At 62.7% G+C, this 57671-nt stretch carries 46 protein-coding genes (1 of these 46 running past the window's edge); 28 read left to right on the forward strand and 18 right to left on the reverse strand.

Features of this window, described 5'->3' with window-relative positions:
• Positions 1-70 precede the first annotated feature (70 nt).
• Both AC3WRI_RS13740 and AC3WRI_RS13745 read right to left on the reverse strand, forming a co-directional pair.
• Positions 71-1747 carry an amidohydrolase gene (locus tag AC3WRI_RS13740; protein ID WP_037024735.1) on the reverse strand — a complete coding sequence of 559 codons (1677 nt, stop codon included), beginning with the start codon at positions 1745-1747 and terminating at the stop codon, positions 71-73.
• An 80-nt stretch (positions 1748-1827) separates the two neighbouring features.
• The gene (locus AC3WRI_RS13745; protein ID WP_010810746.1) at positions 1828-3363 is read right to left on the reverse strand and encodes an amino acid permease; all 1536 of its coding nucleotides are present in this window, start codon (positions 3361-3363) and stop codon (positions 1828-1830) included.
• Between the two features lie 410 nt (positions 3364-3773).
• On the opposite strand from AC3WRI_RS13745, the gene AC3WRI_RS13750 reads away from it, so the two are divergent.
• From AC3WRI_RS13750 to AC3WRI_RS13760, 3 genes are all read left to right on the forward strand, one after another.
• Positions 3774-5444, forward strand: coding sequence for a phospholipase D family protein (locus AC3WRI_RS13750; protein ID WP_010810745.1), 1671 nt, complete (start codon positions 3774-3776; stop codon positions 5442-5444).
• Positions 5445-5532: 88 nt separating this feature from the next.
• Positions 5533-6618: a Zn-dependent alcohol dehydrogenase gene (locus AC3WRI_RS13755; RefSeq protein ID WP_492293423.1), complete on the forward strand. Its 1086-nt coding sequence runs from the start codon at positions 5533-5535 to the stop codon at positions 6616-6618.
• Between the two features lie 71 nt (positions 6619-6689).
• A complete protein-coding gene (locus tag AC3WRI_RS13760; protein WP_492293424.1) occupies positions 6690-7622 on the forward strand; it encodes a LysR family transcriptional regulator in 933 nt (310 codons plus the stop codon).
• 29 nt (positions 7623-7651) lie between these two features.
• Here the strand turns inward: AC3WRI_RS13760 and AC3WRI_RS13765 are convergent, their stop codons facing one another.
• Entirely contained in the window at positions 7652-8158 is a 507-nt protein-coding gene (locus AC3WRI_RS13765; protein ID WP_010810742.1) for a DUF6630 family protein, read from the reverse strand.
• Positions 8159-8189: 31 nt separating this feature from the next.
• Positions 8190-8879 (reverse strand): ArsR/SmtB family transcription factor, encoded by a 690-nt coding sequence (locus tag AC3WRI_RS13770; RefSeq protein WP_011617900.1) that lies wholly within the window; start codon positions 8877-8879, stop codon positions 8190-8192.
• A 193-nt stretch (positions 8880-9072) separates the two neighbouring features.
• Here AC3WRI_RS13770 and AC3WRI_RS13775 point away from each other — a divergent pair, with 193 nt between their 5' ends.
• From AC3WRI_RS13775 to alc, 7 genes are all read left to right on the forward strand, one after another.
• Positions 9073-10632, forward strand: a complete 1560-nt coding sequence (locus tag AC3WRI_RS13775) for an ABC transporter substrate-binding protein (RefSeq protein ID WP_058697399.1) — start codon at positions 9073-9075, stop codon at positions 10630-10632.
• A 21-nt stretch (positions 10633-10653) separates the two neighbouring features.
• Entirely contained in the window at positions 10654-11571 is a 918-nt protein-coding gene (locus AC3WRI_RS13780; RefSeq protein ID WP_492293425.1) for an ABC transporter permease, read from the forward strand.
• Position 11572: 1 nt separating this feature from the next.
• Positions 11573-12475 (forward strand): ABC transporter permease, encoded by a 903-nt coding sequence (locus tag AC3WRI_RS13785; RefSeq protein ID WP_011617897.1) that lies wholly within the window; start codon positions 11573-11575, stop codon positions 12473-12475.
• A 5-nt stretch (positions 12476-12480) separates the two neighbouring features.
• Positions 12481-14535: a dipeptide ABC transporter ATP-binding protein gene (locus AC3WRI_RS13790; RefSeq protein WP_492293426.1), complete on the forward strand. Its 2055-nt coding sequence runs from the start codon at positions 12481-12483 to the stop codon at positions 14533-14535.
• Positions 14532-15734, forward strand: coding sequence for an MFS transporter (locus AC3WRI_RS13795; protein WP_492293427.1), 1203 nt, complete (start codon positions 14532-14534; stop codon positions 15732-15734). The genes AC3WRI_RS13790 and AC3WRI_RS13795 overlap by 4 nt, the downstream gene beginning before the upstream one ends.
• Before the next feature lie 63 nt (positions 15735-15797).
• Positions 15798-16223, forward strand: coding sequence for a DUF3830 family protein (locus tag AC3WRI_RS13800; RefSeq protein ID WP_011617894.1), 426 nt, complete (start codon positions 15798-15800; stop codon positions 16221-16223).
• Between the two features lie 115 nt (positions 16224-16338).
• Entirely contained in the window at positions 16339-17364 is a 1026-nt protein-coding gene (gene alc, locus AC3WRI_RS13805) for an allantoicase (protein ID WP_492293428.1), read from the forward strand.
• Positions 17365-17417: 53 nt separating this feature from the next.
• Here the strand turns inward: alc and AC3WRI_RS13810 are convergent, their stop codons facing one another.
• Positions 17418-18401: a formamidase gene (locus AC3WRI_RS13810; protein ID WP_011617892.1), complete on the reverse strand. Its 984-nt coding sequence runs from the start codon at positions 18399-18401 to the stop codon at positions 17418-17420.
• Between the two features lie 97 nt (positions 18402-18498).
• Between AC3WRI_RS13810 and AC3WRI_RS13815 the strand changes: the two genes are divergently transcribed.
• Together AC3WRI_RS13815 and allE are read left to right on the forward strand one after the other, a co-directional pair.
• Positions 18499-19626: a porin gene (locus AC3WRI_RS13815; RefSeq protein ID WP_492293429.1), complete on the forward strand. Its 1128-nt coding sequence runs from the start codon at positions 18499-18501 to the stop codon at positions 19624-19626.
• Positions 19627-19679: 53 nt separating this feature from the next.
• Positions 19680-20453 carry a (S)-ureidoglycine aminohydrolase gene (allE, locus tag AC3WRI_RS13820; RefSeq protein ID WP_011617890.1) on the forward strand — a complete coding sequence of 258 codons (774 nt, stop codon included), beginning with the start codon at positions 19680-19682 and terminating at the stop codon, positions 20451-20453.
• Positions 20454-20511: 58 nt separating this feature from the next.
• On the opposite strand, the gene AC3WRI_RS13825 is transcribed toward allE, so the two are convergent.
• Positions 20512-21291 carry a FadR/GntR family transcriptional regulator gene (locus AC3WRI_RS13825; RefSeq protein ID WP_081050205.1) on the reverse strand — a complete coding sequence of 260 codons (780 nt, stop codon included), beginning with the start codon at positions 21289-21291 and terminating at the stop codon, positions 20512-20514.
• Between the two features lie 142 nt (positions 21292-21433).
• Here AC3WRI_RS13825 and AC3WRI_RS13830 point away from each other — a divergent pair, with 142 nt between their 5' ends.
• Together AC3WRI_RS13830 and dctA are read left to right on the forward strand one after the other, a co-directional pair.
• Positions 21434-21982, forward strand: a complete 549-nt coding sequence (locus AC3WRI_RS13830; RefSeq protein WP_492293430.1) for an ureidoglycolate lyase — start codon at positions 21434-21436, stop codon at positions 21980-21982.
• 63 nt (positions 21983-22045) lie between these two features.
• Positions 22046-23353 carry a C4-dicarboxylate transporter DctA gene (dctA, locus tag AC3WRI_RS13835; RefSeq protein ID WP_011617887.1) on the forward strand — a complete coding sequence of 436 codons (1308 nt, stop codon included), beginning with the start codon at positions 22046-22048 and terminating at the stop codon, positions 23351-23353.
• A gap of 209 nt (positions 23354-23562) precedes the next feature.
• On the opposite strand, the gene AC3WRI_RS13840 is transcribed toward dctA, so the two are convergent.
• The 3 genes from AC3WRI_RS13840 to AC3WRI_RS13850 form a co-directional block, all read right to left on the reverse strand.
• A complete protein-coding gene (locus tag AC3WRI_RS13840) occupies positions 23563-24888 on the reverse strand; it encodes a protoporphyrinogen/coproporphyrinogen oxidase (protein ID WP_492293431.1) in 1326 nt (441 codons plus the stop codon).
• Positions 24885-26549 (reverse strand): thiamine pyrophosphate-dependent enzyme, encoded by a 1665-nt coding sequence (locus AC3WRI_RS13845; RefSeq protein ID WP_492293432.1) that lies wholly within the window; start codon positions 26547-26549, stop codon positions 24885-24887. Before AC3WRI_RS13845 ends, AC3WRI_RS13840 begins: the two co-directional genes overlap by 4 nt.
• Before the next feature lie 81 nt (positions 26550-26630).
• Entirely contained in the window at positions 26631-27749 is a 1119-nt protein-coding gene (locus AC3WRI_RS13850) for a porin (RefSeq protein ID WP_492293433.1), read from the reverse strand.
• A gap of 473 nt (positions 27750-28222) precedes the next feature.
• Here AC3WRI_RS13850 and AC3WRI_RS13855 point away from each other — a divergent pair, with 473 nt between their 5' ends.
• Genes AC3WRI_RS13855 through AC3WRI_RS13865 form a run of 3 tightly spaced genes read left to right on the forward strand, consistent with a single transcriptional unit; the run spans position 28223 to position 30962 of the window.
• Positions 28223-29212 (forward strand): ABC transporter substrate-binding protein, encoded by a 990-nt coding sequence (locus AC3WRI_RS13855; RefSeq protein WP_041688242.1) that lies wholly within the window; start codon positions 28223-28225, stop codon positions 29210-29212.
• 53 nt (positions 29213-29265) lie between these two features.
• Complete coding sequence (locus AC3WRI_RS13860) at positions 29266-30048, forward strand: ABC transporter ATP-binding protein (protein ID WP_492293434.1); 783 nt, start codon at positions 29266-29268, stop codon at positions 30046-30048.
• Positions 30045-30962 (forward strand): ABC transporter permease, encoded by a 918-nt coding sequence (locus tag AC3WRI_RS13865; RefSeq protein ID WP_058697390.1) that lies wholly within the window; start codon positions 30045-30047, stop codon positions 30960-30962. Before AC3WRI_RS13860 ends, AC3WRI_RS13865 begins: the two co-directional genes overlap by 4 nt.
• A 270-nt stretch (positions 30963-31232) precedes the next feature.
• Here the strand turns inward: AC3WRI_RS13865 and AC3WRI_RS13870 are convergent, their stop codons facing one another.
• Both AC3WRI_RS13870 and AC3WRI_RS13875 read right to left on the reverse strand, forming a co-directional pair.
• A complete protein-coding gene (locus tag AC3WRI_RS13870) occupies positions 31233-31865 on the reverse strand; it encodes a UbiX family flavin prenyltransferase (RefSeq protein ID WP_439669453.1) in 633 nt (210 codons plus the stop codon).
• A 1-nt stretch (position 31866) separates the two neighbouring features.
• Positions 31867-33192, reverse strand: a complete 1326-nt coding sequence (locus tag AC3WRI_RS13875) for a UbiD family decarboxylase (protein WP_231881470.1) — start codon at positions 33190-33192, stop codon at positions 31867-31869.
• Between the two features lie 291 nt (positions 33193-33483).
• Here AC3WRI_RS13875 and AC3WRI_RS13880 point away from each other — a divergent pair, with 291 nt between their 5' ends.
• The 4 genes from AC3WRI_RS13880 (at position 33484) to AC3WRI_RS13895 (ending at position 37972) form a co-directional block, all read left to right on the forward strand.
• On the forward strand, positions 33484-34611 hold the full coding sequence (locus AC3WRI_RS13880; RefSeq protein WP_492293435.1) for a helix-turn-helix domain-containing protein: 1128 nt from the start codon (positions 33484-33486) through the stop codon (positions 34609-34611).
• Between the two features lie 145 nt (positions 34612-34756).
• Entirely contained in the window at positions 34757-36181 is a 1425-nt protein-coding gene (locus AC3WRI_RS13885) for an aldehyde dehydrogenase family protein (protein ID WP_492293436.1), read from the forward strand.
• A 43-nt stretch (positions 36182-36224) separates the two neighbouring features.
• A complete protein-coding gene (locus AC3WRI_RS13890) occupies positions 36225-37244 on the forward strand; it encodes an ABC transporter substrate-binding protein (protein WP_492293437.1) in 1020 nt (339 codons plus the stop codon).
• Positions 37245-37246: 2 nt separating this feature from the next.
• A complete protein-coding gene (locus AC3WRI_RS13895) occupies positions 37247-37972 on the forward strand; it encodes an aspartate/glutamate racemase family protein (protein WP_492293438.1) in 726 nt (241 codons plus the stop codon).
• Between the two features lie 62 nt (positions 37973-38034).
• On the opposite strand, the gene AC3WRI_RS13900 is transcribed toward AC3WRI_RS13895, so the two are convergent.
• The 7 genes from AC3WRI_RS13900 to AC3WRI_RS13930 all read right to left on the reverse strand — a co-directional run bounded on the left by AC3WRI_RS13900 (position 38035) and on the right by AC3WRI_RS13930 (position 48371).
• Entirely contained in the window at positions 38035-39012 is a 978-nt protein-coding gene (locus AC3WRI_RS13900; protein WP_439669447.1) for a Bug family tripartite tricarboxylate transporter substrate binding protein, read from the reverse strand.
• Between the two features lie 197 nt (positions 39013-39209).
• The gene (locus AC3WRI_RS13905) at positions 39210-42938 is read right to left on the reverse strand and encodes a hydantoinase B/oxoprolinase family protein (protein WP_492293439.1); all 3729 of its coding nucleotides are present in this window, start codon (positions 42936-42938) and stop codon (positions 39210-39212) included.
• A gap of 451 nt (positions 42939-43389) precedes the next feature.
• On the reverse strand, positions 43390-44367 hold the full coding sequence (locus AC3WRI_RS13910) for a Bug family tripartite tricarboxylate transporter substrate binding protein (protein ID WP_439669443.1): 978 nt from the start codon (positions 44365-44367) through the stop codon (positions 43390-43392).
• A 105-nt stretch (positions 44368-44472) separates the two neighbouring features.
• The gene (locus AC3WRI_RS13915) at positions 44473-45705 is read right to left on the reverse strand and encodes a CaiB/BaiF CoA transferase family protein (protein WP_492293440.1); all 1233 of its coding nucleotides are present in this window, start codon (positions 45703-45705) and stop codon (positions 44473-44475) included.
• A gap of 203 nt (positions 45706-45908) precedes the next feature.
• The gene (locus AC3WRI_RS13920; protein ID WP_011617870.1) at positions 45909-46802 is read right to left on the reverse strand and encodes a LysR family transcriptional regulator; all 894 of its coding nucleotides are present in this window, start codon (positions 46800-46802) and stop codon (positions 45909-45911) included.
• 261 nt (positions 46803-47063) lie between these two features.
• Positions 47064-47420: a hypothetical protein gene (locus tag AC3WRI_RS13925; protein ID WP_439669438.1), complete on the reverse strand. Its 357-nt coding sequence runs from the start codon at positions 47418-47420 to the stop codon at positions 47064-47066.
• 285 nt (positions 47421-47705) lie between these two features.
• Complete coding sequence (locus AC3WRI_RS13930; protein WP_231881469.1) at positions 47706-48371, reverse strand: LuxR C-terminal-related transcriptional regulator; 666 nt, start codon at positions 48369-48371, stop codon at positions 47706-47708.
• A gap of 844 nt (positions 48372-49215) precedes the next feature.
• Here AC3WRI_RS13930 and tssB point away from each other — a divergent pair.
• The 7 genes from tssB to tssH form a co-directional block, all read left to right on the forward strand.
• On the forward strand, positions 49216-49752 hold the full coding sequence (tssB, locus tag AC3WRI_RS13935) for a type VI secretion system contractile sheath small subunit (RefSeq protein WP_011617867.1): 537 nt from the start codon (positions 49216-49218) through the stop codon (positions 49750-49752).
• A 63-nt stretch (positions 49753-49815) separates the two neighbouring features.
• A complete protein-coding gene (gene tssC, locus AC3WRI_RS13940; RefSeq protein ID WP_492293441.1) occupies positions 49816-51327 on the forward strand; it encodes a type VI secretion system contractile sheath large subunit in 1512 nt (503 codons plus the stop codon).
• Positions 51328-51387: 60 nt separating this feature from the next.
• Positions 51388-51912: an Hcp family type VI secretion system effector gene (locus AC3WRI_RS13945; protein ID WP_010810734.1), complete on the forward strand. Its 525-nt coding sequence runs from the start codon at positions 51388-51390 to the stop codon at positions 51910-51912.
• Between the two features lie 12 nt (positions 51913-51924).
• Positions 51925-52380 carry a type VI secretion system baseplate subunit TssE gene (tssE, locus tag AC3WRI_RS13950; protein WP_492293442.1) on the forward strand — a complete coding sequence of 152 codons (456 nt, stop codon included), beginning with the start codon at positions 51925-51927 and terminating at the stop codon, positions 52378-52380.
• Entirely contained in the window at positions 52373-54148 is a 1776-nt protein-coding gene (gene tssF, locus AC3WRI_RS13955; protein WP_492293443.1) for a type VI secretion system baseplate subunit TssF, read from the forward strand. The genes tssE and tssF overlap by 8 nt, the downstream gene beginning before the upstream one ends.
• Positions 54103-55149 carry a type VI secretion system baseplate subunit TssG gene (gene tssG, locus AC3WRI_RS13960; RefSeq protein ID WP_010810731.1) on the forward strand — a complete coding sequence of 349 codons (1047 nt, stop codon included), beginning with the start codon at positions 54103-54105 and terminating at the stop codon, positions 55147-55149. The genes tssF and tssG overlap by 46 nt, the downstream gene beginning before the upstream one ends.
• 11 nt (positions 55150-55160) lie before the next feature.
• On the forward strand, positions 55161-57671 hold the 5' portion of the coding sequence (gene tssH, locus AC3WRI_RS13965) for a type VI secretion system ATPase TssH (protein ID WP_492293444.1). The gene runs 210 nt beyond the window's last position; 2511 of the gene's 2721 nt are visible here — the first part of the coding sequence; it begins with the start codon at positions 55161-55163; the stop codon falls past the right edge of the window.

Genomic DNA, 57671 nt, shown 5'->3' on the forward strand with positions numbered 1-57671 from the left:
GATCAGTGCCGCGCGCTTTTTTTCAAGGACAGCAAGCCGCCGCGAATGGCGGCATGCCGTGGATGGCGGCTTAACGCTTGCCGTCCTTCGCGTACACCCGCTCACCCGCCACCCAGGTCTCCAGCACCTGGGTCTTCCAGATGTCTGCCGGCTTGGCCTTGAACAGGTCCTGGTCGACCAGGATGAAGTCGGCCCACTTGCCGGCTTCGAGCGAGCCCAGCGTCTTCTCCTGGTGCTCGGCATAGGCCGCGTCCAGGGTGAAGGCGCGGAATGCCTGCGGCAGGGTCATGGCCTCTTCCGGATGCCAGCCGCGGATCGGGCGGCCTTCATGGTCAGTGCGGGTGACCGCGGCGTGCAGGCCGTAGAACGGGTTGGCCGATTCCACCGGGAAGTCCGAGCCGCCCGCGATCACGGTGCCTTGCTTGAGCAGCGTCTGCCAGGCATAGGCGCCCTTGATGCGATCCTTGCCGACACGGTCTTCGGCCATGTTCATGTCGCTGGTGGCGTGCGTGGGCTGCATCGAGGCGATCAGGTCCAGCGTCTTGAAGCGCGGGATGTCCGACAGCGCGATCACCTGCGCGTGCTCGACGCGGTTACGCAACTGGCGCCCGCCCACGTCCTTGTAGGCCGTTTCCATGGCATCCAGCACCTGGTGGTTGGTGGCATCGCCGATGGCGTGGATGTTGACCTGGTAGCCGGCCTTGATCGCGGTCTTGATCGCGGTCTGCATGGCGGCATCGCTCATGAAGAGCAGGCCGCTGTGCACGTGGTCGTCCGAGTACGGTGCCATCAGCGCGGCGCCGCGGCTGCCCAGTGCGCCGTCGCCATACAGCTTGACCGCGCGCAGGTAGTAGCGGTCGTTGCCATAGCCCACCAGCGGCCCCTTGGCCGACAGCGCCTTGAAGTCGTCGCCGGTGTCGCGGATCATGCCGTAGATGCGCGTGGTCAGCTTGCCCTGGTCGGCGAACTCGCGGTAAATCTTGTCCTCGGCAACGGTCACGCCGGCGTCGCCCGCTGCGGTCAGGCCGAGCGCGTTCATGTGCGCCAGCGAGGCGGCCAGCGCGGCGCGGCGGTCATCGTCGCTGTACGGCGGGATCACGCTGTTGACCAGCGCCATGGCCTTGTCGACCAGCACGCCGGTGGGGTTGCCGTTGGCATCGCGCTCGATGCGTCCGCCGGCCGGGTCCTTGGTGTCGCGCGTGATGCCGGCGGCCTGCAGCGCCTTGGTGTTGAGCCACGCGGCGTGGCCGTCCACGCGCACCAGCCGCACCGGGCGGTCCGACACCGCCGCGTCCAGCTCGGCCGCGGTCGGGAAGCGGCCCAGCTTCCAGTTCACCTGGTTCCAGCCATAGCCCAGCAGCCACTTGCGCTGCGGGTTCTTGTCGCCATAGGCGCGGATCATGCCTTGCGCCTCGGCCAGCGTCCTGGTGCCGGACAGCGAGATCTCGGTGGTCTTGAAGCCCAGGCGGAACACGTGGCCGTGGGCGTCGATCAGGCCCGGCAGCAGGGTCTTGCCCTGGCCGTCGATGCGTTTGGCATCGGGGTACTGCGCGCGCAGTGCGGCGGCGTCGCCGGTGGCCAGCACCTTGCCCTGGTCGAACACCAGGCCGGTGAAGCTGGTGATCTTGTCCTGCTTCAGGGTGTAGCCCTGCACCGATTCCACCAGCGTCGGCGCGGCGTGCGCGGACAGGCTCAGTGCCATGCCGGCGCCAAGCGCCAGCATGCTCATGCGGATTGCTCTCTTCAAAGCGATGCTCCTTGTTGTTGTTGTGCTTGTGCTTTCTTGCTCTTGTGTACTGCTGGTTGTGAAGCGCGCGGGAATGGCGCTTATTCACCGATTGCCGGCACGGCGGCGCGCGCCGGGGCGGCATCGCGTCTGGCCGGCAGGGCGGGGAATTGCATCTCGGCATAGGACACGAAGCGCGTCTTGCGCGCAATGCGATAGCCCAGCCAGATCAGGAGGAAGATCGGGATGCCGATATAGGTGGCGGCCACGCTGACCCAGTCGATCTTGCCGCTGGTGAAAGCCTGGTAGTTCTGCCCAAGCGTCACGATCAGGCACAGCGCAAAGGCGAAGATCGGCCCGTAGGGGAAGAACGGCGAGCGGTAAGGCAGCCGGTCCAGGTCCAGCCCTTGCGCGACAAAGCCCTTGCGGAAGCGGTAATGGCTGACCGCAATGCCCAGCCACGCGATAAATCCGGTCATGCCGGACAGGTTCAGCAGCCACAGGTAGACCGACCTGCTTTCGAACAACGAGGTGAGAAAGCACAGCGCGCCCACCGCGGTAGTGGCCAGCAGCGCCATCAGCGGCACGCCGTTGCGCGTGAGCTGCGCAAAGATGCGCGGCGCGCGGCCTTCGGTGGCCAGGTTGTACAGCATGCGGGTGGAGGCATACATGCCAGAATTGCCGGCCGACAGCACCGCGGTCAGGATCACCGCGTTCATCACGCCTGCCGCAAAGGCCAGGCCCGCATGGCGGAACACCAGCGTGAACGGGCTGACGCCCACGGTCTGCACGTCGTTCTTGAGCAGGTTCGGGTCGGTGTAGGGGATCAGGATGCCGATGATCAGGATCGCCAGCACATAGAACAGCAGGATGCGCCAGAACACCTGGCGCACCGCGCGCGGGATGTTCTTGGCCGGATCGGCCGATTCGCCGGCGGCGACGCCGATCAGCTCGGTGCCCTGGAACGAGAAGCCGGCGATCATGGCCACGCCGATCAGCGCCGGCAGGCCGCCGACGAAGGGCGCGTCGCCGGTGGTCAGGTTGGCCAGTCCGTGGGAGGCCGACACGTCGCCGCGCAGGATGCCGAAGATCATCAGCGTGCCGATGCCGATAAAGGCGATCACCGTCACCACCTTGACCAGCGCGCACCAGTACTCGGCCTCGCCGAAGCCGCGCACCGAGATCGCGTTGAGCAGGAACATCAGGCCCAGGAACAGCGCGCTCCACAGCACGCCCGGCGTGTCGGGGAACCAGTACTGCATCACCAGCTGGGCCGCGGCCAGTTCCACCGCGATGGTCACCGCCCAGTTGTACCAGTAGTTCCAGCCGAGCGCGAAGCCGAAGCCTTCATCGACATAGCGCGCGCCATAGGTGGCGAACGAGCCCGACACCGGCATATAGGCCGCCAGCTCGCCCAGGCTGGTCATCAGGAAATAGACCATCGCCCCGATCAGGATATAGGCGGCCAGCGCGCCGCCGGGGCCGGCCTGTGCGATGGTGGCACCCGAGGCCACGAACAGCCCCGTGCCGATCGAGCCGCCGATGGCGATCATGGTGAGATGGCGTGCCCGCAGGGTGCGGCGCAGCGTCGGCGCGGGGGCGCCGGAAGAGGTGGGCTGGGAAGGTTGGCTTGACATCAGGATCCGGTCTGGGCGCGCGCCAGGACAAAAGGTCGCGAAGGCGCGCAACTATGCCGGCATCGCCGAGAGGCGGCAAGCTGCGCCGAAGCGCCAGCCGCACGGGTCGCGGCGGCCCGCCGCCAGTGCCTCCTCCCGGTTCTACCGGCCGGTATATTGGGCGGCATCATAAGAGAAATCGTTGTGCAGGGAAAGCCGCTGCGCGAGCCGCGCGCCGCCCGGTGTGCCGCATTGGCCGCGTGACCGCATTGCCTGTGCATGCGATGTAGGACAAACACCCGACGCGGAACAGGAATGGCACCGCTGCCACGGCAGCGGCGCGCGGTATATCGTGCGAGGTAGCAGGCGCTGCATGCCGGCCGGCGCGCGGGGCCAGCCCCATCCCATCCCGCCGCAGGGAGACCTCACGGATGTTCCAGACGCTCTGTCATGTTCCGTTCGATACCCGGCCAAGCCGTGCCGCGAGGCACGCGGGCGCCAGCCGGGGCCTGCGCCGGCTGACGGCGGCGATGCTCGGGTCGGCGCTGGCGGCCGGGTTGCTGGCAGGGTGCGCCAGCCTGCCAGCCTCGGCGCAGCGCACCCCCTCGAGCGCCCCGGTCAGTACCGCCGACACCCCGCTGGGCAAGGTGCTGGCGCCGCGCCTGGCGCAGCACCCAGGCGAGTCGCTGTTCTATCCGCTGCAGTCCGGGCCCGACGCGCTCGCTGCGCGGCTGGCGATGGCGCGTGCGGCGCAACGCAGCCTGGACCTGCAGACCTATATCTTCGAGACCACCGGCACCGGCGCCGCCGTGCTGGGCGACATCATCGACGCGGCCGACCGCGGCGTGCGCGTGCGCATGCTGCTCGACGACCTGCATACCGGTGGCATGGACAAGATCCTGTCGGCCATCGATTCGCATCCCAATATCGAGGTGCGACTGTTCAATCCGTTTGCCAACCGCAGCGTGCGCTGGCTGGAAATGCTGGCCGGCTTCAAGCGGCTGGACCGGCGCATGCACAACAAGTCGATGACGGTGGACAACCAGATGACCCTGCTGGGCGGGCGCAATGTCGGCGATGCCTACTTCTCCGCGCGCGCCGACATGGACTTCAGCGACCTCGATGTGCTGATTGCCGGACCGGCGGTGCCGCAGGTATCGGCGGTGTTCGACGAATACTGGAACGACCAGTCCTCATACCCGGTGGTGGCGCTGATCCCCGCAGGCAAGGAAGCGCCGGTTGAGATGCGCAGCCTGCGCAAGGGCCTGGAAGCACGCGGCGACCAGGCCGTCGCCAGCCCCTACGTGAAGGAATTGCTGGAGTCCGGCCTGGCCAAGGGCATCGAGAGCGGCCGCATGCCTGCCTACAGCGGCAAGGCTGTCGTGGTCTCCGACAAGGCCGCCAAGATTACGCACCAGACCGACGACGACCCCGGGCACGCCACCGCCCGGCTCGAGAAAATGATCAACGGCGCGCAGAAGGAAGTGCTGCTGATCTCGCCGTACTTCGTGCCGGACGACGATGGCGAGGCCTGGCTGATCGCCCTGGCAAAGCGCGGCATCCGCGTGCGCATCCTGACCAACTCGTTTGCCGCCACCGATGTCAGCCCGGTGCATGCCGGCTACGCCCCGCACCGGCTGGCGCTGGTGGCCGCGGGCGTCGAGCTGTACGAGCTCAAGCCCAGCGCCTACGCCGAACTGGCAAGCAGCGGCAAGGCCGCGCGCGGTTCGCGCTCGCGCTCATGGCTGTCGTCCAGCCGCGCCAGCCTGCATGCCAAGAACTACATCGTCGACCGGCACCTGGTATTCATCGGCTCGCTCAACATGGACCCGCGCTCGGCCAAGCTCAATACCGAGATGGGCGTCGTGCTGGACAGCCCGGCGCTGGCCGAGCGCATGATCAAGTCCACCGAGCACGGGCTGCTCGACATGGCCTATCGCGTCGGCATGCAGACCGATGGCGACGGCGGCAACCGGCGCCTGACCTGGACCACGCGCGAGAAGGGGCAGCTCATGGTCTATGACAGCGAACCCGGCATGGGTCCGCTGCAGCATCTGGGCATCGGCGTGCTGCGCGTGCTCCCGATCAAGGAAGAGCTATAAGCCTGGCTGCGGTGCTGCACCGCGCCTTTCCTGAACCCGGGTTTGGGCGTATGGTTTTCCGCTTCGTTGCCTGCCGCAAAGGAGCTTCATGAAGGCCGCTGTCCTGTATCAACCCAAGACCCCGCTGATTATCGAAGACGTTGCCATCGGCAAGCCCGGCCCGCGCGAGGTGCTGGTGCGCACCGCCGCCGTGGGCGTGTGCCACTCGGACCTGCATTTCCTGGACGGTGCCTACCCGTACCCGATGCCGGCAATCCTGGGCCACGAGGCCGCGGGTGTGGTCGAGCAGGTCGGCGCCGAAGTGCGCACGGTCAAGCCCGGTGACCACGTGATCACCTGCCTGTCGGCCTACTGCGGCCATTGCGAACACTGCCTGACCGGCCGCCTGTCGCTGTGCATTGAGCCCGATACCCGCCGCCGCGAAGGCGAAGAGCCGCGCCTGATGGCCCGCCAGGGCGGGCCCATGAACCAGTTCCTGAACCTGTCGGCGTTCGCCGAGCAGATGCTGATCCATGAGCACGCGCTGGTGGCAATACGGCGCGACATGCCGCTGGACCGCGCCGCGCTGATCGGCTGCGCGGTCACCACCGGCATGGGCGCGGTGATCCATACCGCGAAGGTGCAGCCGGGCGAGACCATTGCCGTGATCGGCTGCGGCGGCATCGGGCTGGCCACGGTCAACAGCGCCGCCATCGCCGGTGCCGGGCGCATCATCGCCATCGACCGCGTGCCGGCCAAGCTGGAGCTGGCGCGCAGGTTCGGCGCGACCGACGTGATCGACGCCGGCAATGCCGATGTGCTGGATGCCGTGCGCACCCTCACCGGCGGCGGCGTGCACCATGCCTTCGAGGCCATCGGCCTGAAGCAGACCACCGAGCAGGCCTTTGCCATGCTGCGCCGGGGCGGCACCGCCACGGTCATCGGCATGATCGCGCCGGGCGTCAAGATTGAACTGAAGGGCAGCGATTTCCTGGGCGAGAAGCGCATCCAGGGCTCGCTGATGGGCTCCAACCGCTTCCCGGTGGACATGCCGCGCATGGTGGACTTCTATATGGCCGGCCGCCTGCACCTGGACGAACTGATCGCGCAGCGCCTGCCGCTGGAGCGCATCAACGATGCCTTCGACCAACTGCGCCGCGGCGAGCTGGCGCGCTCGGTGATCCTGTTCGATTAAGGGCCGCCGCCCACAGCGCCATGGTTCGCGCTGTGGGACAATCGCGGCGCACCGCAATGACGAGGCGCCGCATGAAGACAATCGAATGGAAGGACTGGGAGATTTTTTGCCGCGTGGTGGAAGGCGGCGGCTTCACCCAGGGGGCCGAGCTGGCAGAGGTACCCAAATCTTCCGCCAGCGCCGCGGTGGCACGGCTGGAAGGCCAGCTAGGCATCCGCCTGTTCGAGCGCACCACGCGCCGCGTGCGCGTGACCGAACGCGGCCAGCGCCTGTATGAGCGCGTGGCGCCGCTGTTCGCCGAACTCCATGAAATCAGTGCCGAGACCACCTCGGACAGCGCCGAAGTCAGCGGCCTGCTGCGCATCTCCACCCCCTATGAAGTCGGCTCCCAGCATCTGTCCGAAAGCCTGACGCGCGTGCTGCGCGCCCACCCCGGCCTGCGCGTGCAGGTCGATGTCAGCTGGGACCAGCCCGACCTGATCCGCCACGGCTACGACCTCGCGTTCGTGATGACCGACACCGCGCTGCACGACACCTCGTTCGCCAGCAAGCGCGTGGTGCTGGTTGAGCGCGCCTTCTATGCCGCGCCGGCACTGATCAAGACGCGCGGGCTGCCGCGCACGCCGCAGGACCTGCAGGGGTGGCCCACGCTGGGCAATGCCGACGACCGCCACTGGGAGTTCCTGCGCGACGGCGTGGAGATTGCACGCCAGGATGTCGAGCCGCGCATCTGCACCCATAACGCCGAGCTGCGGCTCAAGGCGGCGCTCGACGGGCTGGGCGTGACGCGGCTGTCGCCGCGCTTCGTGCAGGATGCGGTCGGTCAGGGGCAACTGGTGCGGGTGCTGCCGGGCTATGCCTCATCGCCGCTGAAGGTCTACGTGCTGATGCCGGCGCGCAAGCTGATGCCGGCCAGCGTGCGGGTGCTGCTGGACATGCTGGAGCAGACGCTGGGGGTGCCGGAGGCGCGGCGCCCGTACGGCAAGCGGAGGGAGAACGCTTAGCTGCCGCGGCCTCCGCTTGCGGGCATCGGTCAATAAGGCTGCTCGGCCGGCCGCACGTCAAAGTGCAGCACTTCGGCAAGATCCAGCATCTCCTCGTCGTCCTCGCTGCGCGTGATCCAGCCGCCGTAGGCGTCGCCGCCGGTATCCCAGTTCCACAGCGTATAGCCGGCCACGCGCAATTGGTTGTGCGCCAGCTCCATCAGTTCCGGCACGCTGGTGGTCTCCAGGAAGGCTTCTTCCTCGGGGTCGTCGCTGCCCCAGTCGATCTCCAGGTCGATCCGTTCGCACAACTGGTTCAGGCAGCCGATAAAGGACTGGGCATCCTTCCAGTCGACAAAGAACCCGGACTGCCAGTCGATGACCTCACGGATCACCCACAGCAGTTCCTGGCCATCGGTGTCATCGTCCTCGGCATCGAGCAGGGCATCTTCAAACATCGACAGCTGCGCCGAGGTCTGCGCGCTGTCGCCAAGGTTGATCAGGGCGAAGAAACGCGCAATCGCGTCCTGCGTGTCGTCGTCCAGGGGTGTGGCCATCTTGTTTTCTCCTGTTGCTTGCTGCGGTCTCCTAGGCCGCGATGCGAATGATCTCGCGTTGGCCCGCCGGTGTCACGCGCAACGCGCGCGAGGTGCGCGTAGGCTCGACCCAGCCGCGCGACAGCAGGCTGCCCAACAGCGCCGCGCCAAGCGCGCCGCCCAGGTGCGGCTTGCGCTCGCTCCAGTCCGGGCAGGTGCAGGCAAACTGGCGCCGCTTGCGCCGCGCCGCCTCCACGTCGACACCCAGCCCCGCCAGCGCCTGCGCGCCGTCGCCGCTCAGGTCTACGCGCTGTCCGTCCAGCATCAGCCAGCCCGAATGCGTCATCCGCTCGAACAGGCCCACGGCCAGCTCGCCCGCCAGGTGGTCATAGCAGGTGCGCGCCTGGCGCAGCGCCGGTGGCGCGGTGCGCGATGCCGGCACGTCGCGCAGCCGCGGCGGCTGGCTGGCCAGCGACGCCGATGCCAGCGCCTCGATCGCCACGCCGATCTCCGGCGCGGCCAGGCGGTAGTAGCGGTTGCGCCCGCGCGTCTCGGCCACCAGCAGCCCGCCTTCGGTCAAGCGGGCCAGGTGGCCGCTGGTGGAGGAGGCCGACAGCCCGGCGATCAGCGCCAGCTCGCCGGCGGGCCGGGCGCTGCCGTCCATCAGCGCCCACAGCATGGCCGCGCGGCCGGGATCGGCGAGCAGGGCGGCGAGGTGGCTGATGCCCGGGGTGTAATCCATGGTTTGGCTCCGGATGAAAGGTGGCATGCGGAGTATAGGCGGCACACGCCAGCGAGTTGGCAATCGGGCGCTGCCACTGCGGGAAAACCCTCTTTTGACAGTAGCTCAACCCCCCGACTATAGTGTCTCGACACTGGTCATACCAGTATGACCAGAACGGCAAAAAATCGTATGTTCAGGGGGATTACAGAGCATGAAACGAGTTCGCAGCAGCTTGGCAGGCCTCTCCATCCTATGGGGATGTTTCTCACCGATTGCCGCGGACGCCAAGCCCGCAGACGGCACGCTTGTCGCAGCGGTCGCGAGAGAAATATTGGTATTGGACAATTTCAACTCCACCTCTCGCGAGAACGAAATCCTCAGTCTCCTGATTGACGATTCTCTCTTCTACATCGACCCGGCGACGCAGCAGCCGACGCCCTTGCTGGCAAAGAGCTACCGATATCTCGAACCGACCGTTCTTGAAGTCACCCTGCGTGAGGACATCCAGTTCCATGACGGCAGCAAAGTGACAGCCGACGACGTCATCTATACATTCCAGTCCATCATCAATCCCAAAAGCACTGCCAAGAAGGGGGATCAGTTCAAGCGATGGCTGGCGAAAGTAGAGAAGGGGGAAGCGCCTGGTACCGTGGTGTTCAGAATGAAGGGCGCGAATCCTCTGGCGCTGCATTTTCTGGCAACGACAGGTCGGGTTGTCAAGAGCGGAACGTACGACAAAGCGGGGACGCCCAGCGGCCTGGATGTCGAGGCGCAGTCGCGAAAAATGGTGGGGACTGGCCCCTATAAAGTCACCTCGTTCCTGCCCGGACGAGAAGTCGTGCTGGAAAAGTTTGCCGGCTATCGCAAGGAATCCCCGAAAGGCACGCCAGAAATCCCGCGCATTCGCATCAAGGTGATTCCAGACTACGCAACTCAGGTAGCGGAGGTTCTTTCCGGCGGCGTTCATTGGACATACAACATTCCAACGGACATTGCCGATGAGGTTGGAAGTACCAAGCAAGCAGTCTTTGTGGCGTCGCCGTCCATGCGCATCGGCTTCATCGTGCTGGACGCGGCCGGGCGCACCGGCAAGGACAATCCTTTTACCAAGCTGAAGGTACGTCAGGCCCTCAACTACGCGGTGGACCGGGAGGCTCTGACAAGGCAGCTCATTCGCGGACGTTCGGCTCCTGCCTATACCCCCTGCTTGCCGATACAGTTCGGCTGCGCCCAGGACGTCACCAAGTACAACTACAACATCGCAAAGGCGAAGCAACTTCTTACTGAGGCGGGTTATCCGAACGGACTTCAGTTTGATCTGTGGGCATCGCGTGAAAAGGAAACGCTGGAAGCTGTCGTCGCGATGTGGCGAAAGGCCGGAATCAACGCCAATCTGCGCGTCGCCAAATCGCCCGCTGTGCTCAAGGCGCGCGATGAAAACCAGATCTCAGCATATTTCGAGAACAACGGCTCCCTGGGCGTCGCGGATGCTGGCGCGCTCTTGCCCAATCTGTTCGGCAAGGGCTCGCCCAGTGACTTCCATCACGACCAGCGACTGTATTCGAGTCTCGAACAGTTCCTGTCCACAACCGACATCCCAGCACGTAAGGAGCTCGGGCGGGAGGCGGTGAGTCGCATTCTTGACCAAGCCTACTGGGTACCTCTGTTTGAATTCACCCAGAACTTCGTCCTGGCGCCGGATCTGAATTTTCCGCAGGCTGCTGACGGCATGCCACGGCTGTATCTAGCCACGTGGAAGGCAAAGAAGTGAATGAACTAGGGAAACGACATCGTGCTTAGATTCGTTACGCAGAAGATCCTGTTGGCAATCGCCGTCGCCTTGACGGCGTCGATTGTCACCTTTGCGCTGCTCAACTTTGCCGTCGACCCGGCCGCGGCTATCGTTGGCGATACCGATGACCCGGCCGTAATCGCGCAAGTCCGCGCAGACCTCGGGTTGGACAGGCCCGCGTCAGAGCGGTACGTGACATGGGTGGGCGGGCTGTTAAAAGGTGACCTGGGCGTCAGCTATGTCATGAAGCAGCCAGTCATGGAAATTATCCTCGAGCATGCACCGGTCACCATCCGACTGGCGCTGAGCGGGATGCTGGTCACCATCCTGATCGGCCTGCCACTTGGTGTCGCTGCCGCACTGCGGCCAGGCAGCTGGATAGACCGCACCGCGCTCTCAGTCGCAGCCGCCATACAGGCCGCCCCGAATTTCTGGGTAGGACTGTTGTTCATCCTGTTTTTCGCCGTTCACCTCGGCTTGCTTCCGGTGTCCGGAGACGACTCGTGGCAGAGCTACATCATGCCGGCGGTGATTCTCGGCAAAGGTGCGGTCCCGAATGTCATGCGGCTGACCAGGTCGGGGCTGATGGAAGTACTTTCGGCGGACTTTATCCGGACCGCCCGGGCAAAAGGGTTCTTCGGCTGGAGCCTTCTGCGTCGCCACGCCATGCGTAACGCGATTCTTCCGGTGGTGAGCGTGCTCGCCATCGAACTGGGGAACAAGCTGGGAGGATCGGTCGTTACCGAGGTCGTCTTTGCCATGAATGGATTGGGCCGGTTGGCACTGAATTCAGTGCTTACCGGTGACATCCCTACCTTACAGATGCTGGTGCTTGTCTTCGCGGTGATGTTTGTGCTGATGACTTTTGTGTCAGACGTCCTCAACGCCTGGCTTGACCCACGAATTAGGCTTGCATGAGATGACCGATATTGCTCTGACTACGGAAGTAAGCGCCTCATCGAATGCTGAAAGGCGCGACAGTCTGCCAAAACGAATCCTTCGCAACCGAAGCGTGCGCATTGGTGGTGGGGTGGTACTTGCCTACATCATGGTTGCGCTTTTCGGGCCGCTGATTTGGACGACAGACCCATACGCGCAGGATCTGATGATGCGACTGCGCCCGCCGGCTTGGGATGCCAGGGGCGCACTCCAGCATCCGCTCGGCACGGACCAGCTGGGTAGAGACGTTCTTGCGCGCCTGCTCGAGGGCGCGCGAGTATCGCTCACCATTGGCTTCTGCGCCGCGTCTATCGGCGCCGTCATCGGAATAACGTTGGGTTCGATCGCCGGATACTTCGGGCGCCTGGTTGACCACGCTGTCATGTTCGGCCTTACGTGCAAGCTTGCGCTTCCGAGCTTGCTCCTGGCGATGACCCTGATCTATTTCATTCAGCCGTCGCTCACGACCGTCGTCTGCGTTATCGGGCTGATGCACTGGACGCTCTATCTGGTCGTGACGCGCAGCGCAACGCAGCGGATTCGAGAACTGGACTATGTCAAGGCATCGAAATTGGCTGGCGCCAGTGCTCGCCAAATCATCGTCTGGGACATCCTGCCTAACCTGGCTGGGTCGCTATTGGTCGTATTCACTGCGGAAGTGGCGGTTTCTATCCTGGCAGAAGCGTCGCTGTCGTTCCTTGGCGTCGGAGTGCCTTCGCCCATCCCGTCCTGGGGGTTGATGATCTCGGAAGGCAAGGCGGTGATGTTCCTCAATCCATGGATTGTCTTGCTGCCCGGCGCATCTCTCTTTCTTCTCGTGATAGGCGTGAACCTGCTCGGCGATGGGTTGCGCGATGTCATCCAGCCACAGACTCGGGATTGAACGCCATGCTTCTTGAAGTAGAGAATCTCAGCATCAAGCTGCCGCTGGAGAACAGGCGCACATTGCATGCTGTCCGTAACGTCAGCCTCAAAATCGACAAGGGAGAGTGCCTCGGAGTAGTCGGTGAGTCAGGTTCCGGCAAGTCGCTAACTGCGCTTTCGATTCCACGATTGCTGCCACGGCGCGCACAGTGCTCGGCTGACACGCTGCGCGTAAATGGCCTGGACCTGACCAGCATGTCTGAGCGCGACCTGGCGAGCACCGTGCGAGGGACTCAGGTTGGATACATCTTCCAGGAGCCAATGACGGCCTTGAACCCCGTCTACAGCATCGGCAGGCAGTTGACGGAGACAATGCGGCGCCACCAGGCGGTGGCCAGCGACCATGCCCGCAGACGCGCGATTGAGCTGCTGGAGCGGGTGGGTATTGCCTCGCCGGCCAAGCGTATGACATCGTTCCCGCATGAGTTCTCCGGTGGGCAACGCCAGCGCATCATGATTGCCATGGCGCTCATGAATCGCCCGCAGCTGCTCATCGCCGACGAGCCCACTACGGCCCTGGATGTCACGGTCCAAAAGCAGATCCTGGACTTGTTGGATGACCTGCGTCGAGAGCTCGGCATGGGATTGCTGCTGATCTCCCACAATTTGGGGGCCGTAGCATCAGTCGCCGACAACGTTGCCGTCATGTACGCCGGAGAAATCGTAGAAGCCGCACCGACGAGCACACTCTTCGCCGCATCGCGGCATCCCTATACGCAGGGCCTGCTACGGTCGATCCCGGACCTTGGGAAGCATGAGGCCGGCACTCTGCTTCCTACACTACCGGGCACCGTCCAGTCCTTCTATTCCCAGCCAGCCAGCTGCGTCTTCGAGCGTCGGTGCAAGTACGCATTCGCCAGATGCGGTCTCGAAGCGCCGAAGCTTCGTGCCTACGACAAGAAGCACTCTGGTGCATGTCACCTTGCCAGCGCCCCGCAGCCGGAGGAAGTCGAGACACCTATGGCTATGTTGCGGAGGCCGGCGGGAGATGTACTGCTGGAAGCAAAGGACATCTCCATGACGTACCAGGTCCGCGGCGGCCTGTTCAAGCCACGGCTCTCGCTCAAGGCTGTGGTTGACGTGTCCTTGCGTCTTCAGAAGGGCCGGACACTGGCCATCGTGGGTGAGTCGGGATGCGGGAAGTCCACGCTTGCTCGGATGCTTCTCGGGTTGGAGCAGCCAGTTTCAGGAGAAGTGCTGCTCGATGAACGTCCCATTGGAGCGTATGAGCCCGCGCAGCGGGCAGCCCTTGTGCAGACCGTATTTCAGGATCCCTACTCATCGCTCAATCCGAGTCGCAGGGTGAGCGAGATTGTACGGCGGCCGCTTGACCTGTCTGCGGCCATGCCCGCGGCACAACGTGACGCGCACGTGACCAGCTTGCTCGGGAAGGTCGGTCTGCCAACCCGGCTTCACCACGCTTCACCCGGGCAGCTATCCGGTGGGCAGCGCCAACGCGTTGCAATTGCACGTGCCCTTGCAACCAACCCGGCATTGATTGTCTGCGACGAGCCGACGTCGGCGCTGGATGTCTCGGTTCAAGCTCAGATCCTGAACCTTCTGCTGCAACTTCGGAAGGAGTTTCAGCTGACGCTGGTGTTTATCAGCCATGACCTCGCTGTGGTGGGTCATATGGCAGATGAGATTGCCGTGATGTATCTGGGTGAAGTCGTCGAATATGGACCTGCCGAGCAGGTTCTGGGAAATCCGGCCCATCCCTATACCAAAGCGCTGCTCGCAAGTACGCCGACCTTGGTGCGGCGGGAACAGGATGAAGCGAATCGAATCCTGGCGGGCGTTGCGAACCCAATGCAAAGGCCGGAAGGCTGCTGCTTCTCCCCGCGGTGCCCGTATCGGTCGGACGTGTGCAATGAACGGCCGGCGTTGAGCGAGTATGGGGACGGGCGTGCTGTCCGGTGCCATTACGCGAACTCGCTGGTCGAGGCCGATTCATCTTTGATGCAGGATACTTATTCTCGCAATGACATGGGTGTGGAGTCCATGACTTTGCGAGCATGAGAGTTCTTCGCCAGCCGCGGGTTGCTGCCTATTACCTGATTCATACCTCGGCCCAGATTGGGACATGGGTTCAGCAGGTGGTCGTGGGATGGTACGCATGGGAGCAAACTCATTCTGAACTGCTGCTCGGCATTCTGATCTTCGTCCAGTTTGCACCATCCTTCGTCGTATCCCCGCTCGCGGGGATACTGGTCGACCGAGGCAAGGTCAGGCAAGTCGTCCGCATCGCTGATGCGACCTGTGGTCTGACGTCCTTAGTCCTGGCGGCGCTTGCCGTCACCGGAAACCTGACGATTTTCGCGTTGCTTGCGTGTGCGCTACTCGTCGGGATATGCGGAAGCTTTTCGCAGCCGGCCCGCCAGGTATTGCTCACCAAGCTGGTCGAGAAGACCGAAATCGCCAGTGCTGTGTCGGTGAACTCTGTCTCGATGAATATCGCACGTTCTGTCGGCCCGCTTGGGGCGGCGTACTTGATAACGAACAATCTCTCGTTTTTTGCGTTCGCGTTGAGTGGCGTCACCGCACTGGCAGATGCCATGTTTGTGCGAGTTCTCTCCGGAAATGACGGTGAGACCAAGCCAGTACGGCCGCCCAGGCGGGAATCCTTCCTCGTAACGCTGAAGGGTGCATTCACCGCAGTCCTTGACGACCGATCCATGCGCCTGGTCTTCCTGGTCTACCTTGCGTATGCGATGCTGGGTCGCCCCGTTATCGACATGCTGCCGGCAATCGTCGACAGCATCCTGCGACAGGATGCAAGGGTGCTTGGCAATATCAATGCATTGTTTGGAGTCCTTGCTATTGCGGCTGGCCTCTTGCTTTCGCTTGTCAGTCACATTCGGACGCTGCTGAAGGTCCAGGTGACTTCGCTTGTCTTTCTCGCCTCAGGCACCGCAATGCTTTCGCTATCGTCCTCGGAACTAGGCGGTTATTTCGCCATCGGGATTTTTGCGCTCGGTCAGGCCGCTGTGAACATCTGCTCAAGTGCATTCGCTCAAATGCAAGCCGTTGAGACGCATAAGGGTAGGGTAGTCGCGCTCCACGTCATGACGTTTCGCGCCGGCGCTGCCGTGGGTGGCTTGCTCGTTGGATATGTGGCAGGGCTGATGGGCCTGGCGAACGCCATGATAGCCATCGCTGCGTGCCTATCCATCGTGTTCGCGTGTGCCATCGGAACCGCCATGCGTTTCCGCGGTTGATGTTGTTCAATGGCCTTGGCTTGGCCAGGCCCCTGCATTGCCTATATGCGAATCGGAGAAATTATGGATATCGAGATGAAGGCGGGTCCCTATTCCTTTCTGGCAAGACTTGAGCAAGACCTCTCGCCGGCAGCATGTGACTGGTTGATGGAGAGGTTGCCGGCTCAATGGGAATTCCTGCAAGGGCGCTGGAGCGGCCATGCGGTTTTCGCTCGCCTGGGAGGAACCGCAAAGCATATCGGCAATGGAGGCATATCGCGGCCAGCCGTGGGCCAGATTCTGCTCTATGGAGGGAATGACGATGTAGGCGGAGAACTCTTGATTCCTTACGGGCCTACGCGCTTTGCCTGCCCCAGCGGCGAACTGTCTGGCCACCACGTGCTTACGGTGACGACAGGGCAAGAGCGGCTCGCCGATCTCGGCGCACTCATTCATGAGCGGGGAGGCCTTTCCATTTCATATCGGCGCTGTTCCAGGCCTTGGAGCTAACGCCGTCAGGTATCGCCGCATGTCAGCTCTGGCTGGGGTGCGGCGGATTCAATCAGTCTGCATTGCGGACAATTTAGGGAGGCAGATGATGGCAGGCGGAAGTAATGACAGGACCATGATTCGGCAGCGTTCGGAACCTTCGGAAGCGTTCCTTCGCAGTGAACGGGCGTACGTGGATCTGGCGGATGAGCGTCTGGGCGCGACAGTCGTAGCGGCGTCCGACGAGTGGTATGCGCCGGCATCGCGCATGCTCAACCCGAAAGCGGCGAACTACTACTATCACGATGACGAAGGGATGCGCTGGGTAGATGGATGGGAGACGTCTCGTCGACGCAAGGCTGGCAACGAATGGTGTGTTATCAAGCTTGGCCGGCCAGGCCAGATCACCGCGATAGGATTCGACACCAGCTTCTACACCGGCAACTATCCTTTGGCCGCGTCAGTGCAAGCCTGCGCCATTTCGGCGGATGACGATATCGCCGAGGTCGAATGGACCGCGCTCGTGCCCGCGACCGAGCTTGCCGGGGATAGCCAACGACTGGTTTCAGTCGACGCAAGAGGGGTCTTCACACATGTCCGGCTGAACATTTTTCCGGACGGCGGGATGGCTCGCTTTCGTGTCTTTGGGCTGGTCCAACTGCCGGAGGCGCTCGGTCCGGCTGGCCAGTGCGATCTGGCGGCACTGGAAAACGGTGCCCGCATTGTAGGTTGCAGTGATACGCACTTCGGCGCGGTACGGGCCATGATTGCGCCAGGTCCCTCAGTGGAATGGGGCAAGGGCTGGGAAACCAGGCGTCTGAGGAAGCCGGGGCATGACTGGGCCGTGATTGCCTTGGCGGCACCGGGGACGCTGGAGCGCGTCCTGGTCGATACGACCTACTACACGGGCAACTTTCCTGCCGCCTTTTCGCTGCAAGGCGCATGCCTCGAAAGTGCCACCGACGAGGTGGTTCTGAACCAGGCGATGTACTGGCCGGAACTGGTAGGGCGCAGTAACCTGAAGGGCGGATGCCAGAATGCTGTCGAGCTGAGCGCGGCGCTTCGGGATACGCTCGTCACCCATGTCAGACTGAATATCTACCCCGACGGCGGAGTGACAAGACTCCGGCTCCTGGGAGCGCCTGGACTGATTGCGCGCTGACCGTAGCCATTTGGAAACCCGCTTCGCCAACCTGGCAAAGTGGGCACCGGTCGTCACGTTCGCCGTGGGGGAGGGTGTCCGGCCATCGTGCCATCCTTTACGAGGACTTCATCTTCCCACGGCAGACTGTACCGCCCAGCGACCAGGTCTTGCATGTACGTATACGGGCAGTCGTTCGCGCCGCCGCTGACGGCCACGAAGCCTCTGTGGCCCAGCTGGTAGATATTGTTTTCAGCACCCCAGGTTCGGCGTGCCTCGCGTACCAGGTCCGGTCGGATTTCGGCAGTAATCAATTCATTTTCCTTGTTGCTGCCGTGGCGGATTGGTACTCCATCGAAACCCACGACGATGGCCTCGCCCATTCCACCAAATGGGCCAGAGGCTGAGCATCCGCAAACGCTTGCTGTGTACATCAGGTTGCAAAAGGCATCGGCCTGTGCGGTCAGGTGCCATTGATGACGCAGTGACGAAGAGTAGCCGGCGATGCGAATCATCAACTCGGCGCCCTTGTAAGCGCACTCCCGAGCGACCTCGGGAAACATCCCGTCATGGCAGATGACGACGGCAATCTTGGAACCCTTGGGTCCTTCACACACCGGTATGCCCAGGTTCCCCGGCGCCCACGGCTCTGCAGGAACCCACGGGTGAAGTTTGCGGTAGTGCAAGCAGACTTGGCCTTCATTGTTGACCAGAATCGCTGAGTTGTACGGGTTGCCGCCCGGGTTGAGTTCCATGAAGGAGAAGCATGCCCATACGTTTGCCAGGCGACACGCGTCACGAAGCACGCCAACATGGGGTCCATCCACAGTGCACTGGAGATCAGCGCTCAACGCCTTCGAGGCGCCATTGAGCGAGTACTCGGGAAAGACAATGATGTCGACATTTGGGCGCCCCGCCTTTACCTGGTGCACAAACGAGGCGAGCCTCTCGGCAGAGAGGCGCAGGTCCTCCGCCGTTGCGATATCCGCTTTCCGAAGCTGCAGCAGCCCCACGATGACCCCGTTTTCAGTCTGATTTAACCCACCCAAGCCGTTCATCAGCCTCTCCTCGAAAGTGTGCTTGACTCTGCCAACACGTGTGAGTATCGTATCATACTGGTATGACCAGTATGATAATAACAACGGGGAGGGAGATGTGAAACGTATACTGGTGGGCGGAGTCCTATCGGCACTCACGGCCGGCGCCGCAGCGCAGGGTAGCGTGACGCTCTATGGCGTGGCTGACGCTGCGATTGACTATGTAAGCGCCAAGGGCGCGACTGCGGGCCCGGCGGCTGACAAGCCGGGAATTACCCGACTGAGTTCGCAAGGGTCGTACTGGGGTATCCGGGGTTCAGAAGATTTAGGCGGCGGTCTGGACGCCTTCTTCCAGCTGGAAGGCAACTTTTCGATTGATTCTGGTGCGTCCAGCACGCCCTTCTTTAATCGAGATACGTTCGTAGGACTGCGCCATCGGCCGGTGGGGGCTCTCACGCTGGGTGTGAACACTACCAGCGTGCGCGCACTGGGTAACGCCCTTGATCTTACGCCAGGCGCAAATACGGGCGTCGGGGCGTTGCAGTCGTTGGTTTCGAGCATGAACGGCATTTCGACCGACCACGATTCACGGTTGCAAAACTCGGTGCGCTACCGTTCGGCGTCCTTCTATGGGATCGAGGTAGGCGCGCAGTATGGATTTGGAGAGGCCCGCGCCGACGGGACCGGCCGCAACGACCACGTCATTGGTGCCGGGCTTGCCTATGCAAGAGGTCCCTTCTACGTCGCTTATGCGTACGAGGACAGACACGACAAGAACAAGGCCGGCCTGGCACAGACCAATGGCCACGACCAAAAACATCGCGTCGGCGTGAAGTACCAGGTGACAGAGCGGTGGCTCATCGGCGGTCTGTATGACCGTTCGGTCAGCGATGGCCAGTTCTCCAATGGTGACGGCCGCTTGCGCCGGGATGCGTGGGCTTTTGTTACCGAATATGACTGGGGAGCCCACGAAATCTACGCCATGTACGGGCGTGCGAATGATGTTCGTTGCCAAGGGGACACGGGAGGCAACGGAGTCAACTGTGGTTCGAGCAGCCAGACCGGCGCACAGTTGTGGACGCTCGGCTACAACTACAACCTGAGTAAGCGAACAATGATTCGCACAACGATATCGAAGATTCTCAATCAGGCGGCGGCCAAGTATGACTTTTCCAACGGCCGCACCGGAGCGGCCGCTGGCGCCGACCCATTCGGCGCTTCTGTCGGATTGCGCCATCGCTTCTAACCTCAAGCACCATGCCATGGTGCTTCCCTCACCTACCCAAGGAGTTCAAAAAAATGACGAAGCGGCAAATTCAGCCCCCCGGTGTGTTCGCTCATCATCGTGCGGCCGTAACGACTCACTATGCGGTGATGCCTCCTGAGGGCATTCTGGAAAGCCGTATTCCGGGGATTGAGAAGACCACCATCAGCGTTCAAGCTACGCCAGGTCTGGGCGCGAAGTTTGCCCAGCTGCTGCTGCAGATCCAGGGTGGCGGCGGAATGACGACCCTGCGAAACGACGGTATGCAGGCCTTCTTTTACGTTGTTTCAGGCAATGTGTCGCTCGAACTGGAGGGCAAGACACACGAGCTCAAGGCAGGGGGCTTCGCATACGCGCCCGCGGGAACTGGCGTACGTGTGTACAACCCGGGCGCCGACGAAGCGCGCGTCGTATGGATCAAGAAACCTTATGAACGCCTCGAAGGCGTGGAAGCCCCGGCAGCCCTGGTTTCACACGAGCAAAATGTCGAGAAGGTGAACAAGCACACCAAGGGCCGAACCTGGCAGCATCTGTTGCCCGATGAAAATCCGGCGTTCGACTTTGCCATCAACATCCTGAGCTTCGAGCCTGGCAATTACTTTCCCATGGTGGAAACGCATGTCATGGAACATGGGCTCTATATGCTGGAAGGGCAGGGGATGTACCTACTGCAAAATGACTGGCACGAGTGCTGGGCGGAGGACTTCATCTACATGGCACCGTTCTGTCCGCAGTTCTTCTATGCCACCGGTTGGTCCAAGGCGACATACCTGCTCTACAAGAACGTGAATCGCGATTTCACCTTCTGACGCATGCTGCGGCCGTTGGCAGGCGACGGTCCCGCCAACGGCATGCAGTTGTGGTGCATCAAGGCAGCTGATGTACGTGCTCAGGCAGCTCTACCTGGACACGCTTTGCGCTGCGCAGGACATGGTTACGCATGGCCATTTGAGCGAGGCCAGGGTTGCGCGTTGCCAAGGCTTCCACGATTTCCTTGTGCTCTTTGACGCGGCTGCTCAGGAATGCCGTGTCGGAAAGGCGCGGGGCGCTCATTTCTTCCTCCGAGAAAATCGGAGCAAGTAGTGCACGAATCAGGCGATTGCCGCAGCAAGAAGCTATCAGCGAGTGAAACTCGAAATCCAGCTGGTTCAGCCGTGTGACATCGTGGTCCTTTACCGTGATTTCCATCTCCCCCAGCAGTTTTCGTAGGGCGGCGATGTCGTCATCGGTGATATGGATGGATGCGAGGGCGGCGGCCCAACCTTCCATCAACAGGCGTGCCTCATAAAGTTCACTCGGTGTATGGTCGATCTGATGAACTTCAGAGTTTCTGCCGACGGCAGCCTGCTGCTCGAGCGATGCTACAAACACGCCTCTGCCGGGCTCTACCCGCACCAGCCCCATTCCCTCCAGCGAGGAAATTGCCTCGCGCAAGGAAGAGCGGCTTACGCCGAGCAGCTCAGCCAACTCACGCTGTGAGGGGATCTGGCTGTCCGCCGCCCATTCGCCGCTGTAGATGGATGTCTGCATGCGCTCCAAGGCGTGCTGCGTGACAGGCGTGCGCAATGCGATAGGTGGCCGACGCCCTGGTGGCGCGGGAGCAGTCAGCGGCGCCTTGGGTGCCAATGCAGCGGAAGTCGCTTTCATAGTCTGTGTAGGTGACACTTCATACTGGTCTGATAATTATCACATATAGCACTTGACCGAGCTTTCTGGCAAGTCTACAGTTATTACTGGTCAGACCAGTATGGCCGGAACCTGACAAAGTCATAAGCATAAAAGGAGACCTATGCGTATCACCCTGAAATTGGAGCCCTTGACCAAGGCGGCCTTTTCGCCGTTCGGCGAGGTCATTGAGGCTTCCCCGGGCGCCTTCCATCACATCAACGAAGGCATGGTTGAGCGCTACCATGACCTCGCCGTGGTTGATGCTCTGGCTCTTGGTGGTAAGGCTGGCATCAGCATCATGCGCGCAAAGCCGTACGTATTGCCGTTGGAGGTGGTGTTCCTCGAACGTCACCCATTGTCGAGCCAAGCCTTCATTCCCATGAAGCCGACCAGTTTTATCGTAGTGGTCGCTCCCCGGGGAGTTTCGGTGGATGCGGCCAAGGTCCGCGCCTTCATCGCCAAACCAGGGCAAGGCATCAATTACGCCCCAGGTGTTTGGCATCACGTGCTGTTGCCCACCGAAGCTTGTGACTTCGTTGTGGTTGACCGGATCGGCGCCGGTCCGAACTGCGACAAGTTTGTGCTTCCAGAGGAGGTGCGGCCGGTGATTCCCGCGTTCAGGCAGGAAATGGAACATGCAATTCTCGGTTGCGGCACCGCAGAGAAGTAAGTAACAGCGAAGAACCCGTCGGAATCAACGATGGCTTCGAAGGCGGGATGGTGGAGAAAAATTGTGTTTAAGTATCTGAAGAAGTTACATATCCAGGTCCTCTTGGGCTTTGCAGTTGGCGCGCTTATTGGTTTCGTGTACCCGTCCTTTGGGGTGCAACTGCTGCCACTGGCGGAAGCATTTATCAAGCTCATCAAGATGATGCTTGCGCCCATTGTTTTCTGTTTCGTCGTGACTGGGATCCTGCATGCAGGGGATCTGAAGACGGCGGGGCGTGTAGCGCTCAAGACAATTATCTACTTTGAAATTGTCACGACAATTGCGCTACTGATTGGGGTCTTCGTCACGTACGTCTTGAAGCCTGGCGTAGGCATGAATATCGATGTATCCACGCTGGATCCGAAGTCGATACAAACCTTCGTCGAGAATGCCTCACACGTTTCGGACGTAAAGAGCTTCTTGCTGAACATCATTCCGTCCACTTTCCTTTCGGCTTTCGCGAAGGGCGACATTTTGCAGGTGCTTTTGATTGCAGTCCTGTTCGGCTGCGCGCTTCAAATCGCCGGTGAAAAAGGAAAGATGGTGGGTCAGCTGATGGACAGCCTTTCCGAAGTCCTTTTTCGTGTCATTGGCTTCATTGTTCGTCTGTCGCCGCTCGGCGTTGCAGGGGCGATGGCCTTCACCGTCGGAAAGTTTGGCTTTGCCACCATCCAGCAGCTTGGCCAACTGGTCCTGGCCTACTATGCCGCATGCGCAATCTTCCTGTTCCTTGTGCTGGGTGTGGTGATGCGGCTTTCCGGTCTTAGCCTGTTCAAGTTCATCGGCTACCTGAAGAGCGAGCTGCTCATCGCCCTGGGCTCGAGTTCATCGGATGCCGTGATGCCGCTGGTGATGGCAAAGTTGCGCCACCTTGGTGTGAAAGAGACTACGGTGGGGCTTGTTATTCCGACGGGATACTCGTTCAACCTCGACGGTTTCTCGATTTGGCTGACGTGCGCCGTCATCTTCATTGCACAGGCGACCAACACGCCGTTGGAAGGTGGAACCCTCGCCCTGATTCTCCTGGTCTCTCTCCTGACTTCCAAGGGCGCGCATGGCATCCCCGGGTCGGCGACTGTCGTGCTCGCAGCGACGTTGACTGCCATCCCCGCAATTCCCGTTTTGGGTGTGGCGCTTATCCTGTCGGTGGACAAGCTGATGGGCTTCTTCCGGGTGGCGCTCAACCTGATCGGAAACTGTGTAGGTGCGGTAGCAATCGCAGCGTGGGAAGGTCACCTCGACCTTACGCAAGCTCGCCGGGTACTGCAAGGTGATGACGAATTCGTAAGCGAGGAGAACAAGGAGATGCGAGTCGCGGGAAACATCTCCTGACCGTTGCAGCTGAAAGTCTGGCTCGCTAAATTTCAGGGTATTTCGTGACCGCTAGCGGGTCTTCTGCGCGTTCCGCGAACGAATAGGTTCGCGGGGCCGTGAGCAGTTCTTCCAAATACCCCGGATCACAACGTGGCCGGGGTTTCTCATCAGCGGCACCGGATATGCCTGAATCCTGCTTGCCAAGCCAGTCCTTGGTGAACCATGAGCTAACCGTGGTGCGCCAGGATTGCTTTTGCGATTGAGTCGCCGCTTGCACAAGCTCCGGTCAGGAGCGCTTGGGACAGGTAATCCCCGCAGTAGTAGACGGATCGTCTCGCGGCAGACTGCCAGGTGAGAAAGTCGGCCACCTTCCGGCAATAGCCAGGGTAGAAGATCGGCAGCTTGTACGGAATCCACTGGTTGACAATAGTGTGCACTCGACTATCGAAGCGGGGAATGCGCTGCCTGACTTCCGACCGGATAAGGGTGTCGAGCGAATCGGCCAGGCCGAGGCGATCCGCTTCTTCGGCTGCCTCGGGTGTCAGCTGACAGTAGAGTTGCGCGTCCGAACGTCCTGCGATCGGTGCCGCCGGCAACTGTTGCCAGGTCGCAATGCGAGTCGTTGACTGACGGCCTGAGAACTCCAGCTCGGCAGGAATATCCCCTTCCAGCGCGTAGTGAACGACACCCAGCTTGTTATATCGCACTGCTTCGAGCATCGAGCGCTCCGCGTCGAGAGGATCGACGATAAGCTTGCCGGCTTGGGCGCCCTCCGTGGCGCAGACGACAACATTCGCGCGCAGCTCATGTTCTTGTCCGAGGCGCCGATAGCGTACGATGCATTGGCCCTCGGCGTGTCGTTCGATGGCATAGGCCCTTGCGTCGCAAAGAACTGGCACCCGACGGCCCAGTTCCTGAGTCACCTGCCCCATGCCTTCTGCCAGGGTGTAGACGGTGTCCTTGCCGAGCAGATGCGGCATGGTACTGACGTAGAATGCCGCCGAAATATCCTCCGGATTCCAGCTACGCGTTCCGCGGAAGATGGGTTCGATGAGTTGCTTCAGTACGGCGGGTGTGGTGGTTCGGCTGATGTAATCCGCCAGGGTTTCGGTGTCGCCTTCCAGGTATGAGGCCGCAGCGTCTGGATCGGTACGCGAGCGCAGGCGCGCGAGACCTACTCCCGCCGCGACCATGCGTATCCGGCTGCGCCAATCCAGCCCGGGCGTCATGAGGGTGCGCGGGCCAGGCATCAGCTCGACACGGTAACGATCGCCGCCGATTGCGGCGTTTGCGCCGAGCTTGCGTAGCGGTACAAGCGCACGCGTCAGATCCAGTTCGGCGAGCAAGGAGTGAAACGCCTGGCCAAACGGGTAAATCAGGCGCGCACCGGTATTGTATGAAATGGGACCCTCGCGCCGTTGTGCCATTCGCCCGCCCACGGCCGATTGGCTTTCCAGAACCTGGACGGTGAAGCCGGCAGCCGTGAGCCGGTAAGCTGCGGTGAGTCCGGAAATACCGGCACCAACGACGACGATGGAGATAGGTTGGTTCATTCGGGCTTCGCTACGGTGTCGGGTACGGCAATCTCGATCAGCGCCGGCCCGGTTCCATTCAGTACTCGCTTCAGAGCCGGCAGGAATTCCGCGGTCGTCTGAACGCGTTCCGCGAGGGCGCCGAAGGCTCTTGCATAGGCTACGAAATCCGGGTTTCGCAAGGCGCTGCCGACAGCACGCCCGAACTGCCGGATCTGGGCACTTCGGATGGCGCCATATCCCTGGTTATTGATAACGATAATGATGATGCGCAGATTTTGCTGGACTGCCGTCGCCAGTTCTTCACCATGCATGAGCAGGCAGCCATCGCCGGCCACGGCCACAACCAGCCGATCCGGCCGCGCCATCGCTGCGCCAATGGCGGCCGGCAATCCGTATCCCATGGCACCGCTCTTGGCGCCAAGCATGGTGCCGGGCTGGCGGAATGCAAGATAGCGATGTAGCCAGATCGCGTAGGCACCCGCGCCAGCGGTAAAGACGGTGTTGTCAGGGAGGCGCTCTCGCAGCGTCATAAAGACTTTTCGCAGGTCGACAGCTCCTGGACAGTCACCCTTCCCGACGAACGCCGCGCGCGCGATGCGAAAGCCCTCTGGCCAGTCGGAATCAGGGGAAGACCAAGAAGTCGCAGAAAGGGCTGTTGAAAGCGCCTCAAGAAAGGGCGCTGGAGCAGCTTGGATCGCCACGTCGGCGCGATAAATGCGGTTGAGTTCGTCGGCGCTGGAATGCACATGAACCAGGCGCTGGGCCGGCCGCGGGGCATCGAGCAGACGGAATCCACCGAAGCCACCGGTCCCGAACGTATTGATCTCGCCGAGGCGAAGGTTGATGGCGAGTATCAGGTCGGCTTGCACTATCCGCTCTGCCAGCAGCGGATTGAGACCGATGCCGAGTTCGCCCGCATAGTGTGGGTCGTCGTTGTCGAACAGATCTGCTCGTCGATAGCCAGCGGCGACTGGCCAGTTGTGGGCTTGTGCCAAGGCATGCAGGCGTAGTCGCGCTGCGTCATTCCAGCCACTGCCGCCTACCAGCACTAGTGGGCGACGGGCTTCGCGGAGCAGGCCCGCAACCGCACCGGCTTGCCCTGGCGCCGGACCGGGCTCTGGTATGGAGGGCGCAGGCAGCGGAGCGCAGGTGGCATCCTCGCGCCACACATTTTCGGTGACAACCAGGACCACCGGCCCGGGCCGGCCGCTGCTGGCCTTGCACCATGCGCGCATCATCCCTTCCTGCAGTCTCGTGGCGGTGGTGACAGTGATGACGTCCTTGACGAGCGGGCGTAACGCCTGCTGCAAATCAAATCCTGACATCGGGTCGCGCTCAGCCTCTGCGGCTGCCGGCTGCCCGACGACAAGAATCATCGCCGCACTATCCGTATCGGCGGTATGCAGCGCCAGGGCTGTGTTCAGGGCGCCCGGAGCGCGACCCGCCATGCAGACGGAAGGCCGGTCGCCAAGCCGCGCGTAGGCCTGCGCGGCGTAGGTCATGCCTGCCTCGTGGCGGAAGGTGACGAGGCTGATTTCGGGATGGCGGGTAGCGAGGGCATCCAGTGGCTCGAGGATGCCCTCGCCAGGGATCTGGAAGACATGCCGGTGCCCATACTCTCGGATCAGGTCGGCAAGAACAGCGGCCCCTGAGCGGGCCGGCATGGATTCATGATTCATCACAAGTAGTGCAACAGGTTGGGCGAGGCTGCGGCAAGGCGGGGGCCATCTCCCCGCCGTGCCGCGATGCCTGGGGCCCGGTTAGAAGACGTGGAAAATACCCGCCAGCAACATGAGCTGCCCGCTTGTGCTGGACGCGCCGCTGCTGCCGAACAGCAAGTAGGCGTTCTGTGCGTCCCCCGCTGCGCGTTGGTACGCAACGGCGGCCTGGAGAATGGTTCGCTTGGAGAGGAAATAATTGCTTACCGCATTGACCTGGTGATATTTCGGCGTGAATCCGGTCGGCTGCACCTTCCCGGCTGTGTACGTGTACCCCAGGCCGAGCTGCCAGGCGGGCGCGACGCTGTAGGAGCCATTGACGTCGATATTGTTGAAACGCACATCACCGTTGGTAAGCCCGTCCGCGGCATCGCCCAAGTCCTTGTAGCGGCTCTGGGTAAATGACACGGCGAGCTTAAGTTTGTCGAGATCGTACTGGCCTGCAAGCGCGGCAACCGACATGCTCGACGGGGCGATGCGATTCGGCTGCAGTGGCGACGTGGCTGAAACGGCCGGGAAAAGGATGGTATTCCAGTTGCCCTCCGGAACTGCACTTGCAGGATTATCGATGTGCAAGTAAGCGGCGGCGGCGCGAAAACGGCCGCCGGCGTAGGTAACGCCAAAGCTCATGGTCGAATTGCGGTGGCTGTCGCCTGCAACTTCGCCAAAACCATACATGGCGCCGGCCTGGAAGCCGCCGAAGTTTGGCGTCACGTACTTGACCGCATTGTTGATGCGGAACTGCCAGTTCGTATTGTCATTGTCGCCGACGTGCGCCATATAGCCATTCCACTTGCCAGGTGGGGTGAACGGCGCGATCCACTCCGCTACCAGGTCGTACTGGCGCCCAAGTGTCACGGTACCCGCCGAACGGTCAGAGAGCCCGACATACGCCTGGCGGCCAAACAGCCTGCCACCCTGCCGTGAGTTTCCCGTGCTCATATCGAAGCCGCTCTCAAGCGTAAACAGGCCGCGCAATCCGGACCCCAGGTCTTCGTGGCCTTTCAGGCCCCATCGCGATGGGCCGGTTGCCAATCCCGTCACGTGATCGCCACCGCTGTTGTTGACATATCGCACCCCGCTATAGAGGAAGCCATAAAGCGTGACGCTGCTCTGGGCGAGCGCGCTTTCCGCGCATCCGCTCAGGATGGTGGCCGCCAACGTGACTTGCCATACCTTACGCACTTTGCTAGTGCTTTTTCCCCGCTTTGACTGCATTGACTCTCCCCTTTTTTGTGCCAGGTCGCGGTCCGGTGCCGGCGCAATGGAGCCGGGCTTGACAACACGGGCAGCACGAGGCTAGCGCAGCCTAGGCCAGGGCAAGAGGGGGGACAAGCGGATCGGACGGCTCAGAGCGGAATTCCTAGCAATCGGTATTCGATTGCCACAATTGGGAGCATTGACAGCGTGCGTGGCCGAGGTTGAGGTCAGCATTTTCCCTTGCTCGGGCCAGTACCCCAGGCGTTCGGTCCAGGAAAATTGAGGCGAAACGACTGAAACATTAAGTTGATCGGAAGTTGTCCGCCGGGGCGGCGGAAACCAGGCGGAATCGGTGCTAAAAAGTTCCTGGTTGGCACGGCGTTGCACGCCTTGTTCATACAGCTCCGATGTCCTTTCCATGCCTTAGGATACCCATGCCCCGTCACAAGAGATTCCTGCTGCATACCTTATCCTGCGTCTCCGTTGTTGGTGCCGTGCTGGGTCTCGTGCCCGCTGTCCATGCGCAAACCGTGATCGGGATTGCCAACCTTGGCCCACACCCATCCATCTCGCAAACTATTGCCGGATTCAAGGAGGAAATGGCGCGCAGCGGCTACGTGGAAGGTAAGAACACCACTTATGTCTACGGGGACGCAAACTTCACGCAAGCCTTGATGCCCCAGATGCTTACGCAGATTGCGTCGAGGAAGCCCGCCGTTATTCTCACGCTGACTACATCGGTCTCGCAGACGGCGCTATCTGCCGTGGCCGACCGAAAACTTCCCATGGTATTCGCCATGGTGACCGACCCGGTTGCCGCAGGATTGGTTGAAGGATGGGACCATGGCAGCAGTCGCTTTGTAGGGGCTTCGGATATCCAGGATTTTGACGCGGTCCTGGTCTTCGCCAAGAAGCTGTTTCCGAACGCCAAGTCATTCGGCACCCTGTACAACCCTGGCGAAGCGAATGACGTGACCACTACCCGCAAGCTCGAGGAGGCATCCAGGCGGGCAGGGCTGACATTCAAGGCGATCAGTGTCGATACTACCGCTGATATCCCTCAGCGAGCAGAGATGCTGCGCGGCACCGATTTTATGTACGCGACTGGCTCAAATCTTGTGCAGTCAGCAATGCCGGCGGTGGCCTCTGTGACGAACCGGCTGAAAGTGCCGATCCTGAGCTCGGAAACAGAGTTTGTGAAGAGCGGCATCGCGGCAGCGAACTATGCCGTTTCGCTCCGCTCCATTGGCGTCAATGCCGCGACCCTGGCAACGCGCGTGCTCAAGGGTACGGCGCCGGCCGCGCTTCCCGTGCTGACGCCCTCGCCCAACGACTACGTTTCCACCATCAATACCACCAAGTTCAAGCAACTCGGGCTGACCATTCCGCCCGCGATGGAGTCATGCCAATGCTTTATCAACTAGCTGCCCGGCGAGCCCGCAACATGCCACAGTCAACTCCAAATTCTGCTTCCACCATGTTGCAAGTCGAATGTTTGCACAAGACCTTCCATGCCGGCACAGCTGACGAACGGGTTGCGATCGACGGCGTTTCCCTCGAACTGAACCAGGGCGATTTCGTGGTGGTGGTAGGAGGGAATGGGGCAGGAAAATCGACGCTGCTCAGCATGCTCGCCGGTGAAGTCCTGCCGGATTCGGGAAGCATCCGCGTCAACGGCGTGAATGTGACCTCGCTCGGCACGCACCTGCGCGCAAAGTACATCGCCAGAGTCTTTCAGGATCCGTCGATCGGTACTGCCGCGGCGCTCAATATCGAAGAGAACCTTGCTGTTGCCGCCTTGCGCGGGCAGCGCAGGACCTTCGGCCGTGGCCTGACCTCGGCGCAGGCTCGCGAGTTTCAGCAGAGGCTCGGCACCTTCGGCCTGGGCCTGGAAAATCGGATGAAGGCACAGGCAGGCCTGCTCTCAGGCGGACAGCGCCAGGCGCTTTCGCTGCTGATGGCGGTCCTCCGTGAGCCTCAGTTGCTGCTGCTGGATGAACATACCGCGGCGCTGGACCCGCGGACCGCCGAAGCCGTGATGCGAGTGACTTCGCAAGTGGTTGACCAGGCCGGGCTGACTACGCTGATGGTCACCCACAACATGCACCATGCATTGCAGTATGGAAACCGGCTAATCATGATGCGGCATGGCGCTGTTGTTGCCGACTTGTCCCTGGAGCAGAAACGGCGCATGACAGTTGAAAAGCTGATTGCCGCTTTCGACGACGAGAACCCCTCCCTTCGCATGGTGAGCGCATGAACCTGTTCGATACATTCCTCAACCTGGTGCCAATGGGCCTGATGCAAGGGCTCATCTACGCCCTGATTGCCATTGCGGTGATGATCCCGTTCCGGATCCTGAATTTCGCAGATATGACAGGTGAAGGGACCCTTGCCTTTGGTGCATGCGTGACGGCGAAATGCCTGAGCGTTGGACTGGAACCCGTGTCGTCGCTACTTATCGGTGCCGCGGCAGGCTTCCTGGGGGGAAGCGCCACTGCGTATATTCATGAGAAGGTGAAGGTGAATACGCTCTTGTGCGGCATCCTGGTGTTGTCCATGCTGTATTCGATTGACATCCGGGTCATGGGCCAGCCGAACACCGCTTTGTTCACGTTCCCAAATCTCTTCCAGTACCTGCCCGGTGACGACGGAACCCTGACAAGCCGAATTGCATTGCTTGCCGTAGTGGATATCGCATTGATCGCATTGATCTTCTGGTTCCTGGGGACACAGCACGGGATGGCCATGCGGTCGCTTGGCTCCAGTGTGGCGATGGCCAAGGCGCAGGGCATCAATATCAAGGTCTATGTGCTGGTAGGGCTCGGGTTGGCAAACCTTATCGCAGCGCTCGGAGGCGGTCTGCTGGCGCAGAACCAGGGTTTCGCCGACGTCAATATGGGCTTCGGCACGCTGATCAACGGGCTGGCATCGCTGCTGCTCGGTGAGGCGATCATCGGGAACCGGACGATCCTGCGGCAGGTGGCGGCGCCGGTGTTGGGCTCGGTTGTGTATTTTCAACTGATCTCGATCGTCTTGGCCTTCGGCTTCCAGCCGTCGGATCTGAAAATGGTAACTGCGGTTTTTGTGCTGATCACACTTCTTATCCTTGCCAAGCGCAAACCAGGAAAGTCACGCAAGGTGGTGCAGGAGCGCCTTGCACGGGCTGCCTGATTCAAAACGGTTTCTTCTTTGGTTCCTTATGCGGTGTCTCCATCCGCGACTTGAAAGCCGTCCCTCGGGACGGCTTCTTTTTATGTTGGATAGCGGAACAGAGCTTCCTTGGAGCGGCATGCCCGGCCGATCGGTCGGGTCATGCCAGAGTGGGTATTGGTGTGCAGGCAGGCGCGTTAGGTTTGGAGAGGTGCCATTTGCCCAGGTTTGCTCTGGTTGTCCTGGCCGGGGTTACGGCCCCATTGGGACAAGGAGAGTCAGGATTTGCCGCTAGACGTGCAGCACGCTGAGGTCATCAGATTGTGCGCGCACCGATCGCACATGTGTCCGCATACCTTCCCAACGTTGGTAGGCGGATTCCGAAGCGAGACCTAACTGGTCCAGTACCCGCCATACGGTATAGCGAATCAGCTCATCGAGCGTCTTGGGCAGGGCATAGAAGGCCGGCACCGGGGGCATGATGACGGCGCCCATCTCAGCTGCTGCAGTCATGTTTCGGAGATGAGCCAGAGTCAGTGGCGTTTCCCGTGCGAGGAGCACCAATGTCCGCCGCTCTTTCAGGGTTACGTCGGCAGCGCGGGTCAGCAGATTGTCGTTGAACCCGTGGGCGACCGCGGCCAATGTTCGCATGGAGCAAGGCGCCACGACCATGCCCTGGTGCCGAAAGGATCCGCTTGCCAGGGCGGCACCAATGTCTCGGATGTCGTAGGCCACATCGGCGAGCGATTGTGCTGCGTGCCTGTCTATGCTGCATTCCTGCTGCAAGGTCAGCCAGCCTGACGCCGACACCACCAGATGGGTTTCGACATCGAGCAGCCGCAAGGCTTCCAGCAGCCGGACACCGTAGATGGCACCGGTGGCACCGCTGATGCCAACGACTATGCGGGTGCGGTCCTTGCTCATGTCAGCGCACCTCCGACGCAAAGGCGGGCAGATACTTGCCAAGTTCAATTTCCACTTCGCCTGGAATGCGCTTTCGTTCAAACTCCGCTTCGCGTCCCCAGGGTTTAGTCGCATCAATGGCAAGGCGGCCCCAGTGATCTTTGTGCGGATCGCGGTAGAAGCCCGGGACATTGTTCAGCACCATGGTTCGGGTGTCTGCACGCCCCCGCGTCACGAAAGCCCAGATCACTTCATCCAGGTTGTAGATGTCGACATCTTCGTCAACCACGATGCAAAGCTTGTTGTAGTCAAGATGCGCGCCCATTGCCGCGAGCAGCGCATGCTGTGCGTGCCCCTCGTACTGCTTCCGGAGCTTGATGACGGTGTTCATCACCGTGGGCTTGCAGGACACATCGATGATGCCCGGTACCTGTCCCTTGATGGCGCGATAGATGCGCGCGGCGGTGGCGGCCTCGAGCGGCCGCAGGTCTTCGTCAGAGCCGCAGATCAGGCCCTGGAAAATTGCTCCGGTGCGCCAGGCGACGTGCGTGACTTCGAATACGTGGTTGTCACCCACATCGACGTAATAGCCCATGAATTCGCCGAAAGGACCTTCCGGGCGGCGCACGTTTGGGAGGATCCGGCCTTCAATCACGATGTCGGTCGCGGCGGGAACTGAAAGATCGATGGTCTGGCACCGGCGTGTGCGCAAAGGGCCGCCTCGCATCGCGGAGGCCAGTGCCAGCTCGTTTGCCTGGGGCGGCAGCGAGACGCAGGCCGACATGAAGACTTCGGGAGGGGCGCCGATCAGAATGGCGGCTTCCAGCGCCTTTCCCTGGCGTTCGGCAGCTGCCTGATAGCGGGCGAGATCGTGTGAGCTTCCCAGCCGAATTCGTAGTTCATTATCGGAAATTACCATTGAGCGATGGAACGACAGGTTAGGCACGCCTGTGTCAGGGTCACGTGCGAGAAACACGCCGGACGTAATGTACGGGGCGCCGTCCCGCTCGTGGTAAGTCAGGATCGGCAGGTCGCTGAGTTTCCCGCTCCGGAGGCGCTCGGGCTGAGTATCCTCTTCCGCATAGGTTTGAAGCGTGGCAGCGACTTCAATTTCCTCGTCCAGCCGCTCGCAGAAGGTGCGCGTACCGCAACGAATCATCTCGCGCAGCCGCTCATGGTCGCTATACAGGTTCATGACAACCGGAAGTGCGGAGCCACGCACGTTCTTGAAGAGCACGGCCTGGTTCGAGACACGTTGCAGTTGCCGCGCGACCGCGGCCGCTTCGAAACGGGGATCGACTTCGCGCTCCACAATTGCCAGGTCGCCGCGTGCTTGCAGACGGCTCAAGTAGTGCCTCATGGTTTTCTCGGATAGTTCGGAAGGTAGGCTGACGTTACCTTAGCGGGCACCTGTCGAGCCTGTGCGGTAGCGCTGGGAACATAGGAAATCCGAACTCAATTCCTTTTGGCGTGACCAGGGCGGCAGCGGCGGGCATTACGATGAGCCGCGATGCGGCGACATTGCGCCGTCTTGCCGGGGCCGCGGTGGCATCGTTGGCGTTCGCGGCGTTGCCGCGTCCCGGTCAATCGCGCCCGCGCAAGCGCTAGCGGCGCAATCCAGAAATTGCTTGGGGAAGACATGATGGCCAGTCTGAATCTTACGTCGCCGGAGCCGGGAAACGATGGCTTGTTCCGTACGCGCCTGGCTGGCCATCACGCTCGTACCAGCGAGGCATTCAGTGCGCTTCGCGATCAGCTGGGGTTTTTGTCTTCCGCTCCGCACGGAGAGGCCGGCCTGTATGGTGGATCCGTTCCGGTCTCTGACGACCCCGAAGAAGGGAAGTGGGAGCTGATCAGCATCCGCGATGAGATCCTCCTGGTGGTCTCGGATGGCTACCTTACCCGGCAGCATAGTGAGAGCGTGCTGCCCGAGGGCTATATTGAATTCCATTTCATGGTCGCCGGTCCGGTGAGCGTTGAGTTCTCCGAGGCCGGAAGGATCGAAGTCACTTCGCCGAACCTCACTGTGGTGCATCAGGGCGATGACATGCATTACCAGGTGTCGTGTGGCCCGGGCCTCTGGCGCTCCGTTGGCCTCTATATCAGCCGTGAATACTTCCACAGTTTTCTGCGGGCTTCCATGGGTGTTGATGGCCCCCTTTGGCACCAATTGCAGAAGCTGCGAAATGAGCAAGTGTTTTGCCACCAGATGCCGGTCAATCCCGAGGTGCTGACCGCTGTCAAGCAACTGCTGGAGAATCCGTACGAAGGCTATCGGCGGCTGCTCTTCGCTCAGGCCAAGGCATACGAGGTGATGTGCGCATCATTGGATCTGTGGCAGGCCTATCTCGAAAGCCACCATACCGCCGAGGTGTTCTCTTCGCGCGACCTGCGCCTGATTGAGAAGGCGCGAGATCTTCTTGTCGGCGACCTTCGGCACATGATGACGATCCCGGAGCTGGCGCGCGCCGTGGGGACCAACACATCCAAACTCAAGCGCGGCTTCAAGTTTCTCTACGGTATGACAGTGTTTGAATGCGGCCATCGGGCGCGCATGGACAGGGCACTGGAGTTGCTGGGGAACCAACGCCTGAGTGTCAACGAGGTGGCGTTCGCAGTGGGCTATCAGCACCAGACGAGTTTTACGGCGTCTTTCCGCGATTACTTCGGCTTCGCTCCCAAGGATGCCAGGCGGATGGCCGACCTGCGCAACGTCCGGGCCCGTTCCTCATCCGCGCCGGGCGTTACCGCAGGAGAAGACCTGTAAGCCCTGCCGCGGCCGGAGATTGGCAAACTGCAGCATTTTCTAGTCGATCGGCATTCGTTGGTCGGGCCCGATACGACCCGCCGTGTTCCTCGCATAGGATCGTCCCCATACCCGACAGCGGGGTGCGATTGACGACGAGGAACGCATGGCAGTGATCAAAGTAAGGAACCCCCGTACCGGCGAACTGGATTACGAATTCATCCCTGCGGATGCAAGTACGGTAAGCCACGCGGTAGCGCGGGCAAGGGACGCGCAACGGGAGTGGTACGAAAAAGGGCTTGAACACCGTATTCAAGCGCTGTCGTCCTGGGCCAGGGCTTTGGAAAGCAAGGCAGACGCCATCACCGGTGCTCTGACAGTTGATACCGCTCGCGCCAGAATCTCCCGGGAAGAACTCGGTGCTGTTATCCATTTCATTCATGGGTATTGCGAAGCTGCACCGGAAGTCCTCGCTCAGCCATTCCGCAAGTTCCGCAATAACAGCGATGTCGTGTTCAAGACGACCCTGGTCCCATATCCGGTTGTCGGCGTCATCAGTCCGTGGAACTTCCCTTTGGTGCTTTCCTTCATCGATGCCATCCCCGCATTGCTCGCCGGTGCCGCGGTAGTCATCAAGCCAAGCGAGGTGACGCCCCGCTTCGTGGAGCCGTTGCGTGCGTCGATTGAAGGCGTGCCTGAGTTGCAGGGCGTGATCACGCTGCTCCAGGGCGCAGCGGAAACGGGTCGGGCCTTGCTTGCGGAAGTCGACGCCATTGTCTTTACCGGAAGCGTGGCGACCGGACGCAAGATCGCGGTTGCCGCCGCGGAGCGGTTCATCCCGGCATTCCTTGAGCTTGGCGGCAAGGACGCGGCAGTGGTGCTGGCCGGCTCAGATCTCGAACGTGCCGCCACCAGCATCCTCCGGAGTGCCATCTATAACACCGGGCAGGTTTGCTACGCAATCGAGCGGGTCTACGTGGACGAGTCCATCCATGAGGCTTTCGTGCAGGAACTGGTCCGACAGGTTCAGACGCTTCGCCGCAGTTCGGCAGCCACGGACGGGGGTCACTACGGGCCCTTCATTCATGCCGCCCAAGCGGAAATTGTCCGGGCACAGTTGCAAGACGCAGTCGTCAGGGGTGCCCGCATCGTTACCGGCGGTGCGGTGGAGAATGTCGGCGGTGCGGTGTGGCTCGACCCGACCATCGTGGTCGATGTGGACCACTCAATGGACCTGATGACGCAGGAGACGTTCGGCCCCGTGGTGCCGGTCATGCGCTTCTCCAGCGAAGATGAGGCAGTGCGCCTTGCGAATGACTCCATCTATGGCCTCAGCGGTGCAGTCTTTGGTCCGGATACGCATACCGCCGGCGATTTCGCGACGAAGATGGAAGCCGGTGGTGTCAGCATCAATGACACGGAACTGCAACGCGGCATGATGTTCGACGGGGAGAAGACGGCCTTCAAGTTCTCTGGCATGGGTGGCTCGCGCTACGGTGCGACGAGCATCCTGCGCTACGTCCGCAAACGTGCGCTCATCGCGAACGAAGGCGGTATCAAGCCACTGGACGAGCTCTCGGAATCCCTCTGAACCCAGGGCAACCTGTACCACGCCTTCCCCGGAGAAAACGATCATGTTGACAAGATTCAAGACGGCGGGCGTCGCCATGGCGGGCCTGGCGCTGGCGGCTGCCACGCTGGCCGCGCCCAGTGGCGCGGCCGAGACGGCCGCGAAAGGCGGCCCCCAAGGCAATACCGTTATCGGCATCGCCAACTTTGGTCCGCATCCCGCGCTGGATCAGAGCGTTTCCGGCTTCAAGGAGGAAATGCGCAAGCATGGCTACGTGGAAGGAAGGAACACCACGTACGTCTACAGCGACGCGAATTTCACGCCCGCGATGATCCCCCAGATCCTCGGGCAGATCGAGGCGAAGAGGCCGGCGGTGATCCTGACAGTCACAACCCCGGTTTCCCAGGCAGCGCTGTCGAGTATCACGGACAAGTCTCTGCCGATGGTGTTCTGTCTGATCAGCGATCCGGTGGCGGCTGGCCTCGTGCCCAACTGGCGCCAGGGTAGCGCGCGCTTCGTCGGATCGGCCAGTGCAATGGACTATGACGCCGTGCTGAGCTTCGCAAAGCGCATGTTCCCCGGCGCCAGGCGGTTCGGCGTGCTGTACTCCCCAGGGGAGGCAAACGATGTGGTGGCAATCAAGGCGATCGAAGCGGCGTCGGCGCGGCAAGGCTTGATCCTGCGTAGTATTAGTGTCGATGCCTCGATGGACGTGCCGCAGCGGACGCAGATGCTGTCGGACGTCGATTTCGTCTATGCCATCGGCTCTAATCTCGTGCAGTCGTCCATGCCGGCCGTGGCCTCCGTTACCGACCGCTACAAGATTCCTATCCTGAGCGCGGAGACAGAACTCATCAAGAAAAGCGGGGTGGTGGCAGTCGCTTACTCCGCCTCGTATGCAGCGCAGGGTGCGCAGGCAGCCCAACTGGCAGCAAAGATCCTGGATGGCAAGCGGCCCTCTGAGCTGGCGCCCGTCAAGCCGGGCCCCCAGGACTACACGACATTAATCAGCCGAAAGAAGCTCACGCAGCTGGGACGGCCGATTCCTGCGAGCATGGAGTCATGCAATTGCTTCGTTGATTGACCATGGATGCCTACGACGCCGGACGGCGGTCACGCACCGTACACGGTGTTTCGATTGGCATCCTGATGCTCGACACGGGGTTCGAGCGGCTGCCCGGCGACGTCGGGCATGCCGCAACCTGGCCATTTCCGGTCCAGTATGCGGTCATGCGCGGCGCCGATGCGGCGGCGGCAGCCCGCGGCGACACCGAGGGGATGCTGGCAGCTCTGGTGGCCGGTGCAAGGGAGCTGGTGGCTACCGGGGTTGATGCGATTGCCACCAGTTGCGGCTTTTTGGCGCCGCTGCAATCCCGACTGGCGGCAAGCTGTGCCGTTCCGGTCGCTACCTCCAGCCTTCTGCAGATCCCGATGGTGCAGCAACTCCTGCCGGCAGGACGCCGCGTCGGGATCCTGGCGGCAACACGAGCGGGGCTCACCGGTGAACTGTTTCGTGCGATCGGCGTGCCGCCCGACCTGCCAGTCGAAGCGCTCGATGAAAGCAGTACATTGCTTCGCGACCATCGCGAGAACCGGCTGCGGGTAGATGGACCGGCTCATCGCCAGGAAGTGGCTGCGGCAGCGCGGCGCCTGCTGCAGCGGCACCCCGATGTGGGCGCTATCGTCTGCGAGTGTGCCAATTTCCCGCGACATTCCAGGGCCCTCCGCGAGGCCACCGGATTGCCGATTTTCGATGCGGTAACACTGGTCCACTGGCTGCACGCGAGCGTGAGCCCTGCCTGCTACAATTGACGCCATGTCCTGACCCCGGCGATGCTGCGGCAGACTGATACTGACAGTCTGCCGCAGAGCCGTTACTGCGGCTGGTATCCGGCCGCTTTCACCAACTGGGCATTGGCCTTCCTGCTGCCTTCCGTAACGCGCGCCATGTCATCCGGGGTGCCAGTGCTGGCGATGATGCCGGATTCGGCAACCCGATCCTGGAAGGCCCTCGATCCGACGACCTTGTTGATGGCTGTGTTGTACTTTGTCACCAACGCCGGCGCGATGCCGGCCGGCGCGACGATGCCGATTGTCATGGCATCGCTCAGGCCGTTGACCCCGCGCTCGGCGTAGGTGGGGACGTCAAAGCCAGGCAGCCGTTCCGGTCCATCGACAGCCAGAAGCTTGAGCTTGCCGGCGCGGACGTGAGGCAGCGCGGCGGCCATTGCGCAGATCCCCGCGGGAATCTGTCCTGCCAGCAGGTCCTGCACCATCGGCGCATCTCCCTTGTAGGCAACGGCCTTGAGGTCCGCGCCGAAGGCCTTGTTCAGCAGCGAGATGGAAAACTCCGGCGCGCTCGCCGGTGCGGGAACGCCGACGTTGCCCCGGCCGGCCTTTGCTCTTGCCCATTGAGAAAAGGCCTTCAGGCTGTCGACTTCGGGCCCTACCATTTCCGGATTCACGACGAAGAAGTTCGGCATCGTCCCTACCAGGCCAACTGGAACGAAGTCCTTCTGGGGGTCAAATCCCGGATGGAGATTCGTAAAGGGAATCATGGCAGTGGTATGACTGTTGGTCAGGAACAGTGTATTGCCGTCGGGGCGGGCGGATTTGAGGACTTGTGCCGCGATTTGACCGCCGGCTCCTGGACGATTTTCCACAATGACTGGTCTCGCGATTTCTGCCTGCATGCCTTTGGCCAGCAGGCGAGCAACGACGTCGGTCACGCCGCCCGGCGGGAAACCGACGAGGATCCTGACAGGACCCTCCTGCGCCATACCGGTCTGTGCAGCGAGCGCCATGGGTAACACCACAAGACAGCGTGCCAACGAAGCGATGAATGGTTTCATGGGAGTTGATGTGGTTAGGAATTAGTCTCAGGCTGCACTTTGCCTTCAATGGAGGCAAAGTTGATTTGGAACCCGTTTCATGAGGAAACGGGTTCAGATTGCGAAAAGGCGCTTGAAGGACGGGCTGGTCGGGCGCGGCGCTGTTGCCGGCGCAAGCCTTTGCCAGCCGCCTCGGGTGCTTATCACCGCGCCGCTTTTCATGCCACGTACCCCATTTCCGAGTCGCGGTGGCGCGCGTCGCTGTCGCGCGCTTCGGCGCAGCCAAAGCCCGCCCCGCCGGGAACGTCGATGCGCAACACTTCGCCGGAGGGAACCGTCTGCAAGCCTAACGACTTGAGGGTCTCGCCGGTGGTGAGGCCAACCCATCCCGGTGCCCCGTCCATGCCGCCATTGCGGCCTCTCGCGGGGTTGCGCACACGGTCAAAGAGACCGAAGAACTGGAATGAAGTGCCGTCACGGGTGGACACTTCCACGCGCTGACCCAGGCCGCCTCGCCATTTGCCGGCGCCTCCCGATCCGGGCAGCAATTCCTTTTTCCATATGACGATGGGAGCAACGCTTTCGCAGATTTCCACTGGGATGGAACGGATGCCGCTTGGGAAGCAAGTTGCGGAGAGCCCGTCGCTGTTCGGACGCGCACCTGATCCGCCGGAGTTGAAGAACAGGATTTCGAATCCCTGCGGTTGCTCGCTGGTACCCTGCCCACGCAACTGGAGGCCCCAGTTGCATGCCGCACCCTCTGCCGGCACGCGGTCAGGCATCGCAGCGGCAAGCGCGCCCAGAACGACTTCCGGCAGGAACTGCCCGATGATATGTCGTGCGCAGACCGGGGCCGGGCGCTCCACATTGAGAATCGAGCCCACCGGGGCATTGACCTCGACCAGCGCAAGCGAACCGGCATTGTTGGGAACGGAAGGCGCGACCGCCGCCCGGACCCCAAAGGAGGCATAGGCCCGCGTGTAATTCAGAACCAGATTGATGCCACGCTGACTGGCGCCGGAAGTGCCATCGAAGGTCACTGAAACGCCATCCTCGGCAATTGTGACCTGGCACTCGATATGCACTGGAGTATCGTAGCCATCGAGCTCCATGCTGTGGTGAAACGTACCACGCGGCAGTTTCTCTATCGCTGCGCGCATGCCGGCGGCGGAGCGCTCGCAAACAAAGGCGCTTATCCTTTCCAGTCCCGCTTCACCCAGCTCATCCAGTGTTGCCACCAATCGCCTGCCGCTGCTCTCGTTGGCGGTGACGTAGGAAAGGATGTCGCCAATCACTGCCTCGGGTTGACGCACATTGACTCGCACCATCTCCAGAAGGTCTTCATTCAGCTGGCCTTTTCGCGCCAGCTTGAGCATTGGAATCTGAAGGCCTTCTTCATATACCGATTTTGCATCCGGCCCCATGCCAAGGCCGCCGATGTCGACCTGATGGCAGGTGCAGGCAAAGAAGCCGATGGCCCGGCCAGCCTGAAATACCGGAGACAACACAGTAATGTCGTGCAGGTGCCCCGAGGCAAGCCACGGGTCATTGGTAATGAAATGGTCGCCTTCGCTCATCTCCGCGAGCGGGTACTTCTTCAGGAAGTGCACCGTGCATGCGGCAAGGGAGTTCACGTGGCCTGGTGTTCCGGTAACCGCCTGAACGACAAGGCGTCCCTGCAAATCGAAGAGTCCGGCTGCCAGGTCGCCGGCTTCCCGTACGGTCGGCGAGAATGCGGTCCGCATCATGGTGCGTGCCTGCTCTTCAACCAGGGCATTGAGTCGGTCCCACAGGACTTGCAGGCGGATACTGGCAGGCATTGCGGCCGAGGCGACAGTAGTGCCCTGGGCACCCAGATCCTGATTGCGCAGGAGCTGGAGTTCGCCAGTCGACCCCAATGCAAAGGTAAAGCCCAGCGGGACCACGACTGTTGTTTCGTTTGTCGCAAGCAGAGCCGGCGCCGGTAGGGGAGCCGTCCGCTCGAGTTCCGCGATGCGATGAACCGCGTAGCTTTCCCAGGTTCTCGCGCCCTGGTCGAAGGCATCGCGGAATCCGGGAGACGCCGCTCCCATCGACCTGGCGGCGGGTGGGTGCCCAGGCATCGGAGCGGGGGTCGCCTGGACCTCCGAGGCTTCAACGCGGATGGTCCAGCCGAGGATCTCGACCTGCCCCGCTTCGACCGTGCGGCCGTAGGATGCGTGGTAGGCCGCCTCAAAGGCCTGCCTCAGGGATTCGCCGTCACCAGCCTGGAACCGCCGGGACGGCAACTGGACACGAATCTCGTGGCCCTGGCCACGGTAGCGCATCCAGGCCATGCGCTGTTCTGTCATGGGTTGCGTCGAGGCAGCTCGGCGAACCAGCTGGCGCAGGTCTGCGATGAGGGCATCGGCGATGGCATTGGCCGAATCGGGATCGAACTGCGCCGTGCAAAGAAGGACGCTGCGGGTGGCTTCGAAAGAGACAGGCGCCCGGAGAAAGCCCAAGGCTGAGCCCACACCTGCGCCGACAGGGACGATCACATGGTCCAGCCCGAGTTTGGCGGCGAGTCGAGCCCCATGGAGCGGGGCCATGCCGCCAATAGCGATCAGCGTTCGGCCATCCAGCCCTTTGCCGACTTCCACCGCGTGTTCGCGCACTGCGCTCGCCATGTTCTCATCGACAATTTCACAGACGCTCCAGGCGGCATCCTGGGCCGACATGCCGAGCGCGTCGCCCAGCCGTTCATACGCACGCTGGGCCGCGCCTCGATCGAGCTTCATCCTGCCGCCGCCGAATTCGTCGGGGTCGATTCTGCCCAGCAGCAGGTGCGCGTCCGTGACCGTGGGTGCTGTGCCGCCTCGGCCATAGCAAGCCGGCCCTGGCACCGAACTGGCACTTTCAGGTCCCACCTGCAGCCGACCGAGCGTGTCCCGATGTGCAATGGAGCCGCCACCGGCGCCGATTTCAGCCAGTTCGATGACCGGGAAGCGCAGCGGAATGCCGCTTCCGGCCTTGAAACGGGCGATACGCGCGACTTCCATTGAGCGCGCAGTCTGGGGCACGCCATTATCGATAAAGCAGAGCTTCGCTGTCGTCCCGCCAATGTCGACGAGCAGCGCACGATCCAGCTTGAGCGTTCGCGCAACATGGGCGGCGAGAATGGCTCCGCCTGCCGGCCCTGATTCGAGCAAGCGCACCGGAAAGCGTCGCGCTACTTCGGCTTCACACAAGCCGCCATTGGAGAGCATCAGCATCAATGGCGCGGCGATGCCAAGAGTCTCCATTTCGCGCTCAAGGCGCTCCAGGTATCCCGCCATGACGGGCTGGACGTAGGCGTTCGCGCAAACCGTGGCAAAGCGTTCGTACTCGCGGATTTCAGGCGCGACTTCGCAGGAGAGGGAAACGCGTATCCCGGGACGCCATGCGCGCAGCAGTTCCGCGGCCCGACGTTCGTGTTCCGGATTGGCAAAGCTATGCATGAACCCAATCGCGACAGCTTCCACCTTTGCTGCATCAAGCGTCGGCAATAGTTCTCGCAAGCCCTCCTCATCCAGGGGAAGCAGGATCTTGCCATCTGACGCCAGGCGCTCCCGCACCGTCAGCCGCAGGCAACGTGGGACGAGCGGCTCTGGCTTTTCCACATAGAGGTCATAATGGTCGTACCGGCTTTCGTTGCCCATTTCCAGGGTATCGCGGAATCCCTCTGTGGTAAGGAACGCGATGCGTGCGCCACGACGCTCGATGACCGCATTGGTCGCCAATGTGGTGCCGTGCACGAGGGTCTTGACATCAGCCGGCTGAAGGCCCGCTGCAGCCAGTATCTGGCGGGTGCCTTCCACAACTGCAACTTCTGGTGCGTGGGGCGTTGTAAGTACCTTGAGGAAGTGGTGACGCACGGCACCATCGTGAAAAACCTCAAGTGCGAAATCGGTGAACGTACCGCCAATGTCTATACCCAGCCTGGCCATTTCTTGAAATACTCCTCGCCGTGACGTACGGAGGTATTTCTCGATTGAGACGGGAGATATAGCCTCGGCGTACCGTTACTTGATCAATACAATGCATTGCCGATCATTGTATGAACCGAGGTTTGCCGGAGGAGTATTGATTCGGCGGAACATTGAGGATTGCGGAACTAACGTACTGGGAGTGCCGTATCCAGCATGTCTGCCCGGTGGAGCCATATCATGGCTGCTCTGCTCTGCTCTGCTCTGCTCTGCTCTGCTCTGCTCAGGGCCGAGCACCGGCCAGCCATGCCAAAGGCGGAAGTGAGCCCTTGGACGGTCTTTCATCGCTCGCTGCAGAGGGCTGCGCGCAACCAGGTGCCCCTCAGCGCGGCTGGAGCGCGCGAGTCCTTTCGACCGTGCCGGTTTCCCGTGAAGATCTGCTATGGCATGCGTACGGCTTGGCCGATCCTGCTCATTCGACCGTGGCTCCGGACGCCTTTACGATGTCCTTCCACTTCAGATAGTCGCTTTGCACAAGCTGGGAGAATTCTGCTGCGGACATGGACTTCGCTTCCGCGCCCTGTTCGTTGATGTTATGGATGACGGCTGGCTTGGCCATTGCCTTGTTCACTTCCATGCCAATGCGTTCCACAACGTCCTTCGGTGTCTTCGCAGGGGCGAAGAGTCCATACCAGGAACTGACGTCAACCTGCTTGTACCCGCTCTCGGCGACGGTGGGTACTTCGGGCAAGGCGGAACTACGCGTCGCTGAGGTGACGGCCATGGCCCGCACCTTGCCCGACTTGATCTGCGCCAGGGCCGATGGGACTGACGAGATCATGATGTTCACATTCCCGGCCATGGTGTCGACCAGCGCAGCGTTGGAGCCTTTGTAGGGGACATGCAAGAGCTTGATGCCGGCGGCATGGCCAATGATCTCGGCGGCAAGATGGGCTGTGGTGCCGTTGCCCGGCGACGCGTATGTGACCGTGCCAGGTGATTTCCGAGCGGCCGTCACCAGATCCTGGAACGATTTGTAAGGCGAATTCTTAGGCGTGACGATAACCAGGGGGACGTAGGCGACATGAGCGATCGCCACGAGATCCTTGCGCGGGTCGTAGGTCACGGCTTTGTTCACCCATGGCGCGACCACGACATTGTCCTTCTGCCCCATCACGATGTCGTATCCAGTCGGGGCGGCCTTGACCACATCGGATATACCGATTGTCCCGCCGGCACCAGGCTTGTTGTCTGGGACGAACGTCCACTTGGTGTTCTGAGACACCTCGTTTGCGACGATGCGAGACAGGATGTCCGTGCCGCCACCAGGCGGAAAAGGGATAACCAACCGGATTGGCTTGGTTGGCCATGTTGTTTCTGCATGGGCCGCGGAAGTTCCCGCCATCACGCCACACATGAGCAGAAACGCTGCAGTCATTCCCTTCTTCATCCTTGTCTCCTGTTCTCGATATCTCTGAACCAGCCTGAACGTCGCCAGACTTCTACGGTCACGAATGGATTGCGTCACCACGCTGGGTATCACGTGGCGGCAGGGTCAATCCATATGGGCAGCTGCCGGTTGGGCGAGCCCGGGCCCGCGGTGCTTGGCCACGATGGCATCCACGTCGCTTGCGGCACAACCGGCAGATTCCAGAACCTCACGGGTGTGCTCGCCAATGCGCGCGATTGGCATGCGAGGCTGTAGCCGTGCGCCATCCAGCGAGAACGGCAGCAGGGGAACTTCGGTGGTGCTGCCGTCATCGACCTGAAGCTTCGCCAGCCCGCCACTCTCTTTGAGATGCGGGTCGTCGAAGAGCTCTTCGGGACGGGTGATCTCAGCAAACGGTACGTTGCCTGCTTCAAAAGCAGCCGTCAGCATTTCGGCACGGAAGGCCTTCAGCGTTTCTCCAAGCGTCGGCAACAGCCAATCTCTTGCCAGTACCCTGTCGTTGTTGGAAAGCAGGCGCTGGTCCTCAAGGAGATCGTTCCTGCCGATGATGTGGCAAAGCGTCCGCCACTGGGCGTCTCCCGTGGCGGCAATAAACATCTGGTGACCGTCCGCCAGCTGGAACACATCGTAGACTGCCCAGGCACTGATCCGTGCCGGCATCGGGGCCGCAGGTTGTCCGGTCACGGCGTACTGCTGCATATGCTGCGCAGACAGGAGGACGCAGTTCTCGAACAGGCCGGACTGAACCTCCTTGCCTGCGCCGGTGGCGTTGCGTTCGTACAGGGCAGCCAGGACGCCGATTGCGCCGAACATGCCACCCATAATGTCATTGACTGAACTGCCAGCTCGTAAAGGGCGTCCGACCGGGCCCGTCATGTAGGCTAGCCCCGCCATCATCTGTACAACTTCGTCGAGAGCGAGACGTTTCTCGTATGGTCCGCTAAGAAAGCCTTTGTGCGAGACATAGATCAGCTTCGGGTTGCGCTTGCGAAGCGTTTCATAGTCCAGGCCGAGAGCCTTCATCCGCCCGGGCTTGAAGTTCTCAAGAAAGACGTCGGCGCTGTCAATCAGCTTCAGCAAGGCTTCCATGTCCTTGTTTTCGCTCACCTCGACTGCGATGCTCTTCTTGTTTCGGTTGAATGCCCGAAAGAACCCTGCGCCTGCCCCCAGTAACCGGCGAGTGCTGTCACCCTTGGGCGGTTCGACCTTGATTACCTCCGCCCCTAGATCAGCAAGGATCAGTCCGCATGCCGGACCCATGACCATGTGAGTCATTTCAATGACTCGAATTCCGCTCAGCGGTAGACGTTGCGCTGCCGAAGTGCTTGCGCTACTCATTTATGTGCTCCGAATGCGCCGAGCTTTTGGGGAACTGCTCCCTGCTGCCGCCCGGGGCAAGCTCAAATTCCCACAAACGCTCAGGGGTCAGAGCTTGCCTCCACGGGGGGCCTGCAGCAATCCCATTCCGACGATGGCAGCCATCGTCCTACGCGATGGTCGAACCGGCGGCCCCCGCTTGCCGTAACCTTGCCGGGATTTCCCTAGGGCAGTGTTCGCGTCAAATGCGCAAGAAATCGGTTCGCAGCGGAAGAGAGTTGGTCGGCGTGGCGAACACAAATGACGAATTTTCGTGTCGCCCACGCATCGATCAACTTGATTACGCAGAGATCGTAGAGCGGCTGGTACTTTTCTACCGCTTCTGCAGGCAGCACGGCAAGGCCTAGATTTAGGTGAATCAGCCGACACGCCGCGTCGAACGTAGTGACATTGGCCCGATACCTGATGGTTCGCCTGTTCTCATATGCAACTCTGCGGGTAAGCGCATGCAGGGCGACGTTGGGTGCGAAGCCAATATGCTCGTAGCCGAGCGTGTCCGCAAAAGATACCTCGCTCCGGCTCGCCAGAGGGTGGCTGCGATGCACGACGACACAGAAGTGATCCGCGCGGAATGGCAGCATTTCTACTTCCCGTTCCGCCACAAAGTCACGACAGATGCCAATGTCTGCGCTGCCCTCGGCAATGCCTCTGACGATCTCCGAACTTGCGCGTTCCTCAAGAACTACGTGAATGTTCTCGTGGGTCTGCAGAAAGGACGCGATCTCTTCAGGCAGAAACTCAACGATGGAGGAAATGTTCGCAAGAACCCGGACCAGGCCCCGGACTCCAGAGGAGAACTCGCTCAGGTCGGATTGCATTTGTTCAACACCCTGCATCAGGTGCCTGGCATGCCGAAGAAGGATGTCTCCCGCCGGCGTGGGGTTCACGCCACGTGAGCTGCGGATCAGTAGTTGCGTGCCGAGTGCGCGCTCAATATCGGCCACACGCTTGCTCACTGCTGCCGCAGCCATGCCCTCTCGCTCGCTGGCACGGGCGATGCTGCCTTCCTCACAGACCGCGATGAAGAGCCGAAGAGTGACGGGATCCGGTTGCCACATTATTGAAGAATCCTGAGCGTCAGGTGAATGAGAAAACGGAAGCCTCAGGGATGTGCTTGCCGCTGGCTGTCTGGCGAATCATTGCACATCTTGCGCGGCGGTAGCGTTGGCCCTCCGGTACAACGGACTATCAGAGCGTGTCGGCATGCAGGAAAGATCCTCGCGCAGCTGCGTTCAGGGAAGTGACGGCGTGCGAGGCCGGATGACGCGTCTAACGACGAAACACCCCGGGCCCGCCGCGGCGGTGTCGGACGCTTTCCGTCATCGCCGATGGTTTGGCCGGAGGATCGCCAACTGCTCCCGAATCGCGCGCTCATCTGTGGGGACGAGGCAGTACGCAAGCCCGATCCGACTGATCAGGGCGATGACGCTGTCCAGGGAAGCGACGGAGGGGCCGTGGCACTCGGCATAGCGCTGATACGGCTCTGCCAGCAAGTCGCGCCACATCGGCGCGATGTTCTCGAGGATGTAGGTGAAGACTTCCGACGTTGCGCCCTTCGCCAGATAGGTGTGGTGGAAGCCACCGTTGTGCCGGTCGAGGTGGCGCACGGAGAAGCATACGCATTCCTCGAGGTAGGTCTCGAAGTTATCCTCGAACGCGCCCAGGCTGCGTCGCATCTCTTCGAAGAACGCAGCGTTCTCGGCGCTGATAACCGCAACTGTCGGCTCATGTGCACCCTCGTGAGATTCGAGGCCGGATCTCTTGTCCTGTCCAGGGAAACGGCCCCGTGGTCATTTTCTCATGCCATGGCACAAATATCCAATTTGTGCCATTAGCTGGCGCACATTCAAGATTATGTGTCATAGCATGGCGCGATCGAACCAGATGCCGTTGGCACGAGCATGCGCAGCGAGGAACGGCGCTCCGCTTCGGCGCCGCCAACTCAGGGATGGGCTAGCGCCTCAGTTCAGCACGCCGTACGCACGCGCTTCAAAGATAGCCTGCGTGCGCGTCTTGACCGCCAGCTTCTTATAGATGTTCTTGACGTGCGACTCGATGGTCAGCCGCGACAGTGACAGTGCGTCGGCGATCTCGCGGTTGGTCGACCCCTTGTTGATGAAGACGAGGATCTCGGTCTCGCGTGCGCTGAGCAGCGGCTTTACGCTTCCCGTCGGTGAAAGCCTGGTCTCGGCGGGTGCGGCCTTGGGTACCAATGTCGTGAGTAGCCGCTTGGCAATGGACGGATCGATCGGCGTGCCACCGCGCAGCGCGCCCCGCAGGCACACCGTCAGCTCGATGTCGTCGCGCTCCTTGAGCAGGTAGCCGGTGGCGCCGGCGATCAGCGCGCCGACGATTTCCGTGTCCGTGCCCGGTGATGCAATCACGACGATGGGCAGATCCGGGGCACGCTCGCGCAGGCACCGGATCAGCTCGATGCCACTGCCATCGGGCAGGCTGGTGTCGACCAGCGCCATGTCGAACGGACCCTGATCCACCAGCGCGCAGGCCTGCGCGATGGTGCCCGCGAACGAGAGCGCGCCGGCCGCGTAGTCGAGCACGGTGAGGATCCCGCAAAGGCGCGTCAGCATCGGGCTCTCGTGCCCGACCAGCAGCAGTTGGCCACGCATGACGTTTCGGCGGCTATCGGAGAGCGTCGCGTTCGTTGGCATGGAGAAAGGCATGGGGGCTGGTGCGACCAGGGATGCGAGCTGCATGCCCGGTCGGGTGCAGTTCAGATGATCAGCGGCGCTGATTTCACCATCGGACCCGCAGTGATGCAATACGGCAACTGTCGTATGCGATTGACATGGCTGACCCCTTTCTCGTTCTGGTTTGACCCTTGGTAGCGGCGCATGCCACGGTATTACATGGCATGCAGCTGGGCCTTGGGTAGAAGTAAAGCCCAATCAGGCGGTTTTTCCTATACCTGAAATCAGGCAGAGGCTGCTGCCGCGTTGGGGCAAGCCATCTCCCCCGAATGAGGCTGGGGGCCAGCCAGGCAGGTTTGCGATACCGCGCGGCGCAACCTCGGGCGGTAGCCCTGCTGATCAAAATACCAATTCTCAGGGATTGTGCCCGACCTCACCGTCACCTTAAATTCCGCTTGAATTTGCGCGCCGCAACTAGAAACACAGAAAGGGTCAACGATGGAACGGCGCGCAAAGACAAGGTGCCTTCGTCGTGCCGCAGCACGCCATGCGCGAGCCGGCTGGCGCGGAGCCACCAGCGGGGTCGAGCGCGTGCAGCCTGCTGCCTGCGCACTGCGCCAGGTAGGAACGGGTAACAAAAAGTGGGTTTGCCAGCGAGGGCATCCGTCTTCCGCAGCCGCCATGCCGGCCCTGCGGCGCGATGCGCTTCGACCTTTTTCGGACCGGTTGCGCCGGCCCGGGGGACTGGTTTTGCCTTCAGCACGGGCTGCCGTGCGAAACCGATGATTTGACCGGACACATTCGAGTCCTTCCGGAGAGTTCCATGTCCAATAGTCTGCAGAAGTGGGTAGGGCGAAATCGCCCGCCTCGGGTCCAGATTTCATATGACGTAGAGGTCGGTGACGCGGTCGAGAAGCGCGAACTGCCCATGGTGGTCGGCCTGCTGGCGGACCTGTCCGGGCAACCGGCAGTGCCGCCGCCCAAGCTCAAGGAACGGCGCTTCATCGAGATCGACCGCGACAACTTCGACGGGATCATGGGCAAGATCGCGCCGCGCCTGGAGTTGTCCGTGCCCGACACCATGAAGGGCGACACCAATCTCAAGGTCGAACTGCGCTTCGACAAGTTCAGCGACTTCCATCCCGAAAGCCTGGTGGCGCAGGTGCCGCGCCTGGCCAAGCTGCTGGAAGCACGCCAGCAACTGCGCGACCTGCTCGGCAAGCTCGATGGCAACGACGAACTCGACGTGCTGCTCGAGCGCATCGTCAACAACGCCGATGAGCTCAAGCTGGTGCGCAGCGAAGCCGACTCCGGCGCCGCGGCGGCACAGCCGGAAACCGGAGACGCCACGCCGGCATGACGCGGCGGCGGGCGCGGGCATCGAGGCCCGCAGGACGCAACGAATTCACAAAGGGTGAACCAGATGGCAAAGAACTCCGCAGCGGACAACGCGAGCGCCGAATCAAAGGGGAGCACCACGGCCGCAGCCGAGCGTGAACTGACGCTGCTCGACCGTATCGTGCAGGAAGGCAATATGGCGGTGGAGCCGTCGCAGAGCGGCTATGCCAGGAAGCTGATCGGCCAGCTGGCCTCGCAGATCCTTGACGAGGGCATGCGCACCAGCCCGGACAAGAGCCTGGTGGCAACCATCAACGAGCGCGTGGCCGAGATCGACCGCCTGCTGAGCGACCAGCTCAACGCGATCATGCACGACCCCGCGTTCCAGGCGCTGGAAGGCGCGTGGACCGGCCTGCACGACATGGTCTACGGCACCGAGACCGGCACCAGCCTGAAGCTGCGCCTGCTCAACGTGACCAAGGCCGAGCTGCTGAAGGATCTTGAAACCGCAGTCGACCACGACATGAGCGTGCTGTTCAAGAAGATCTACGAAGAAGAGTACGGCACCTTCGGCGGCCATCCCTACACGCTGCTGATCGGCGACTACAGCTTCGGCCGCCATCCGCAGGACGTGGCGCTGCTTGAGCGGATATCGAAGGTGGCAGCCGCCGCCCATGCACCGTTCATCACCAGCGCGGCGCCGAGCCTGTTCGACCTGCGCGCTTTCACCGAGCTGGGCGTGACGCGCGACCTGGCCAAGATCTTCGAGAGCGCGGAGCTGGCGCAGTGGCGCGGCTTCCGCGAAACCGAGGATTCGCGCTATGTGTCGCTGGTGCTGCCGTCCTACGCGGCGCGCCTGCCTTACGGCGCCAGGACCAATCCGGTCGAGAGCTTCAATTTCGAAGAAGACGTCGACGGCACCGACCACAGCAAGTACCTGTGGGCCAACTCGGCCTACCAGCTGGGCCTGCGCATCACCGACGCGCATGCCAAGTACAACTGGTCGACCGCCATCCGCGGCGTTGAAGGCGGCGGCAAGGTCGACGGCCTGGTTGCGCATACCTACAAGACGGATGAAGGCGACGTCGCGCTCAAGTGCCCGACCGAGGTCACCATCACCGACCGCCGCGAGAAGGAGCTCAACGACCTGGGCTTTATCGCCATCGTCAACGCCAAGGGCTCGAACAGCGCCACCTTCTTTGGCAGCCAGACGGCAAACAAGCCCAAGGTCTACAACAAGGACCAGGCCAACGCCAACGCGCAGTTGTCTGCCCGACTGCCGTATGTGCTGGCGGCTTCGCGCTTTGCGCACTACCTGAAGGTGATCATGCGCGACAAGGTGGGCAGCTTCCAGGCGCGCGGGGACGTGGAGCGCTACCTGAACAACTGGATCGCCGACTACGTGCTGCTCAATCCCTCCGCGACGCCGGAGGCCAAGTCGCGCTTTCCGCTGAGCGCCGCGCGCGTCGACGTGACCGAGGTGCCGGGCAAGCCCGGCGCCTACCGTGCCACGTGTTTCCTGAAGCCGCACTTCCAGATGGAAGAACTGACCGCATCGATTCGCCTGGTTGCAGACCTGCCGGCAGCGGCAGCGTAGACCGGCAGACTCGCATCCCGGCATCCCCGGACATAACGGAACTGAGAGAGCACAGACACCATGGACACCATCATTCTCGACATCCCCGAGATCAAGGGCAGCAACAAGCAGCAGACTGGCCGTGCCGCCGAGCGCATCCAGATCTATTCGTTCTCGCACGGCGTGGCGATGGCCGTGACCAATGACCCGGCCAACTCGAAGCGCACCTCGGGCAAGGCGCAGTTCCAGAGCATGACGATGTCAAAGAAGACCGACCAGGCCACGCCCGGCCTGTACGCCGCGTGCGCCGCCGGCAAGTCGCTCGGCGATGTGAAACTCGAGATCGGACGAACCGAAGACGGTGCGTTCCGCTCGGAGATGACCTACACGCTGAGCGACGCGATCGTCGAGTCCATCCAGACCGCTGGCGGCATGGGCGATTCCTCCGACACGTTCACGCTCGACTTCACCCGCATCACCGCGTTCTTCACGCAACAGAAGGGCGACGCGCAGAAGGAAGGCACGGCGGCGTTCGGCTGGGACCTGGTGGAGAACATGGCCTGCGCAGTGTCCGCGCCGCCGGAGCCGCAGAAGAAGGCGGCGTAAGCGGGGCTGCACATGTCCGTCATCGTCACCGGGTCGCCGATGCCGCTGTTCGAGCGGCTGTCGGCGGGTGCGAACGCCCCCTCGGCGCAGTTGCTCCTGGGCGAGCCACTGCGCCAGTCGGTGGCGCGCGAGCTTGCCCGGCTGCTCAATACGCGCTCGCGGCTGACGGCGGCGCAGTTCCTGGAGTCGGACGGGACCGTGCTCGACTACGGTGTGCCGGACTTCTCCTTCCGATCGTTCCAGTCGGTGCCGGACTGCGACGCGATTGCGGCGCTGGTTGCGCATGCGATCGCGATGTTCGAGCCGCGCCTGCGCCAGGCGCGCGTACGCTTTGCCGAGCGCGACACCCCGCGCCCGGTCCTGGTGATCGAGGGCGAGTTGCCGCTGGGCGCCGCGCCGGTGCGCGTGGCGTTCGAGCTCGCCGCGGCAGGCCAGGCCGCTGACCCGCGCTGGGGCGATCATGGCTGAGGGCATCGCAGACGGTGCCGGCGACGGCGGCATCCTGCCGTACTACAAGCGCGAGCTTGCCTACCTGCGCACGGAAGGCGCCGCGTTTGCCGAGCGCTATCCCAACGTGGCCGCGCGCATTGCGCTGCATGGCACCGAATCGCTCGACCCGCATACCGAGCGCCTGATCGAAGCCACCGCCTTTCTGGCGGCGCGCGTGCATCGCGACCTGGACCAGGTGTTCCCGCAAGTTGCCGCGGCGCTGCTGGAGAACGTGTGCCCGTCGCTGGTGCAGCCGGTGCCGTCGATGACGGTGGTGCAGTTCGATCTCGACGCGGCCCAGGGCAAGGTGACCGCCGGCTACGCCGTGCCGCGCCACACCGGCCTGCATGCATGCACCGAGGGCGGCGAGATGTGCCGCTTTCGCACGGCGTGGGACACGACGCTGTGGCCGCTGGCGGTCACGCACGCGCGCATGACCGATGACAACGGCCTGCGGCTGACGCTTGAATGCGCCGACGGCGTCGATTTCTCCGAGCTCGAACTGGGAACGCTGCGCATCCATCTGCACGGCGACTGGATGGTGACCGTGCCGTTGTATGAACTGCTGGTCACCAGCGTGGCCGGCGTCAGCGTCGAGCCGCCAGATGGCCCGCCGGCGTGGCTGCCCGCCAGCGCGTGGCGCGAGGCCGGCTACGGCCCCGGCGAGAACGTGCTGCCGCAGCCGCCGCATGCGCAGCCGGCCTACGGGCTGATGCAGGAGTATTTCGCCTTCGCGCGCAAGTTTCACTTCTTCGACCTGGACCTGCCCGCCGGCCGGCTCGGCAAGGGCCGCAGCTGCGACGTGGTGCTGCGCCTGCAGCGCAGCGCACCCGGGCTGGGCCGGCTGCATGCCGGCATGTTCCGGCTTGGCTGCGTGCCGGCGATCAACCTGTTCTCGCAGACCAGCGAGCCCATCATGATCGACCACCGGCACTATGAGTACCGGCTGGTGGCAGACCAGCGCCGCGAGGCGATGACCGAGATCCATTCGATCCGGTCGGTGGTGCTGTCGGATCCGGCCAGCGACCGCTCGCTGGCGGTGCCGCCGTTCGCGGCGGCCACCGACGACCCGGCCGAAGGCGAGCTGTTCTGGCACGCGCGCCGCGAGCCGACCTTGCGGGCCAACCTGTCCGGCACCGACATGTATCTCAGCTTCATCGATGCGGGCAACGTGCAGCGCCTGCCGGCGGCACCCGTGGCGTACGCCAACGTGCTGTGCACCAATCGCCGGCTCGCGGAGCAGGTGCCGGTGGGTGCGCGCATGGTGCTGGAGGATGTGTCGCAGTACGCGCAGGTGCGCTGCCTCTGTGAGCCGACCGTGCAGCGCAATCCGCCCATGGGCAGCGAGACCTTGTGGCCGCTGATCTCGCTGCTGACGCTGCACCACGGCACCCTGGCCGGCGGTGGCACCGGGCGCCATGAGGTGCAGCAGATGCTGCGGCTGTTCGCGGGCGACGGCCACCGCCAGCAGGACCAGGTGCGGGGCATCCGCAGCGTGCGCGCGCGCGGCGCGGCCGCGCACGTGGGCACCGAGGCCTGGCGCGGCTACTGCCGTGGCACCGAGGTCTCGATCGAGTTCGATCCCGATGCCTTTGTCGGCGGCTCGCCGCTGCTGCTGGGAGCGGTGCTGGCGCGCTTCCTTGCGCTGTATGCCTCAGTCAATTCCTTCGTGCGGCTAGTCGTGCGCCGCGGAGACGAGATATGGAAGCAATGGCCCGCGATGACGGGCAGCCAGCAGCTGCTTTGATCGACCGCCTGGCGTCCAACCCGGCCGGCTTCGACTTGTTCCAGGCCATCAGCCTGATCGAACGCGCGGTGCCGGGGGCTCAGCCGGTCGGCCGCGGCAATGGCGCCGGGGAGGCGGTGCGCCTGCGCGGACTGGTCTCGCTGGCCTTCCAGCCGCGCGACATCGGCGCGGTGCACGCGTCCGCTGAAGGCGCTGGCCGGGGCGGGCGCCCGTTCACGCTGACGACGCCCGTGATGTCGCTGGCGGGGGCAGGCGGGCCGCTGCCGCTCGCATACACCGAGATGCTGCTCGAACGCCGCGCCGCGCGCGACCCCGCGATGGGCGACCTGCTCGACAGCTTCAATCACCGCTTCCTGTCCTTCCTGTATCGCGGCCGGCGCAAGCACTCGCCCGCACTGGGCGGCCAGCGCCCGACCGGCGGCACGCTGGCGGCGTGCCTGGATGCGCTCAGCAACCTCGGCTTGCAGCGTGGGCCCTCAACCGCCAATGCACCCGCCGGCGCGGCGCCGTGGCTGCGCCATGCCGGGCTGCTGGGCGCGGCGCCGCGTTCGATGGCGGGGTTGCTGGCCATGCTGGGGGACCGTCTCGGCCTGGGCGTGAGCGGGACGCAGTGTCTCGGCGGCTGGCTGCCGGTTGAAGCCAGCGATGCCGTGCGGCTCGGCGGACGCGGTGCAGCCGGGGGTATCACGCTCGGCGGCGGTGCGGTGCTGGGGCGGCGCACCTGGGACCAGGCCGCCGGCATCCGGCTTGATGTGCAGGTGCCCGGAGCCGAGCGCCTGCGGGCCTTGCTGCCCGGCGGGCGCGACCACGCGCTGGTCGCGGCGCTGGTGCGCGCCTATGTGCCGCAACCGCTCGATGTGCGGCTCGCGCTCCATCTCGGCACGCGCCAGCCCGCGGGGCTGGGGCTCGGTGCGCGCCTGGGCTGGACCGCCTGGCTGGCCGGCGGCGCCCAGGCACGGCCCGCGCCGGTGCAACTGGCGTTGCGAGCGCACGCATCCTGACCGGCACAAACATGGACATCGATATCCGCACGCTGCTCAGCCGCCTCAATCCCGAGTGCCGGCACGCGATGGAGCAGGCCGCCCAGCTTTGCGTCCGGCAGACGCACTACAGCGTCGACGTCGAGCACCTGCTGCTGCAATTGCTGGAAGGCGGCGCCACGGACCTGCAGGCGATCCTCGCGCACTTCGACCTGGCGCCCGCGCAGGTGGTGTCGCAGCTGCAGAAGGCGATCGACGGCTTCAAGCGCGGCAACGGCCGCACGCCGGCGCTGTCGCCTAACTTCTCGCCGCTGTTCCAGGAGGCCTGGCTGCTCAGTTCGATGCTGCTCGGCGAGCAGCAAGTGCGCGCCGGCACGCTGCTGCTGGCACTGCTGGAGGTGGAAAGCCTGCGCGGCATGCTGCTGGAATCGGCGCCGGCGCTGCTGCGGATTCCGCGTGCGGCGCTGCGCGAGGCCCTGCCCGCGCTGCTGGGGGCATCCGCCGTTGGCGGCGGGCCCGGAACCGATGCAATCCCGGCAGCGGCGGCCACGCCAGCGTTCGGCATGCCGCAGCGCGGACCCGGCAGCGGGCAGGCATCGGCGCTGGAGCAGTTCACTGTCGACCTGACGGCGCTGGCGCGAGCCGGAGCGATCGATCCGGTGCGCGGGCGCGACAGTGAAATCCGGCAACTGATCGATGTGCTGCTGCGCCGCCGCCAGAACAACCCGATCCTGACCGGCGAGGCCGGCGTGGGCAAGACCGCGGTGGTCGAAGGCTTTGCCCAGCGCATCGTCTCCGGCGACGTGCCGCCGGCGCTGCGCCAGGTGTCGGTGCGCTCGCTGGACCTGGCGTTGCTGCAGGCCGGCGCCGGCGTCAAGGGCGAGTTCGAGAACCGGCTCAAGTCCGTGATCGCCGAGGTGGCGGCCTCGCCGGTGCCGGTGATCCTGTTTATCGACGAAGCGCACCAGCTGATTGGCGCCGGCGGCAGCGAAGGGCAGGGCGATGCCGCCAACCTGCTCAAGCCCGCGCTGGCGCGCGGCGAGTTGCGCACCATTGCCGCGACCACCTGGGCCGAGTACAAGAAGTACATCGAGCGCGACCCAGCGCTCGCGCGCCGCTTCCAGATCGTCAAGGTGGACGAGCCGGCCGAGGCCGCGGCCGTGGACATGCTGCGCGGCATGGTGCGCAAGCTTGAAGCGCACCACGGCGTGGAGATCCTCGACGACGCCGTGCGCGACGCGGTCAAGCTTTCGCACCGCTATGTCTCGGGCCGGCAGTTGCCCGACAAGGCCATCAGCGTGCTCGACACCGCCTGCGCCCGCGTGGCGGCCGCGCAGAGCGGCGTGCCCGAGGCGATCGAAGCGCTTGGGCGCTCGATCGAAAGCGCCGAGAACCAGCTGCGCATCCTGCGCCATGAGGCGGCCACCGGCACCGGGCGCGCCGACGAAATCGCTGCCGTCACGCGCCAGCGCGACGAAGCCCGGGCGCAGCACGCGCGGCTCAGCGACAAGCTCGCCACCGAGAAGCTGGCCGTCGAGGAAATCCTGGCCTGGCGCCGCCGGATCGCGGCGTTCCTCGAGAAGGAGAGCCAGGCCGAGGCCGGTGCCGACGGTGTGGCGAGGCATGAGGACGACGACAACGCCGACAGCGCGGAGTCGCTTGGCGCCAGTCTCGCGCGCCTGGAAAAAGGCCTGGAGGCGGTGCAGAACGATGAGCCGATGGTGCCGGTATGCGTGGACTCGGCCGCAGTGGCCGAGGTCATTTCGGGATGGACCGGTGTCCCGGTCGGCCGCATGCTGGCCGACGAACTGCACACGGTGCTGTACCTCCAGGACAAGCTCGGCGAGCGCGTGGTGGGCCAGGACGAGGCCCTCGACGCGATCGCGCGCCGCATCCGCACGTTCCGCGCCGATCTCGATGACCCGGGCAAGCCGGTCGGCGTGTTCCTGCTGGTCGGCCCGAGCGGCATCGGCAAGACCGAGACCGCGCATGCGCTGGCCGACCTGCTCTACGGCGGCGAACGCAACATGATCACGGTCAACATGTCGGAGTTCCAGGAGGCCCACAGCGTGTCGGGCCTGAAGGGCGCGCCGCCGGGCTATGTCGGTTACGGCCGGGGTGGCGTGCTGACCGAGGCGGTGCGCCGCCGCCCGTACAGCGTGGTGCTGCTCGACGAGATGGAGAAGGCGCATCCCGACGTGCTGGAGCTGTTCTTCCAGGTCTTCGACAAGGGCGTGATGGAAGACGGCGAAGGCGTGCCGATCGATTTCCGCAACACGGTGATCCTGCTGACCTCGAACGCGGCGCAGGACGTGATCACCGAGGCCTCGCGCGGCGGCCGGCGCCCGCCGCCGCAGGAACTGGTCGAGAAGCTGCGCCCGGCGCTGCTCAGGCAGTTCAGCCCGGCGTTCCTGGCGCGCCTGGTGCTGGTGCCGTACTACCACCTGGGCGATGCGCAGATCCGCAATATCGTCGACCTCAAGCTGGCGCGGCTGGCGCAGCGCTTTGCGCGCAACCACAACGCGCGCCTGAGCTGGGACGAG

The organism is Cupriavidus sp. FW305-27 (genome assembly GCF_058787995.1).

Bases quoted from the DNA above. Each gene is read 5' to 3' on its own strand.
- AC3WRI_RS13930 (WP_231881469.1), bottom strand. From the start codon at position 48,371: ATGCGTGGCCAACTGCTGCTGGTCGGGCACGAGAGCCCGATGCTGACG.
- AC3WRI_RS13775 (WP_058697399.1), top strand. From the start codon at position 9,073: ATGAAACGAGTTCGCAGCAGCTTGGCAGGCCTCTCCATCCTATGGGGA.
- AC3WRI_RS13860 (WP_492293434.1), top strand. From the start codon at position 29,266: ATGTTGCAAGTCGAATGTTTGCACAAGACCTTCCATGCCGGCACAGCT.
- tssG (WP_010810731.1), top strand. From the start codon at position 54,103: ATGGAAGCAATGGCCCGCGATGACGGGCAGCCAGCAGCTGCTTTGATC.
- allE (WP_011617890.1), top strand. From the start codon at position 19,680: ATGACGAAGCGGCAAATTCAGCCCCCCGGTGTGTTCGCTCATCATCGT.
- alc (WP_492293428.1), top strand. From the start codon at position 16,339: ATGATTCGGCAGCGTTCGGAACCTTCGGAAGCGTTCCTTCGCAGTGAA.
- AC3WRI_RS13910 (WP_439669443.1), bottom strand. From the start codon at position 44,367: ATGAAGAAGGGAATGACTGCAGCGTTTCTGCTCATGTGTGGCGTGATG.
- AC3WRI_RS13795 (WP_492293427.1), top strand. From the start codon at position 14,532: ATGAGAGTTCTTCGCCAGCCGCGGGTTGCTGCCTATTACCTGATTCAT.
- AC3WRI_RS13750 (WP_010810745.1), top strand. From the start codon at position 3,774: ATGTTCCAGACGCTCTGTCATGTTCCGTTCGATACCCGGCCAAGCCGT.
- AC3WRI_RS13800 (WP_011617894.1), top strand. From the start codon at position 15,798: ATGGATATCGAGATGAAGGCGGGTCCCTATTCCTTTCTGGCAAGACTT.
- AC3WRI_RS13785 (WP_011617897.1), top strand. From the start codon at position 11,573: ATGACCGATATTGCTCTGACTACGGAAGTAAGCGCCTCATCGAATGCT.
- AC3WRI_RS13765 (WP_010810742.1), bottom strand. From the start codon at position 8,158: ATGGCCACACCCCTGGACGACGACACGCAGGACGCGATTGCGCGTTTC.
- AC3WRI_RS13830 (WP_492293430.1), top strand. From the start codon at position 21,434: ATGCGTATCACCCTGAAATTGGAGCCCTTGACCAAGGCGGCCTTTTCG.
- AC3WRI_RS13855 (WP_041688242.1), top strand. From the start codon at position 28,223: ATGCCCCGTCACAAGAGATTCCTGCTGCATACCTTATCCTGCGTCTCC.
- AC3WRI_RS13810 (WP_011617892.1), bottom strand. From the start codon at position 18,401: ATGAACGGCTTGGGTGGGTTAAATCAGACTGAAAACGGGGTCATCGTG.
- AC3WRI_RS13825 (WP_081050205.1), bottom strand. From the start codon at position 21,291: ATGAAAGCGACTTCCGCTGCATTGGCACCCAAGGCGCCGCTGACTGCT.
- AC3WRI_RS13770 (WP_011617900.1), bottom strand. From the start codon at position 8,879: ATGGATTACACCCCGGGCATCAGCCACCTCGCCGCCCTGCTCGCCGAT.
- AC3WRI_RS13745 (WP_010810746.1), bottom strand. From the start codon at position 3,363: ATGTCAAGCCAACCTTCCCAGCCCACCTCTTCCGGCGCCCCCGCGCCG.
- AC3WRI_RS13905 (WP_492293439.1), bottom strand. From the start codon at position 42,938: ATGGCCAGGCTGGGTATAGACATTGGCGGTACGTTCACCGATTTCGCA.
- AC3WRI_RS13865 (WP_058697390.1), top strand. From the start codon at position 30,045: ATGAACCTGTTCGATACATTCCTCAACCTGGTGCCAATGGGCCTGATG.
- AC3WRI_RS13945 (WP_010810734.1), top strand. From the start codon at position 51,388: ATGGACACCATCATTCTCGACATCCCCGAGATCAAGGGCAGCAACAAG.
- AC3WRI_RS13870 (WP_439669453.1), bottom strand. From the start codon at position 31,865: ATGAGCAAGGACCGCACCCGCATAGTCGTTGGCATCAGCGGTGCCACC.
- AC3WRI_RS13895 (WP_492293438.1), top strand. From the start codon at position 37,247: ATGGATGCCTACGACGCCGGACGGCGGTCACGCACCGTACACGGTGTT.
- AC3WRI_RS13790 (WP_492293426.1), top strand. From the start codon at position 12,481: ATGCTTCTTGAAGTAGAGAATCTCAGCATCAAGCTGCCGCTGGAGAAC.
- tssF (WP_492293443.1), top strand. From the start codon at position 52,373: ATGGCTGAGGGCATCGCAGACGGTGCCGGCGACGGCGGCATCCTGCCG.
- AC3WRI_RS13915 (WP_492293440.1), bottom strand. From the start codon at position 45,705: ATGAGTAGCGCAAGCACTTCGGCAGCGCAACGTCTACCGCTGAGCGGA.
- AC3WRI_RS13900 (WP_439669447.1), bottom strand. From the start codon at position 39,012: ATGAAACCATTCATCGCTTCGTTGGCACGCTGTCTTGTGGTGTTACCC.
- AC3WRI_RS13925 (WP_439669438.1), bottom strand. From the start codon at position 47,420: ATGCGACGCAGCCTGGGCGCGTTCGAGGATAACTTCGAGACCTACCTC.
- tssE (WP_492293442.1), top strand. From the start codon at position 51,925: ATGTCCGTCATCGTCACCGGGTCGCCGATGCCGCTGTTCGAGCGGCTG.
- AC3WRI_RS13755 (WP_492293423.1), top strand. From the start codon at position 5,533: ATGAAGGCCGCTGTCCTGTATCAACCCAAGACCCCGCTGATTATCGAA.
- tssC (WP_492293441.1), top strand. From the start codon at position 49,816: ATGGCAAAGAACTCCGCAGCGGACAACGCGAGCGCCGAATCAAAGGGG.
- AC3WRI_RS13885 (WP_492293436.1), top strand. From the start codon at position 34,757: ATGGCAGTGATCAAAGTAAGGAACCCCCGTACCGGCGAACTGGATTAC.
- AC3WRI_RS13880 (WP_492293435.1), top strand. From the start codon at position 33,484: ATGATGGCCAGTCTGAATCTTACGTCGCCGGAGCCGGGAAACGATGGC.
- AC3WRI_RS13760 (WP_492293424.1), top strand. From the start codon at position 6,690: ATGAAGACAATCGAATGGAAGGACTGGGAGATTTTTTGCCGCGTGGTG.
- tssB (WP_011617867.1), top strand. From the start codon at position 49,216: ATGTCCAATAGTCTGCAGAAGTGGGTAGGGCGAAATCGCCCGCCTCGG.
- AC3WRI_RS13840 (WP_492293431.1), bottom strand. From the start codon at position 24,888: ATGAACCAACCTATCTCCATCGTCGTCGTTGGTGCCGGTATTTCCGGA.
- AC3WRI_RS13920 (WP_011617870.1), bottom strand. From the start codon at position 46,802: ATGTGGCAACCGGATCCCGTCACTCTTCGGCTCTTCATCGCGGTCTGT.
- AC3WRI_RS13845 (WP_492293432.1), bottom strand. From the start codon at position 26,549: ATGAATCATGAATCCATGCCGGCCCGCTCAGGGGCCGCTGTTCTTGCC.
- AC3WRI_RS13890 (WP_492293437.1), top strand. From the start codon at position 36,225: ATGTTGACAAGATTCAAGACGGCGGGCGTCGCCATGGCGGGCCTGGCG.